Source organism: Bradyrhizobium algeriense, from assembly GCF_036924595.1.
GTDB lineage: Bacteria > Pseudomonadota > Alphaproteobacteria > Rhizobiales > Xanthobacteraceae > Bradyrhizobium > Bradyrhizobium algeriense.
In genome coordinates this window covers 1,543,507-1,600,421 of record NZ_JAZHRV010000001.1, presented here as the reverse complement: position 1 = coordinate 1,600,421, position 56,915 = coordinate 1,543,507, and the positions used below count along the sequence as shown (strand labels likewise).

General features: G+C 62.1%; 54 protein-coding genes (2 of these 54 only partly in view). 25 read left to right on the top strand and 29 right to left on the bottom strand.

What is annotated here, in order from left to right; all coding sequences use genetic code 11:
- Together V1286_RS07725 and rfbB are read left to right on the top strand one after the other, a co-directional pair.
- Nucleotides 1-1,325, top strand: the 3' portion of a protein-coding gene (locus tag V1286_RS07725) for a hypothetical protein (RefSeq protein WP_334478682.1). The gene continues 73 nt to the left of window position 1, outside the view; 1,325 of the gene's 1,398 nt are visible here — the last part of the coding sequence; the start codon falls outside the window, past its left edge; its stop codon occupies nt 1,323-1,325.
- A gap of 12 nt (nt 1,326-1,337) precedes the next feature.
- Nucleotides 1,338-2,450, top strand: coding sequence for a dTDP-glucose 4,6-dehydratase (gene rfbB / locus V1286_RS07720; RefSeq protein WP_334478681.1), 1,113 nt, complete (start codon nt 1,338-1,340; stop codon nt 2,448-2,450).
- Between the two features lie 21 nt (nt 2,451-2,471).
- Here rfbB and V1286_RS07715 read toward each other — a convergent pair whose 3' ends face one another.
- From V1286_RS07715 to V1286_RS07685, 7 genes are read right to left on the bottom strand one after another with little or no spacing between them, the layout of a single operon-like run.
- Nucleotides 2,472-3,641: a glycosyltransferase family 4 protein gene (locus V1286_RS07715; protein ID WP_334478680.1), complete on the bottom strand. Its 1,170-nt coding sequence runs from the start codon at nt 3,639-3,641 to the stop codon at nt 2,472-2,474.
- Nucleotides 3,638-4,567, bottom strand: coding sequence for an NAD-dependent epimerase/dehydratase family protein (locus tag V1286_RS07710; RefSeq protein ID WP_334478679.1), 930 nt, complete (start codon nt 4,565-4,567; stop codon nt 3,638-3,640). The genes V1286_RS07715 and V1286_RS07710 overlap by 4 nt, the downstream gene beginning before the upstream one ends.
- Nucleotides 4,564-5,421: a class I SAM-dependent methyltransferase gene (locus V1286_RS07705; protein ID WP_334478677.1), complete on the bottom strand. Its 858-nt coding sequence runs from the start codon at nt 5,419-5,421 to the stop codon at nt 4,564-4,566. The genes V1286_RS07710 and V1286_RS07705 overlap by 4 nt, the downstream gene beginning before the upstream one ends.
- Before the next feature lie 32 nt (nt 5,422-5,453).
- A complete protein-coding gene (locus V1286_RS07700; RefSeq protein ID WP_334478675.1) occupies nt 5,454-6,521 on the bottom strand; it encodes a glycosyltransferase family protein in 1,068 nt (355 codons plus the stop codon).
- A gap of 5 nt (nt 6,522-6,526) precedes the next feature.
- Nucleotides 6,527-7,117 (bottom strand): acyltransferase, encoded by a 591-nt coding sequence (locus V1286_RS07695; protein ID WP_334478674.1) that lies wholly within the window; start codon nt 7,115-7,117, stop codon nt 6,527-6,529.
- A gap of 1 nt (nt 7,118) precedes the next feature.
- Nucleotides 7,119-8,954 (bottom strand): asparagine synthase (glutamine-hydrolyzing), encoded by a 1,836-nt coding sequence (gene asnB / locus V1286_RS07690; RefSeq protein ID WP_334478673.1) that lies wholly within the window; start codon nt 8,952-8,954, stop codon nt 7,119-7,121.
- 3 nt (nt 8,955-8,957) lie between these two features.
- Entirely contained in the window at nt 8,958-10,520 is a 1,563-nt protein-coding gene (locus V1286_RS07685) for a lipopolysaccharide biosynthesis protein (RefSeq protein WP_334478671.1), read from the bottom strand.
- A 440-nt stretch (nt 10,521-10,960) separates the two neighbouring features.
- Here V1286_RS07685 and rfbA point away from each other — a divergent pair, with 440 nt between their 5' ends.
- From rfbA to V1286_RS07665, 4 genes are all read left to right on the top strand, one after another.
- Nucleotides 10,961-11,836, top strand: a complete 876-nt coding sequence (rfbA, locus tag V1286_RS07680) for a glucose-1-phosphate thymidylyltransferase RfbA (RefSeq protein WP_334478669.1) — start codon at nt 10,961-10,963, stop codon at nt 11,834-11,836.
- Between the two features lie 95 nt (nt 11,837-11,931).
- Nucleotides 11,932-13,074, top strand: a complete 1,143-nt coding sequence (rffA, locus tag V1286_RS07675; protein ID WP_334478667.1) for a dTDP-4-amino-4,6-dideoxygalactose transaminase — start codon at nt 11,932-11,934, stop codon at nt 13,072-13,074.
- 99 nt (nt 13,075-13,173) lie between these two features.
- Nucleotides 13,174-13,887: a WbqC family protein gene (locus V1286_RS07670; RefSeq protein WP_334478665.1), complete on the top strand. Its 714-nt coding sequence runs from the start codon at nt 13,174-13,176 to the stop codon at nt 13,885-13,887.
- Nucleotides 13,887-14,810 carry a glycoside hydrolase family protein gene (locus V1286_RS07665; protein WP_334478663.1) on the top strand — a complete coding sequence of 308 codons (924 nt, stop codon included), beginning with the start codon at nt 13,887-13,889 and terminating at the stop codon, nt 14,808-14,810. Before V1286_RS07670 ends, V1286_RS07665 begins: the two co-directional genes overlap by 1 nt.
- 4 nt (nt 14,811-14,814) lie before the next feature.
- Here the strand turns inward: V1286_RS07665 and V1286_RS07660 are convergent, their stop codons facing one another.
- Nucleotides 14,815-15,627: a phytanoyl-CoA dioxygenase family protein gene (locus V1286_RS07660; RefSeq protein ID WP_334478661.1), complete on the bottom strand. Its 813-nt coding sequence runs from the start codon at nt 15,625-15,627 to the stop codon at nt 14,815-14,817.
- A 15-nt stretch (nt 15,628-15,642) separates the two neighbouring features.
- Nucleotides 15,643-16,710 carry a class I SAM-dependent methyltransferase gene (locus V1286_RS07655; RefSeq protein WP_334478660.1) on the bottom strand — a complete coding sequence of 356 codons (1,068 nt, stop codon included), beginning with the start codon at nt 16,708-16,710 and terminating at the stop codon, nt 15,643-15,645.
- Nucleotides 16,711-17,279: 569 nt separating this feature from the next.
- Here V1286_RS07655 and V1286_RS07650 point away from each other — a divergent pair.
- Nucleotides 17,280-17,948: an acetyltransferase gene (locus tag V1286_RS07650; protein WP_334478658.1), complete on the top strand. Its 669-nt coding sequence runs from the start codon at nt 17,280-17,282 to the stop codon at nt 17,946-17,948.
- 13 nt (nt 17,949-17,961) lie between these two features.
- Here V1286_RS07650 and V1286_RS07645 read toward each other — a convergent pair whose 3' ends face one another.
- Together V1286_RS07645 and V1286_RS07640 are read right to left on the bottom strand one after the other, a co-directional pair.
- Complete coding sequence (locus tag V1286_RS07645; RefSeq protein ID WP_334478656.1) at nt 17,962-18,609, bottom strand: class I SAM-dependent methyltransferase; 648 nt, start codon at nt 18,607-18,609, stop codon at nt 17,962-17,964.
- 58 nt (nt 18,610-18,667) lie between these two features.
- Nucleotides 18,668-19,669, bottom strand: a complete 1,002-nt coding sequence (locus V1286_RS07640) for a glycosyltransferase family 2 protein (protein WP_334478650.1) — start codon at nt 19,667-19,669, stop codon at nt 18,668-18,670.
- A 613-nt stretch (nt 19,670-20,282) separates the two neighbouring features.
- Between V1286_RS07640 and V1286_RS07635 the strand changes: the two genes are divergently transcribed.
- Nucleotides 20,283-21,446: a hypothetical protein gene (locus tag V1286_RS07635; RefSeq protein ID WP_334478649.1), complete on the top strand. Its 1,164-nt coding sequence runs from the start codon at nt 20,283-20,285 to the stop codon at nt 21,444-21,446.
- Between the two features lie 155 nt (nt 21,447-21,601).
- On the opposite strand, the gene V1286_RS07630 is transcribed toward V1286_RS07635, so the two are convergent.
- Nucleotides 21,602-23,893 (bottom strand): M10 family metallopeptidase C-terminal domain-containing protein, encoded by a 2,292-nt coding sequence (locus V1286_RS07630; protein ID WP_334489565.1) that lies wholly within the window; start codon nt 23,891-23,893, stop codon nt 21,602-21,604.
- Between the two features lie 422 nt (nt 23,894-24,315).
- Here V1286_RS07630 and V1286_RS07625 point away from each other — a divergent pair, with 422 nt between their 5' ends.
- The 3 genes from V1286_RS07625 to V1286_RS07615 all read left to right on the top strand — a co-directional run bounded on the left by V1286_RS07625 (nt 24,316) and on the right by V1286_RS07615 (nt 26,548).
- Nucleotides 24,316-25,509, top strand: coding sequence for a CaiB/BaiF CoA transferase family protein (locus tag V1286_RS07625; RefSeq protein ID WP_334478647.1), 1,194 nt, complete (start codon nt 24,316-24,318; stop codon nt 25,507-25,509).
- Between the two features lie 215 nt (nt 25,510-25,724).
- Nucleotides 25,725-26,201: a type II 3-dehydroquinate dehydratase gene (locus V1286_RS07620; RefSeq protein WP_334478646.1), complete on the top strand. Its 477-nt coding sequence runs from the start codon at nt 25,725-25,727 to the stop codon at nt 26,199-26,201.
- 107 nt (nt 26,202-26,308) lie between these two features.
- Nucleotides 26,309-26,548, top strand: coding sequence for a hypothetical protein (locus V1286_RS07615; protein ID WP_334478645.1), 240 nt, complete (start codon nt 26,309-26,311; stop codon nt 26,546-26,548).
- Nucleotides 26,549-26,746: 198 nt separating this feature from the next.
- Here the strand turns inward: V1286_RS07615 and V1286_RS07610 are convergent, their stop codons facing one another.
- From V1286_RS07610 to pucL, 3 genes are all read right to left on the bottom strand, one after another.
- Complete coding sequence (locus tag V1286_RS07610) at nt 26,747-28,006, bottom strand: IS110 family RNA-guided transposase (RefSeq protein WP_334477866.1); 1,260 nt, start codon at nt 28,004-28,006, stop codon at nt 26,747-26,749.
- Nucleotides 28,007-28,265: 259 nt separating this feature from the next.
- Nucleotides 28,266-29,549, bottom strand: coding sequence for an allantoate amidohydrolase (locus V1286_RS07605; protein ID WP_334478643.1), 1,284 nt, complete (start codon nt 29,547-29,549; stop codon nt 28,266-28,268).
- 54 nt (nt 29,550-29,603) lie between these two features.
- A complete protein-coding gene (pucL, locus tag V1286_RS07600) occupies nt 29,604-30,446 on the bottom strand; it encodes a factor-independent urate hydroxylase (RefSeq protein WP_334478641.1) in 843 nt (280 codons plus the stop codon).
- A 183-nt stretch (nt 30,447-30,629) separates the two neighbouring features.
- Here pucL and V1286_RS07595 point away from each other — a divergent pair, with 183 nt between their 5' ends.
- On the top strand, nt 30,630-32,021 hold the full coding sequence (locus V1286_RS07595; protein ID WP_334478639.1) for a nucleobase:cation symporter-2 family protein: 1,392 nt from the start codon (nt 30,630-30,632) through the stop codon (nt 32,019-32,021).
- Nucleotides 32,022-32,131: 110 nt separating this feature from the next.
- Here V1286_RS07595 and uraD read toward each other — a convergent pair whose 3' ends face one another.
- The 8 genes from uraD to V1286_RS07555 all read right to left on the bottom strand — a co-directional run bounded on the left by uraD (nt 32,132) and on the right by V1286_RS07555 (nt 39,695).
- Nucleotides 32,132-33,016, bottom strand: a complete 885-nt coding sequence (gene uraD, locus V1286_RS07590; RefSeq protein ID WP_334478638.1) for a 2-oxo-4-hydroxy-4-carboxy-5-ureidoimidazoline decarboxylase — start codon at nt 33,014-33,016, stop codon at nt 32,132-32,134.
- An 11-nt stretch (nt 33,017-33,027) separates the two neighbouring features.
- On the bottom strand, nt 33,028-33,966 hold the full coding sequence (puuE, locus tag V1286_RS07585) for an allantoinase PuuE (RefSeq protein WP_334478637.1): 939 nt from the start codon (nt 33,964-33,966) through the stop codon (nt 33,028-33,030).
- 2 nt (nt 33,967-33,968) lie between these two features.
- The gene (locus V1286_RS07580) at nt 33,969-34,382 is read right to left on the bottom strand and encodes a DUF3830 family protein (protein WP_334478636.1); all 414 of its coding nucleotides are present in this window, start codon (nt 34,380-34,382) and stop codon (nt 33,969-33,971) included.
- Nucleotides 34,383-34,523: 141 nt separating this feature from the next.
- Nucleotides 34,524-35,663, bottom strand: coding sequence for a mechanosensitive ion channel family protein (locus tag V1286_RS07575; RefSeq protein ID WP_334478634.1), 1,140 nt, complete (start codon nt 35,661-35,663; stop codon nt 34,524-34,526).
- A gap of 139 nt (nt 35,664-35,802) precedes the next feature.
- Nucleotides 35,803-36,594 carry a shikimate dehydrogenase family protein gene (locus tag V1286_RS07570; protein ID WP_334478632.1) on the bottom strand — a complete coding sequence of 264 codons (792 nt, stop codon included), beginning with the start codon at nt 36,592-36,594 and terminating at the stop codon, nt 35,803-35,805.
- Nucleotides 36,595-36,598: 4 nt separating this feature from the next.
- Nucleotides 36,599-37,438 (bottom strand): carbohydrate ABC transporter permease, encoded by an 840-nt coding sequence (locus V1286_RS07565; RefSeq protein ID WP_334478631.1) that lies wholly within the window; start codon nt 37,436-37,438, stop codon nt 36,599-36,601.
- Nucleotides 37,435-38,334: a carbohydrate ABC transporter permease gene (locus V1286_RS07560; RefSeq protein ID WP_334478629.1), complete on the bottom strand. Its 900-nt coding sequence runs from the start codon at nt 38,332-38,334 to the stop codon at nt 37,435-37,437. The genes V1286_RS07565 and V1286_RS07560 overlap by 4 nt, the downstream gene beginning before the upstream one ends.
- Nucleotides 38,331-39,695, bottom strand: a complete 1,365-nt coding sequence (locus tag V1286_RS07555) for an ABC transporter substrate-binding protein (RefSeq protein ID WP_334478628.1) — start codon at nt 39,693-39,695, stop codon at nt 38,331-38,333. The genes V1286_RS07560 and V1286_RS07555 overlap by 4 nt, the downstream gene beginning before the upstream one ends.
- 153 nt (nt 39,696-39,848) lie before the next feature.
- Between V1286_RS07555 and V1286_RS07550 the strand changes: the two genes are divergently transcribed.
- From V1286_RS07550 to V1286_RS07495, 12 genes are all read left to right on the top strand, one after another.
- Nucleotides 39,849-40,607, top strand: coding sequence for a FadR/GntR family transcriptional regulator (locus V1286_RS07550; protein WP_334478626.1), 759 nt, complete (start codon nt 39,849-39,851; stop codon nt 40,605-40,607).
- 82 nt (nt 40,608-40,689) lie between these two features.
- The gene (locus V1286_RS07545) at nt 40,690-41,763 is read left to right on the top strand and encodes an LLM class flavin-dependent oxidoreductase (RefSeq protein WP_334478624.1); all 1,074 of its coding nucleotides are present in this window, start codon (nt 40,690-40,692) and stop codon (nt 41,761-41,763) included.
- A gap of 84 nt (nt 41,764-41,847) precedes the next feature.
- Nucleotides 41,848-42,825, top strand: a complete 978-nt coding sequence (locus V1286_RS07540) for an NADPH:quinone oxidoreductase family protein (protein WP_334478623.1) — start codon at nt 41,848-41,850, stop codon at nt 42,823-42,825.
- Between the two features lie 29 nt (nt 42,826-42,854).
- Nucleotides 42,855-43,424: a DUF2889 domain-containing protein gene (locus V1286_RS07535; protein WP_334478622.1), complete on the top strand. Its 570-nt coding sequence runs from the start codon at nt 42,855-42,857 to the stop codon at nt 43,422-43,424.
- 30 nt (nt 43,425-43,454) lie between these two features.
- On the top strand, nt 43,455-43,754 hold the full coding sequence (locus V1286_RS07530) for a hypothetical protein (protein ID WP_334478621.1): 300 nt from the start codon (nt 43,455-43,457) through the stop codon (nt 43,752-43,754).
- A gap of 536 nt (nt 43,755-44,290) precedes the next feature.
- On the top strand, nt 44,291-44,590 hold the full coding sequence (locus V1286_RS07525) for a helix-turn-helix domain-containing protein (protein WP_334478620.1): 300 nt from the start codon (nt 44,291-44,293) through the stop codon (nt 44,588-44,590).
- Nucleotides 44,590-46,602 (top strand): hydrogenase 4 subunit B, encoded by a 2,013-nt coding sequence (gene hyfB / locus V1286_RS07520; RefSeq protein WP_334478618.1) that lies wholly within the window; start codon nt 44,590-44,592, stop codon nt 46,600-46,602. Before V1286_RS07525 ends, hyfB begins: the two co-directional genes overlap by 1 nt.
- The gene (locus tag V1286_RS07515; RefSeq protein WP_334478617.1) at nt 46,593-47,549 is read left to right on the top strand and encodes a respiratory chain complex I subunit 1 family protein; all 957 of its coding nucleotides are present in this window, start codon (nt 46,593-46,595) and stop codon (nt 47,547-47,549) included. The genes hyfB and V1286_RS07515 overlap by 10 nt, the downstream gene beginning before the upstream one ends.
- A gap of 5 nt (nt 47,550-47,554) precedes the next feature.
- A complete protein-coding gene (locus V1286_RS07510; RefSeq protein ID WP_334489563.1) occupies nt 47,555-48,217 on the top strand; it encodes a hydrogenase-4 component E in 663 nt (220 codons plus the stop codon).
- The gene (locus V1286_RS07505) at nt 48,214-49,665 is read left to right on the top strand and encodes a hydrogenase 4 subunit F (RefSeq protein ID WP_334478616.1); all 1,452 of its coding nucleotides are present in this window, start codon (nt 48,214-48,216) and stop codon (nt 49,663-49,665) included. Before V1286_RS07510 ends, V1286_RS07505 begins: the two co-directional genes overlap by 4 nt.
- 12 nt (nt 49,666-49,677) lie before the next feature.
- The gene (locus V1286_RS07500) at nt 49,678-51,189 is read left to right on the top strand and encodes a hydrogenase large subunit (RefSeq protein ID WP_334478614.1); all 1,512 of its coding nucleotides are present in this window, start codon (nt 49,678-49,680) and stop codon (nt 51,187-51,189) included.
- Nucleotides 51,190-51,201: 12 nt separating this feature from the next.
- Nucleotides 51,202-51,735 carry an NADH-quinone oxidoreductase subunit B family protein gene (locus V1286_RS07495; protein ID WP_334478613.1) on the top strand — a complete coding sequence of 178 codons (534 nt, stop codon included), beginning with the start codon at nt 51,202-51,204 and terminating at the stop codon, nt 51,733-51,735.
- Nucleotides 51,736-51,740: 5 nt separating this feature from the next.
- Here V1286_RS07495 and V1286_RS07490 read toward each other — a convergent pair whose 3' ends face one another.
- Nucleotides 51,741-52,067 carry a helix-turn-helix transcriptional regulator gene (locus V1286_RS07490; RefSeq protein WP_334478611.1) on the bottom strand — a complete coding sequence of 109 codons (327 nt, stop codon included), beginning with the start codon at nt 52,065-52,067 and terminating at the stop codon, nt 51,741-51,743.
- Nucleotides 52,068-52,250: 183 nt separating this feature from the next.
- Between V1286_RS07490 and V1286_RS07485 the strand changes: the two genes are divergently transcribed.
- Nucleotides 52,251-52,997, top strand: coding sequence for a class I SAM-dependent methyltransferase (locus V1286_RS07485; protein WP_334478609.1), 747 nt, complete (start codon nt 52,251-52,253; stop codon nt 52,995-52,997).
- Nucleotides 52,998-53,027: 30 nt separating this feature from the next.
- Here the strand turns inward: V1286_RS07485 and V1286_RS07480 are convergent, their stop codons facing one another.
- From V1286_RS07480 to V1286_RS07460, 5 genes are all read right to left on the bottom strand, one after another.
- Nucleotides 53,028-53,531 carry an SRPBCC family protein gene (locus tag V1286_RS07480; protein WP_057854007.1) on the bottom strand — a complete coding sequence of 168 codons (504 nt, stop codon included), beginning with the start codon at nt 53,529-53,531 and terminating at the stop codon, nt 53,028-53,030.
- Nucleotides 53,506-53,856: an ArsR/SmtB family transcription factor gene (locus V1286_RS07475; protein WP_417021115.1), complete on the bottom strand. Its 351-nt coding sequence runs from the start codon at nt 53,854-53,856 to the stop codon at nt 53,506-53,508. Before V1286_RS07475 ends, V1286_RS07480 begins: the two co-directional genes overlap by 26 nt.
- A 185-nt stretch (nt 53,857-54,041) precedes the next feature.
- Nucleotides 54,042-55,247 (bottom strand): mannonate dehydratase, encoded by a 1,206-nt coding sequence (uxuA, locus tag V1286_RS07470; protein ID WP_334489561.1) that lies wholly within the window; start codon nt 55,245-55,247, stop codon nt 54,042-54,044.
- A gap of 31 nt (nt 55,248-55,278) precedes the next feature.
- Nucleotides 55,279-56,325 (bottom strand): L-idonate 5-dehydrogenase, encoded by a 1,047-nt coding sequence (locus V1286_RS07465; protein WP_334478603.1) that lies wholly within the window; start codon nt 56,323-56,325, stop codon nt 55,279-55,281.
- A protein-coding gene (locus V1286_RS07460) for a TRAP transporter large permease (RefSeq protein ID WP_334478601.1) crosses the window boundary here: on the bottom strand, nt 56,322-56,915 show its 3' end. It continues 813 nt past the right edge of the window; the window shows 594 of its 1,407 coding nt (coding positions 814-1,407); the start codon falls outside the window, past its right edge; it ends in the stop codon at nt 56,322-56,324. Before V1286_RS07460 ends, V1286_RS07465 begins: the two co-directional genes overlap by 4 nt.

Here is a 56,915-nt window from a genome sequence, read left to right as displayed (position 1 = left end):
TCAGCCTGTGCGTGCTGGTGTGCCTTCATATCGTCATTTGCTGCGTCTCGCTGGCCCAGGTTGCGCATTGGCAATCGTACATGCTGTACGATGCCGCCCGGCTCCACTACGCGATCGCTGCTGTCCTGGCGTTTTCGACCGTCTCGCTGCTCTTCATATTCGTCCGCTTCAGCTTTGGTTACGTCATCGGCTTCAGCCTGTTCACGATGGTTCTCGGCTTCATCTGGCTCAATAACTTCTCCAAGTTCAATTACGATCACTGGCTGGCGGGCCTTTCGGCCGCTGCGTCGGCGCTGCTGTTTCTGCTGCCCGCCCTGCTCATCAACGCGCCTGTCAAGCAAGTGTATGCGCTGTCACCTCGCGGCCTCGAGTACTTTCTGAAATTCACTCTGGTGCTGGCGCTGGGTACGATCGTCGCGGCTTCATTCTACAATTTCAGACTGGTGTCGATCAGGCAGATCTACGATTTTCGCAACGAACTCTATTTTCCGGCGCCGATACGTTACCTGACCGGAATTGCGTCTACCGTGCTGCTGCCGTTCGCCTGCGCCTGTTATCTGGCGCTCAATCGCCGCTGGTGGGCTACCGTACCGCTCATTCTGATGCTGCTGTTCTATCCGATCACGCTGAGCAAATTTGCGCTTTTTTCGACGACGTGGTTCATTGTCGTGCTGGTGCTGTCGAGGATTTTCGAGGCGAGGGCTGCAGCCATCCTGTCGATCTTGCTGCCGATGCTTCTCGGCGTGATCCTGATCGCAGCGTACCTCAACGACTATACGCAGTATTACTTCGGCGTGGTGAATATCCGGATGATGGCGACCCCATCCAGCGCCATGGACGTCTACAACGACTTCTTCTCAAGTCACCCGCTCACCTGGTTCTGCCAGATATCGTTCCTGAAGCCATTGATGAGTTGTCCCTATCAGGAGCAGCTGTCGGTGGTGATGGAAGAGGCCTATCAGCTCGGCAAGTTCAATGCATCCCTGTTTGCGACAGAGGGCATCGCCTCGGTGGGGCTGTATTTCGCGCCACTGACGGCCTTGGTGTGTGGGTTTGTCATAGCGATCGGCAATCGGGTGTCCGCGGAACTTCCGCCGCGCTTCGTCCTGATGTCAAGCGCGCTGCTTCCCCCGGCCTTTCTCAATGTCCCCTTTACGACGGCACTTTTAACACATGGCGCCGGGATTCTGTTCCTGCTGTGGTACATCATGCCGCGCGCGATGTTCCAGACAGGTCGAACCGGCGGCGTCCCCGATCAGGCGCAAGGGAATCACATTGTCGAAAATGCATCTCGCCTCGCAAAACTATCGTCGCACGCGAGCTGACCGGAGACCTCGATGCAAAACGTTTTAATCACGGGCGGCGCCGGCTTCATCGGGCAAAACCTGGTGCATGCGTGGCGCGCCGCGCGGCCGGCGGATCGGCTGGTGGTGGTCGACGCAATGACCTATGCGGCCAACATACGAAGCCTCGAACCGCTGATCGCTGACCGCAGCATCCAGTTCGTCAATGGCGACATTTGTAATGCAGCGCTGATGCAGAGGCTGTTCGAAGAGCACAAGTTCACGCGCGTGGCGCATCTGGCTGCGGAGTCGCATGTCGACCGGTCGATCAGCGATCCAGAGGCCTTCCTGCAAACCAACGTGCTCGGCACCTTCACCTTGCTGAAGGCTGCGCTGGATGCGTGGCGGACAAGCGCGACGCTCGGCAGCGCTCGCTTCCTGCATGTCTCGACCGACGAGGTCTATGGCTCGCTCGGCTTTGCCGATCCTGCCTTCACCGAATCCTCGCCTTATCGCCCGAACTCGCCCTACGCGGCGAGCAAGGCGTCAAGCGATCATCTTGTTCGCGCGTTTGTCGCGACATACGGCATGCCGGCGCTGATCACGAACTGCTCCAACAATTATGGACCCTATCAGCATCCGGAAAAACTGATCCCGCTGATGATCATCCATGCTTTGGAAGGCAAGCCGCTGCCGGTTTACGGCGACGGGTCCAATGTCCGCGACTGGATGCATGTTTCCGATCACTGCGACGCGCTGATGAACGTGATCGAGCGGGGCCGCAGCGGCGAAACCTACAATGTCGGCGGTGGTAACGAGCTTAACAACCGCGACGTCGTCGGCCTGATCTGCGACGCGATCGACCATGCCTTCGCCTCAAGTCCCGACCTCGCGACGCGCTTTCCATCCTGTCCGGCCGCATCGGACCGCTCTTGCCGGATGCTCATCAGCTTTGTGACCGACCGCCCGGGTCACGATCATCGCTATGCGATCAACGCCGCCAAGCTGGCAGACGAACTCGGCAGCCGTTGCAGCATGGGTTTCGAAAGCGGGCTGACGCAGACGGTGCGCTGGTATCTCGACCATGAGGAATGGTGGCGCGACGTCACCAGCGGCGCCTACAAGGCCTGGATCGACAAGAATTACGGCTTCCGGATCGCGGTCTAGCCAGTCACGCGCGCGCATGCGCTACCGCGCGAAGGTCCGAATGGCATGACGGACCGCCTCCGCGAAGTTTGCGGCGAAGGCCGCCACGCGATCATCGTGGCCGGGAACGAAACTTCGAATAACCGGTGCCTCTGAGCCCTGCCAGACCCGCATAAGATGATCCGCCAGGGTTGCAGGGTCATCTGGTCCGAAATAGCTCGCCGTACCGCCGGTCTGTTCGCGGTGGACGTCCAGGTCGGACAATATCATCGGCACCCCAAACGATTTCGCTTCTTCAACGGTTGTGCTCCACCCTTCCGATCGGGACGGATTTATCAAACCGGCGCATGCCCGCAGCAACGCGTAGACATGCGATAGCGGAATCATTCCCAGATGACGGAAACGCCTTTCGAGCCCGCGACTGCGCACCCGCTCCATGACCTCATCGAAATAGCCGCGCTCGCGCCGATCTTCGGTGCTGCCCGATGCGCACACGACCACATCGAATCCGCGCTGCGCCAGGATGGCCAGTGCATCCACGACCACCCGATGATTCTTGTGGGTGTAAAATTGATTTGGCAGGTAGAAGTATTTTTCGGGCAACTGGTACTGGGCGACGATCTCGGCCGGATTTGCGTTCAGGAACGCCGGCGACGGCCCGGTCGCGAAACGAACCACACAGACCTCATTCTTCGCCCCGGGATAGAATTTCCTGAAATCGCGATGCGAGCTTTCGCTGCTCAGCATGACGGTCCGCCCGGATGCGATCTGCATCCGGAAACCGGCTTCGCGACGCCACCGCGCCACCACCGGAAACAGATGGGGCAGCCGTCGATGCTGAAAATCGGGAAACCAGGCAATTGCAGGATAAGGCAGACGCCAGCCGAAGAAGCGGGCGGATTCGAAGACCGCATCGATGCGATGCGTCCGAAATTCTGCCGCCGCCTCGCGGTCCAGCCCCAGCGCCAGCGCCGCAACCAAACCGGCACGGCTGTCGAAAGCGGCCGATCGGATCACCTCCACGCCCGGTATCGCGGCAAGCGGCGCAAGATCGGCTTCGTCGCCCATCCCGGCAAACAGAACGGGCGCAAACTCGCCGGGGCGGAACTTGCTCAGCGCCGCAAACAGATTGCTTTGATAGTTGTAGCCACCGGCCCAGACCCGGCGGGGAATATGCGTAAACGCGAGACGCACCGGCGCGGCCGGATTCACCGGATCTGATCCTTGAACCACGAAACATAATCCGCAAGGCCCTGTTCAACCGGGATCGTCCAGTCAAAAGGCAGCGTGCGGACCGTCGTGTCGTCCGACAGCAGACTTGCCGGGTCGCCGGCGCGAACGATGCCGGAATACTGCACGGAAATACTTCCGCCCCAGCATTTTGCAAGGATTGCGGCGATCGTTGCCACGGTCGTTCCAAGCCCGGTTCCGCCGTTGATCACTTGAAAAGTCTCTGGCTGCGGTTTTCCGTCGATCTCGGTCAACAGCCGCGCGACATCACGGACATCGGTCCAGTCCCGCACCTCAGCGCCGGTGCCCCCCAGCATCAGATTCCGTTCGCCCGCCTGAAAGCGCGAGCAGACGTCCCACGGCAATTGCTTGCGCAAATTCGGCCCGTAGACCGAGAACAACCGCACCACCGTGCTGTGCAAGCCAAAGGTGACAGCGTAGCTTCGGCACAGCTGTTCCATCATCAGCTTGTGCTGCCCGTAGGGCGACATCGGAAGCGTTGCTGCATCCACTCCAATCGGCCCCTCGTGATCGGCGCCATAGACCGCCGCGCTCGATACGACAATCAAGCGACAATCCCTTGCGGCGCTGCGCAGCCACTCCAGCAATCTGGCCGTGCTTGCAACAGTGCGCGAAAAGTCCTCAAACGGCTGCGCGATCGACAGCCCAACCGACGAGCCGCCGGCCAGATGGAAAATCGCCGACGGCAATCCGGAGTGCTCCGCCAGCGCATTGAGATTGGCTGCATCGATCTCGCCGTTCAACCAATGCTCAAGGCCGAGGCGATGTCTCTCGGTCTCGCCGATCGCGCCGTGACCGATGCCGTGAACGCGATAGCCCCGATCAGCCAGCACCCGAACGAGATGCCGACCGATGAAGCCATTGGCGCCGGTAACCCAAACGTTCATGCCGGTGCCTTGTAACAGATGAATGAGTAGAGCCGGCCGGGCCGGTGGTCAAAGCGCTCTGCCATCGAAAGCAGCGATGTGAAAACGCTCCTGGAAGCGAGGGCGACGCGCCAAACGGGTCTGACCGGAATCTTGGCTGCCAATCTCTCCACGACGGCCGCCCGCAGCGTCTCGATTGTATAGGGAAACAGATTGATCGGGCTCCTCAGCGGCGCAAGTACCTCGATCGCGGCAAATCCCGCAGCCCCCAGTGCGCCGACGTACCGATCGAGAAGATACGCGTGCTCGCCGCCATAGAGGTGATGCAGGGGATGCTGGTCGAGGAATGCGCCAAGGTCGGCTTCCTTGCTGATCACGTGTTCGCGCGCGGCGATGAGCATTCCGCCGGGGCGAAGCACGCGGGACATTTCCCGGCAGGCACCGTCTAGATCGCGCATATGGTGCAGCACGGCCCGCGCGAATACGACATCAAACGTGCCGTCAGCGAACGGAAGGCGCTCGGAAAATTCTTCGACCACATCGATTGTCAGGCGAGCCTCGGCCGCGAGCCCACGGATCGCCGCCGTCCCGACCACAGCGCTAGGGTCAGGCTCCAGCGCGGTGACCGCAAATCCGCTCCGCGCCAGCGCATAACTCGCGATTCCACGCCCGGCTCCGACGTCGAGCGCCTTGCCGGTCCGGTGCTCCAGAAACTTCGAAACCGCCTGCCATTCGGCACTGGCAAAATAGCGCTCGGCGGCAGCGATCAGAGGGTCGTCATAGAATGCGTCGAGCACGAGTTGACGCTTGTCCGGCTGGTTGCGCAGCCAGACCACGGCATCTTCCCATGTCGTGAGAGGCTTTTCGTCCAACATGCAAACCCGCACTTGCTGGTCCGGCGCGCCGGTCAGATCAGATCCTGAAATTTCGTCCATTGCAGTTGTTTGCTATAGCGCTCTCTTACCATGGCGCAACCCGCCTGAGCGATGGATCTGGCCAAAGTTTCGTCTCTCATGAGCCTGTTGATCAACTCGGGTATTTGCTCGGGCGAGGAGTATTCCAGCATGGTTTCGCCATCAACGAAACCCTCCGGATAGCGCCCTGCATCCGTCAAAAGGACCGCTCCGCAGCCCGTTGCCTCAAAGCATCTCATATTGCCGCGATCCTCTCCGGCCATGTCCACCGCACCGTTGAATACGATCCGGCTTTTGGCGATCGCGGCATACGCATCCAGGCCATACAGCGGATCGGCGCGAATCTCGCGAATTTCGTCCGGATGACGGTATGAGCGAAGCGCCGGCACAGGAGGAAGAAAATTTGCCAATCGGGTGAGGCGTGAATCTTCGAGGTAAAAGCGCGCCCGGATACCGGGCGTCGAAGCGGCAGCGCGGAGAGCCTGGCTGCGTTTGACGTGGTGCCGCGAGAATCCTCCGATGAAGATGAGGTCAAGTTCATCGGTTCGGGCTGCGGCATAGGCATCCATCACAGGATCGTGCGCCGGAAAAAAATACGCCACCCGACAGCCTTTCTGGCGCCAGCTATCGAGGATTGACGGAAAATTGCATACGATCAGGTCGTATTTCGTCAGGTCTGCGCTTCCGGATGGTGCCGCTCGCCAGCCAATCGACTTCCTCACGCAACCCGGCAACTTCGCAACAAACTCGCTACCGTAACGGATCGGGTCAAGATTATAGAATACTTCGGTGCGATGCTGCTCGATCTGCGCGAGCAGAATTTGTTCCAGGTTTTTTGTTCGCAACCCATTCTCTTTTGCCCACTGCATCTGCAGGCGTTCATCGTCTCCATTGGTGTAGAACGCGTCCGGGCTGTTGGCGAACACGGGTAGAAGGATATGGGACGCAGTGAATCTCGTCTCCAGAAATTGCGCTCGTCCGGCGGCAAAGCTTTGATAGGGCGACTGGCGACGATGGACACGGAATCCACGCGACAGGCCGTTGTTCTGGAAAATGCGCATGGCAATCAATCCGCCGGCCGCGCATCTGGCGGGGAGCTTAACGCGCGGATGACTCTGGCGGGATTACCGGCCGCCAAGGTGTATGGCGGAATATCGCGGGTGACAACCGAACATGCCCCGATTACAGCCCCCTCACCGATGGTGACTCCTTTCAGAATGCTCACGTTGAATCCGATCCAGGCCTTATCGCTCACCACGACTGGCGCATGCGCAATTCGCTCCCAATTTTTTCGGCCGGCGCCCCATTCGCGAACATCGTTCCGGCGATCCATCCAATCGATACTGTGGGAGTCGTGGTCCACAATCGTAATTCCCCATGACATGACGACATCGTCACCGATGACGAGGCTTCGATAGCAGATCAGATGGCTTCGTCCGATAAATGTGCGGTCCCCGATCTGAACTTTGCCTCCAGTTTCCTCGAAGCTAATTTCGGCGTGAACGATCGAGTCTTCCCCCACTGACAAGGTATTGCCAGCTACCTGTCGGATACGGCGCCATGCGATTGTCGATCCACGACCGATATTCACCGCACCCGAAAGCCGGCTCTTCCAACCAAGGATGGCGTCGACGCCTGTGAGGATTAGTCTTCGCATGTCAGGATCTTGCCAGCATCCATTTCATATTCAGATACGGCCAGATGCGGGCGGCCGACTCCCAGTCCCACTGCTTTGACGAGGTCAAGTGGCTAACCGTCCTGCGCAGGCCTACTTCGTCGACCAGTTCGGCGAACGCCGGCACCTTCTGATCGAGCAGACTGGCAGTCCAGCCGGCAAGAGGCCCGTTCAACCATTCCGGCATCGGCGAATTGAACCCCACCTTCCGGCGTCCCATGCGGATGGATTCCGGCATCAGGTCGGCCATCGACCGCCGCGCAATCGCTTTGGAATAGCCATCGGAGAATTTGCAGGTCTCCGGCAACGCCATGGCGTACGTCACCAGGCGCCAGTCCATGAACGGCATCCGGACCTCGATGCCGTGCGCCATCGACAGGCGGTCGAAGTTTCGCAGGATGGTAGGCAGCACAGTGCTGTGAAACATCCCGTAGAGCCGCCGGTTCAATGAACCCCAGTCGCGCGGCAGCACATCGTCGGCGGCGACCAGCGGAAGCTGGGCCGGAACGTCGCGCAAACCGCCGCGCAGGAAATAGTGCCCCCGGCGCTTGATCATCAGCGTCCGCAACAGATCGGCGCCTCGTCCAGCCAGCGTCGAACCGGAGATAAGTCCTGCGAGCAGGTTTCGCATTCGGAACATGCCCGATTGTCCCTCCTGAAGATAGGCTCCCATCAGTTCATCCGCGCCATGGCCGTCCAGCGACACCGTCACGTCGTGACGCCTGAGTTCCCGATAGATCAACCAGGCGGCGCTTGGAAGTCCGATATAGACGTCATCATTGTCGTCGAGAATTTGATCGAGTTCGTTCAGCGCGTCTGCCTTCCCGATCTCGAGGAATGCAGGCACGACATCCGCCCAGGCCGCGGCCTCCTCGGCCATCGGCCGCTCGTCGTTCGAGGCGCCGGGAAATGTCGCAACGAAGGCATGGCGCCACGAGGTGCTGTCCCGCGGGCCCATGCCGGCTTTTTCGTGCGCCGCCATGGTGCAGATCACGGCCGACGAATCGAACCCTCCCGACAGACAGGTCCCGATCGGAACGTCGCTGCGCATTCGCAGCGCAACCGCATCCTGGAAAATCTCGCGAAAGCGCTCGACCCGTTCGGCTTCGGTGTTCGGGATCGCCGGCAGGTGATCCACCGTCCGCCACCAGCGCCGGATTTCCAACCTCCCTCGGCGCAACCACATGCAGTGACCGCCCTGCAGCCGGCGCACCTCCTGGCAAAGCGTCCGTTCGCTGCCCTCGACGCTAAAGGCATCGAGCATGAGCCGTCGCGCCACGTCGATGTCCAGCGAAGCATTGATCAGGCCGCTTCGCACCAATGCGCGCTGCTCTGATGCAAAGACAAAGCGCTCCGATGTCAGCGCATATAATAGCGGCTTGATGCCGAAGCGGTCGCGCGCCAGAAACAATTCTTCGGTCTTGGTGTCGAAGATCGCCAGCGCCCACATTCCGTTGAAGCGCGTCAGCATGCCTTCCTGCCACGCCTGCCAGGCGGCAAGGATGACCTCCGTGTCGGACTGGCTGCGGAAAACTGCCCCCTGCGCCTCGAGCTCGCGCCGCAGTTCGAGGAAATTGTAGATCTCGCCGTTGAACACGATCACATGGCGGCCGTCGCCGGAAATCATCGGCTGATAACCCCCTTCGCCGGGGTCGATGATTGCCAGCCGACGGTGGCCGAATGCCAGATTACGGTTCGCGCTGAACCAGCTTCCCTCGCCAAACGGCCCGCGATGCGCGACCAGGTTCGTCAGTCGCGAGATTTCCGCCGGTTCGACCGCGTTTCCGCGGAGGTTCACGATGCCTGCAATTCCGCACATTCGTCAAATCGCCTTGATGGGCAGGAAGCGACCGGCGATGACGCGGAGATCCCGCCAGCAGGCCGCGCCGTAGGGGCCAGCCTGCGAAGCCGCGACCGCGACGACGAAGATGATGCCGGCCACCAGCACATAGAGGCCCCCCACGTACCACCAGCCAAGCGCCTGGTCGAGTTGCGCGCTGCGGAAGGCATATCGCAACGCCAGTGCGGTTGCGATGCCGATCCCGATCGGCATCAGCACGAAGTGGACCAGACGCAACCACATGCCGGTGAGGCTGAAATGCCGGCGCAGCAGGATCACGACGGTGACCATTTGGGCGAGCATGCCGATGCAGGCGCTCCATCCCGCCGCCTGCCATCCGAAATAAGGCAAGGCGATCGCGCTCGTCGCCAGCGTGAACACGCCCGTGAGCAGCGCGATCAAAGCATTCGAACTCGATCGCCCTTGCGCCAGAAGATAGAAAGCAAAGACGTTCGAACTCGATCCAAGGATGCCGGCGATCGACAATATCACCAGCACACGCTGGGCCTCGGCAGCCACTTCGGCGCCGGTCCACATATGAAGCAACGGGCCGGCTACGGGGATCAGGCCGCCAAGTGCGCTCGCGGCAAGCACGTTGAGGATCCAGGAAGAGCGGAACAAGAGATCAGCCTTGCGATCGTCGGCCTCCTTTTGCAGAGCGCTGAAGAACGGGAAGAGGATTTCGCCGACCTTCAGGACGCCGATATACACGGCCTCCTCCAGCCGCTGCGCAATTGTATAGAAGCCGACGAACTGCGGCTGCAGTAAAGCTCCGAGCAAGTAGCGATCCGCCTGTGCGGCAATGAGCGCGCCCCCCTGCGCGCCTAGTTGCCAGCCACCCAGCCTGACGAGGCTACCGAGCGCTCCGCGATCGATCTCCGGGCGCGCCAGCCAATCGCCGATGACACGTCGGGACCACCCGAAGGCCAGAAGCAGGCTCGTTGCAAAACCCAGCGCCTGACAACCGAGGAACGTCGAGGCCTGAGGCCAGCGCGGAATGAACAGCAGCATGGAGCCCGTTGCGACCACGGTGCTGATGATGCTGATCGAGGCGACCCTCCGATAGTCCTGGCGTGCCGTGAACAAGGCCAGGAAGACGGCAGACAGGCACTGGCAAAGCCATCCGGCGCTGGCCAGCATAAACGCGAGTCCCAGATCATCCGCGGACGGCCCGCTCAAATGAAATCCAAGCCGCGCAAGCGGTGCCCCGGCCAACACGAAAAGGATCACGATCAAGCCTCCCGCTGCCAATGCCAGCATCGCCGCGGTGGCGAACAGGCGGCGCGCATCGTCGCGCTCGGATGGCTCCAGCCGCAGGGCGAGTTCCCGCGTCGTCGACAATGCCAGCGTGTTGCTGAACGCCAGCGCGGGCGCAACACATGCGGTAACGAGACCTGCGACGCCGAATGCCGCGACACCGAGGCGAAAGACCACGAACGGCAGCACGAGGAGATTGAGCGCCACGGCTACCGCAAAGGCGGCCGCGTTCCAGGCGGAATTACCCAGCACATCGGCCGAACCTTTTCTTGACGCCGTATCAGCCATCAGGCCATCGCACTCTTGCTTGGATCGCGTCCCGTCAGACCGAGCCTGCCCGCGGGACCTCCCGAGACAGTGTGACGTGGGTCGACGTATCGGCGCGACCGTCCGGCAGCCCATGAGCTCCCGGCGAACATGCCATACTGCCGAGGACAAGAAGCGCAGATGTCAGTCAGCCCGCGGAACGGACCGCGACAATTGCGAAATCCTTGATTTGCCCCCACCCACCCTAACTACAGGAGCCGCCGGAACGCCGCAATGCAATCCACGTAAATCGTTGAAATATTGGGATTAACGGCAGGGTGGATCGGGGCTGGCAGACCTCCCGATCGCTGACCGCGGGAGCTGGCTTTGGTTCGCCAGGATGCGTTCCAACTGATTGCATTTTGATATGCATGGATACGCATGTTAACAGGCCTCGAATTGGGGACAGCGAGCAAAGCACAATGAACCGCAAGGGAATTATCCTCGCCGGGGGCCGAGGGACGAGGCTATACCCGCTGACGCTGGCGACGTCGAAGCAGCTATTGCCCGTCTACGACAAGCCCCTGATCTATTACTCGCTGACCACCCTGATGCTGGCGGGCTTGCGCGAGATTCTGATCATTACGACGCCGGAGGAGATTGACCAGTTCAAGCTCCTGCTCAGCGACGGCAGGCAGTGGGGAATCGAGCTTTCTTTTGCGATTCAACCCCATCCCGGCGGTATCGCGGAAGCGTTCCTGATCGGCAGGGATTTCCTGGCTGGCGGCTCATCGGCCCTCATCCTCGGCGACAATATTTTCTACGGCGACAATCTGCGGGCATTGCTGCGCGATACCGCGAAACAGGCTCACGGCGCAGCGGTGTTCGCTGCCTGGGTCGACAATCCCGAGCGGTACGGGGTGATCGAGTTCGATCCCGCCTACCGGCCGTTGCGGATTGTCGAAAAGCCGAAAGCCCCGAAGTCCAACTACGCCGTGACCGGGCTCTATTTCTACGATGAACGTGCCGTCGACATCGTACGCGAGATGAAGCCCTCCGCGCGCGGCGAACTCGAAATCACGGATATCAACCAGTGGTACCTGGAGCGTGGCGATCTCGTTGCGAGACCTTTCGGCCGCGGCTATGCATGGCTCGATGCCGGTACGCATGAATCGCTGCTCGAGGCATCGCAGTTCATCCACATCGTCGAGAAACGTCAGGGCCTGAAGATCGCCTGTCCCGAGGAGGTCGCCTTTACCCAAGGCTTCATCGATACCGAACAATTGCTGCGGCTTGCCGAGCCGCTGAAGCATACCGCGTATGGCCAGTATCTCATCCGGCAGGCGCACATTTTGTAGCTCGCACGCTATTGATTCTGGCAACGGAAACGGCCAGTTTGCCGGCACCTCAATCCGGGTTTCGATACCATCTGCAGGGCCCCATCACCGCAACGATGACAACCGATTTCATTCCATTCAACCGGCCTTACGCGACGGGCAAGGAACTCGCCTATCAGACCGATGCACTGCACAGCTCCCATCTCTCCGGGGACGGCACGTTCACAAAACGGTGCCACCGGTGGATCGAAGAACACACTGGCTGCAGCAAGGCGCTGCTGACCCACTCCTGCACCTCCGCGCTGGATATGGCGGCGCTGCTTTTGGACATCCAAAGCGGCGACGAAGTGATCCTGCCTTCCTACACCTTCGTATCGACCGCCAATGCGTTCGTGCTGCGCGGCGCGGTACCGGTGTTCGTCGACATCCGGCAGGACACGCTCAATCTCGATGAAAAGCTGATCGAGGACGCGATCACGACGCGAACCCGCGCGATCGTGCCGGTGCATTACGCCGGGGTTTCCTGTGAAATGGATTCGATCGCGGCCATCGCCCGGCGTCACGGCTTGCGAATCGTCGAAGACGCCGCGCAGGGAATCATGGCCGGTTACAAGAACCGGGCGCTGGGCGCGATCGGCGATCTCGGCAGTTTCAGTTTCCACGAAACCAAGAACATCATCTCCGGTGAAGGCGGCAGCCTGATGGTGCGGGATGAAGAGCTGGCGAAGCGCGCCGAGATCATTCGCGAGAAGGGCACGGATCGCGGCCGGTTTTTCCGCGGCGAGGTCGACAAATACACCTGGCAGGATGTCGGATCGTCATTTCTGCCGAGCGAACTCATCGCGGCATTCCTGTGGTCACAACTCGAAGAGGCGCAGCGCATCACGCGCGAGCGGCTGGAAATCTGGCGCCGCTATCATCAGATGCTCGAACCGCTCGAACGGCGAGGCTTGCTGCGCCGGCCGATCGTGCCGGTGGATTGCCAGCACAACGGACACATATACTACATCCTGCTCGCGCCTGAAATCGATCGCCAGCAGTTGCTCGCCGGACTGAAGCAAGCGGGAATCGGCGCGGTATTTCACTATGTCCCGCTGCACTCATCGCCGGCCGGCCTGCGCTACGGACGTGCACACGGCGAGCTGGCGTTGACGACCGCGCTGTCGCAGCGCCTGGTCAGGTTGCCGATGTGGGTTGGCTTGAACGAGACGCAGCAACAGCGGGTGTGCGAGGTGCTGACCGCGCTCCTGGAGAAATAATCGGGAACGGATCAGGACCAACCGAACCACGAGCCATGCCGGAAAAGGCGTCGCCAAATACAACTGGTGAACCATAATCCTGCCTACGGGAAGCCTTCGATGCGCCTCGCCATTATTCAATCCTGCTATATTCCGTGGAAGGGCTTCTTCGACCTGATCGGCCGCGTCGATCGCTATGTCGTGCTCGACGGCGCGCAATATGTGAAGCGGCACTGGCACAACCGTAACCGGATCATGACGCCAGGCGGACCGATCTGGTTGACGATCCCGGTCGCCACAAAATCGCGCTTCGAGCAACCGATCGACCAAGTCGGTTTCGCCGAGCCGTGGGCCGACAAGCACTGGCGATCGATCGAGCTGGCCTATCGCAAATCGCCTTTCTTCGCGGAGGAAGCCCCGGCGCTGAAAGCCCTCTACGAGGCAGCCGAACGCCTCGAGCGGTTGACCGACGTCAACACGCTGTTTCTGAACGCGCTGATGAAGCGGCTCGATATTTCGACCACCATGGTGCGCGACAGCGAGTTTTCTCCGCAAGGCGTGCGTACCGCAAGGCTGCTCGACATCTGCATCAAGGCAGGCGCCACGAAATATCTCTCCGGGCCTTCGGCGCGCGAGTATCTTGACGAGTCCTCGTTTGCCGCGGCCGGCATCGCGGTCGAATGGATGAGCTACGGACCATACCAGGCCTACCCGCAGCGCGGACCCGCCTTCGATCATGCGGTGTCCGTGATCGATCTGCTGTTCTCGATTGGACCTGGGGCTGCATCCCATTGCCGCCCGTTGGCGGACGAACCAGCCGCGGGGATTGGCTGATGCGGAACGTCTGGCGCCCGCTTGGAAGAGTCTTTTCGCCAGCCGCCGGTGAGCCATGGTCCATCAGCCATGCCGCGAACCCGGCGGCGCTGACGTGTGCCGACGGCAGTGTGCGGGTCTTCTATTCGACCCGCGACGCCGCCAACCGGTCGTCCGCCGCCTCCATCGACATCATGATCGACGGTGACCGGTTCGAGGTGGTGGACCCGCCACGTGGGCCACTGCTGACACCGGGCACGCGGGGATCGTTCGACGCCGATGGCGTAACGGTTTCCTCCGTCATCGCGCATGATGGAAAACTCTATGCGTTCTATCTCGGATGGACGGTGCTGGTACACGTGCCCTTCGCCAACTTCATCGGCGTTGCCGTGAGCGACGACGGCGGCGAAACCTTTCGCCGCTGCAGCAGCGTCCCGGTGGTCGGCCGTAGCCCGGAAAATCCGTTGACCGTCGGCTACCCTTTTGTGCTTGGCGACGGGCCGGGCTGGCGCATGTGGTTCGGCTCGCATCTGCATTGGGGACCGCAGGGCATGGAAATGCTGCACGTGGTCAAGGAAGCCCGCTCCTCCGATCTGGTCCGGTGGACGCCTTCCAACGCTGTCGTGATCGACGTCGCAGGCCCGGCCGATCCCCTGGAGTTTGCGATTTCACGGCCCGCGGTGTTGCGCGAGCCGGATGGCAGCCTCTCGATGTGGTACGCGCGGCGGCGTCCACACTATGAACTTGGCTTCGCACGTTCTGTCGACGGCACACGATGGGAACGGCGCGACCAGGACCTGCGCTTTGTCGGCACGCCGGAAGCCTGGGAAGACAGGGAGCGAACCTATCCCTTCGTCTTCGACCACAGCGGCCGCCGCTACATGCTCTACAACGGCAATGGATACGGCCGCGAGGGTTTTGGATTAGCCGTTCTCGAACAATGAGCCGTCACTTCGGAAGCTTTGCGCGGCGCATCGCAAAGTATTCGGCGTCCGACCTCGGCGTCGTCACCTCGTATCCCAGCAGACGGCGCAGGGTGGGATCGTCCGTGAAATCATTGCCAAGGAACGCCGGCAGGTCGATTTGCTGGCGGAGGATCGGCGAAGTATAGACATGGTTGACTGCCCGCCGCTCGGTCCCGGACCGGTTCGGCGCGCCGCTGTGATAGAGCATGCAATCCAGCACGATATAGCTGCCCGAGGGTGCACAGACCTGCACGGCCGATGCTTCGACAAATCGATCGGATGGAAACTCTTCCTGCTTGTGGGTCGCAGGCAGCACCAGGGTCGCGCCGTTATCGGTCGTGAAGGCATCCAGACAGAATAGCGCATTGATCGCCATCGGCCGCGAGAACACGACGTGCTGATACGGCAGATCGCGATGCCAGGCACCCTGATTATAGGTCTTGGCCGGCGGATTAATGACCCCGTTCTGCTGCGACAGGATCTGATAGCCCCCGATCAACCGCTTGCAGATTTCCAGGATCGCCGAATTGCGCGCGAGCGCCAGCAGACTTCTGTCGTAGGCGAACGGCGTACGGATGGTGTTGTGCTCGTCGATTAGCGCCAACGCTTCGGTTCCGCCCGCAGCCGCGTGCGCGGCATGGCGCGCAGTGTCGAAGCCTTGCGAAAATCTGCTGAGGTCTCCGGCCGAGTAGCCACCGTCCACGACCGCGTAGCCGAGCGTGCGCAAGCTTTCCACCGCGGCGTCGATGTCGCTATCGGCCGCCACACGTTCGTTGATGCCGTAAGATCTGGTCATGGCCTCAATCTTGGGTCAGTTTTTGATGGCGGCAGGAAGCGTAACGGCGAACCCGCCATCGCGCCGGATCCGCGCCGCGACGGCGTTCTGTGCCGAAGGATGAACTGCCACAAGGGTTGTCCAGCCGTCCAGCGTCGTGAACCCATCATACCGGACTGCACGACCGAGCGGCCATGCCTCTTCCGGACGATCCAACAAGAATCGCTTGAGCATTGCAAATGTTCGCGGCGCATAGGCGCGTAACAAGGCCGCCATTTGCCCCGCGCCGAACGCCTGCGCCGGATTGCCTGCCGCCACCAACTGCCGTTCGAGCGAAGCGTCCAGTTGCTTCCAGGCGTCGAGGTAAGCGACCGCATCCGCCGCCACGTCAGCAACGGCAGCTTCCGGTCCGCCGGATGCCGAATGTGCAAACCTGAACAGTTGAAATCCGGCGAGCGGAGCCGCCAACCCCCTGCCGCCGACCATCCGCAACCCGGACCTAGCCGCGAACGAAATCATCGCCGCCGGGCTGATGCTCCAGAAATGGTCGAAGAACAGCAGTTCGTCGTTGGCAAATTCTGTTGTCGGACAAATGACAATCGTCTGTCCGTCCGGGGTCATCAGCGACGCGAGGGTCGCAAGAAACTGCGCGGGATCCGGCGTATGCTCGATCGTGTTGATCGATATCACGGCATCGAACGGCCCATGCCCGGCCAGGTCGCGATCGGGAAAACCACGCATCAAGGTAAGCCGCTCATTGGCCTGCGCGAGCGCTGGCGGTAGCGCCGGATCGATACCAGTCAACTCATAGGTCGCCGCTTCGTCGCGATCGCCGAGCGCACGAAGCATCGCCCCCGACCCGCAACCAACGTCGATCAACCGCAAACCGGGTTTGCGCCCGCCGATCGCATTGACGATTGCCGCAGCATAGGCCCTGCCCCGCGCCTCTTCTCCCGTACCGGTCAAGGCCGGCAGTTCATAGGCGCCCGAATAGATCGCAGAGATTTCGGCGGCGGTCGGCGGATAGCGATGGCAAACCAGGCCACAGCCCGGGCACAACACCTTCTCCAGCGACCGCGCGATAATTCGTCCATCGCTCAGCATGGAACGGCCGGCAGCCGGGATGGGTAGGCTTACGCTCTGACGACATGCGCAGGTGGGGCATGTCTCCGTAGCAAGGGCTAGCGCGGCCCGAATGCTGCTGGGTGGGGTTACCGTCATCTATGCCCTGCCCCTGCGTCGCCTCTACTCGCGGTTGTCTGTGGAACCAGCATGTCGGGCTGGCCCATCACTAGAAATGGTATCGGTCTCGAGACCAATATACCACATTTTGCAGCACGGCGCAGTTGCGCAGCAGAGCGACCTACGAGGACTGAACAGTGCGAGTTGAAGTGGAAGTACACGCCTGATCCTAGCTTACAATATGCCGCGTGACCCGCGGAGCCCAGCGTCCGAACAAGCAAAATATCTGCAGGTGATCAAGCTGGCATTGGCGGGTTGCGTGGTACTGGCGCAGTGGACCCGCAACTGTTTTTGTTCTTTGCTTCAATAGGAAATCAACTCTCAAACTAAGGCCCACCATGGTGGCAACGCCGACCTGTTCGACGGTCCGGCAAAAGGATACCATGGCCGTTCCCTTCTTGAGCGGCGCTGCAGTGGAAGAGAAAAATCGAATGAAAACCCGACGAATCGTGATTTTTGGCTCCGGCCAAATCGCCGAACTCGCCGACTTCTACTTTACCAACGACTCCGCTTACGAAGTCGCGGCCTTCGCGGTCGATCAGGCTTTTTTGTCGCAGGATCAGTTTCGCGGACGCCCGGTGATCCCGTTCGAGCGTGTCACGGAAGAATTTCCTCCACAGGATTTCGATTTCTTTGTCGCGATCGGCTACACCAATCTCAACCGGCTTCGCCCGGAGAAGGTCGCCGCTGCCCGCGCCAAGGGATACAGGCTGGTGTCGTATCTGAGCAGCCGCGCAACGGTCTTTGCCGGCTTCGAGCTACAGGAAAACTGTTTCATCCTCGAGGACAACACCATCCAGCCGTTTGCCCGGATCGGCAGTAACGTCACGCTCTGGAGCGGCAACCACATCGGCCACCATTCGACCGTTGAGGACGATGTGTTCATATCGTCGCATGTCGTTATTTCCGGAGGGGTCCGGATCGGACAGGGCAGTTTCGTCGGCGTCAACGCCACGTTTCGGGATCACGTCACGATCGGCAAGAATTGCGTGATCGGCGTCGGTGCGCTGGTGCTCGAGGATCAGCCCGACCACGCGGTGGTGGCGCCGCGCGGAACCGAACGCTCGAAGGTGCCGAGCAACCGGTTGCGGAGCTTGTGACGCCGGGCGCTTGTTACCTGGTCGCGGCAATATGCCGTATGACGACGGTGAATTCGTAAAGCCCGTAATCCTGCAGCAGTGCAACCGATCGGCCATAGCGATTCAGGCAATAGGACAGCATCTCGGCTGCATCGGCGTAGTATAATGTTCCGCTGCGTCTGTCCGCATCGCTCGAGAGGCTGAGGACATTGAAGGCGAAGCCGCGCCGGCCGGTGCGTGCAAGAATATCGATGATCTCGCGAACGTAGCGCGCCCAGGTCTCGGTCGGGACCTCTCCCTTGACGTTGAAGATTCCGCTGGCAACCGCGAAGTCCGCGGTTTCCGTCGGCTCGGCCCCGACTCGCCATCGGCAATCCGCGCTCTCGCCATGTAGCCGCGTCGCCTCCCTGATCATGTCCGGCGCGACGTCGTAGCCGATGAACTGTCCTCGGTGCCCCGCCTCGCGCAAGAAGCGCATGAAGTCGCCGTAGCCGCAGCCGATATCCAGAATCGACGCGTCCGGGGAACCTTCGAGCAGACGAAGAAACTGGCGATGCCGAAGTTCGTGCGATGCCCTCCCATTCCAGTCGACGCCTTGCGGGGTCGGCCCGTGCAGAGCGAGCTTCGAACTGTAGTAAGCAGCAACGCCGCTCACGATCGATGGGTCCGGACCGGCGCTCATCTCGACTTGCTCCGGAGCGACGGGCCTCGAATCATTAGGACGGGTGATATGGCTGCGGTCATCGCTTGCGATCGAGCGCTGCGGTCGAGACGCCGGCGGCAGGTGGAACACGAATCACATTCGATCCTTCTGCCGCTGCGAGCTCCCTGCGATGCACGCGCTGCACAACGGTATAAGGACGCCGCTTGGTTTCAGATACGATATTGGCGACATAGATGCCGATCACGCCGAGAATGCATGTCGTTAGTCCGCCAAAGAACCAGATCGAGACGATCAGCGACGTAAAGCCATCGACGCCGATGCCGGAAGCTAGATAGCGGGAGACGTAGAACAGGATGGTCGCCACCGACAGCGCGAAGATCGCGACGCCCGCGTATAGAATGAAATAAAGAAGCTTCGTCGACGTCGTGGTCAGATACTTGACCGCCATCTCGATGCGCATGCGAAGCGAGTATGTTGTCGGCGAACCGGATGATTTCCGGAACGGGACCGCCACCTGACGGAAGCCCGTCAGGTGCCACAATTGCGAAATTACGAACTCGCGGTCGCGATGCCGGACCAGAGCGCGGACGTAATCGCGCGTCATTAGACGGACGGTCGCCAGGTTCCGTGGAATCCGGTGATCGCTCAACGCATCAACCAGCGAAAAGAACACCGCGCCGCTGACGCGTTCGACGAGGCCGCCTCGCCGCTCCTGCTGGATGCCATAGACGACGTCGCTGTCGCCCTTCATGAACCGCTCGTGGAAGGCGGCAAGAAGTTCGGGATCCTCGTCAAGGTCGCTGTCGATCAGAAACACCAGATCGCCCGTCGCATGGGCAAGACCCGTCATCATCGCCTTGTGATGGCCGAAGTTGCGCGCGAGGTCGACCACAACGACCCGCGGGTCGGCCTGGTGCAGGGCGAGGGCAAGATCGAGGCTATCGTCGGGAGAGCCGTCGTTGACCATCAGCACTTCGATATCATGCGTGATTTGTTCCGCCGCCGTGATGATGCGCCGATAGAATTCGCCGATCGTCGGAGCTGACCGGTAAAGGGTCGTCACAACAGACAATTTCACGCGACAGTCCCCGTCAAATCTCGCCTCGCCTGTGGATTGGATCGAACCGCGCGGACTGTGTACAACTGGATTCCATTGGCGGCAAGGATCGAACCACACGAATATGCGGTTTAGGCAAGCCTTGGGAATCGTAAGAGTTTAGGCTAACTGCTGAGCTGGATCGAGTATCGAAAATGCCAAGGCGAGCAAGACAAGACGCCGACTTTCGGTGATTGTGCCCACCGCGATCAATCCTACCGGAGCTTTCTTGAATAGCCTTCCCGCTCCTCGGAGGCCTGCCCCGCTTTGCCTCGAGCTCATCCGCGTGAAATGGAAGGTACAACGGCATCTGGATGGGAATGCGATCACAAGCAACATAATTGACGCGGCCGGCAAGCAACGTCTCTTTGAGAACGATTTCTAGGTCTTAAAGCAACGCATAACTATTGAAGCACCGGCGTCGAGGACGCTATAACGCTTGGGACCCCAGCACGCGTATGATCGTTGAAAAATACAAGACATTGCTCGGCTACGCGTTTTGCGCGGCGCTGCCGCCGTTGGTTTCAATCGCCGCGGTCTCATTTCTGCTGCATGCCGCCGTGGCGATGACGACTTAGGCAAGAGATAGAGAGAGATGCTCAACAAGGAGCGGTCGGTCGGGATCGGTTACCGGAGCTTTTTCTTCGCGACCGTTTTCGTTGTGGCAATGGTGTTGTTTGCGATCCCATTTTACGGGTCGCTCATTGTCAATGCGTCGTCCGATTTTCATGTGCATCTGCAGTACGCGAAGAACATCCATAAATTCTCGGATATCGTGTCGCCGCATTTTGGCTTTCAGCTTGGACTGCTCGCTCTAAGCTCTCTTACCCTGCCTCTCGATGCGGTAGGTATATTGCTGGTGTCGGCATCCTACGGTGCGATGGCGGTGATGATAACCGCCGAAATGCAACGAAGAGCCCAGAAAAGCGACTGGCGCGCTGCCAGTTGGGTGGCGATTGCCGTGTTGGTTGCCTGCCAAATCAACCTTCTAACGGCTTGGAAACCCAACCTGTACTACGGCTACTTCAATGCAATCTCCTATCACAATCCGTCGCAACAGCTCATGAAAGGAGCTGCATTGGCGGCGTGGTTCCTGTACGTCAGGGATTTTGTGCAAGATCGAAGGCATGTTGCCTTCTACCGAGATGCTTCGATCGCCGCTTTGTGCATTATCTCTGCAGTATGTAAGCCTTCTTTTCTAATTGCATTTTTGCCGTGTGCCGGACTGCGGTCGCTCGTGGACATGTTTCACCGGCGATGGATCCAGGTGCTGCGATATGCGCTTGTTGTGGCGGCGCCTTCTATTTTGATTTTGCTTTGGCAAGTGTGGTTTGCCTATGTCGACTCGACCAATGCCGGCATTGCCGTCCGGCCCTTCGCAATTTTTCCATTTTCCATGGAGTTGCTGATCAAGGGCATCTTGTCGTTGGCCTTTCCAATTTTCGTCGGAGTGACTTTCAGGAAAGAATTGAACCTCTCAAGCCCCCTCATTTGGGCCTATATCTTTCTGACAATTACTCTCGCCTACACGCTGCTCTTGGTGGAGACCGGCCCGAGGTCGGGAGACGGCAACTTTGCCTGGAGTTTGCAGTTTGGCGTGTTTCTAGTCTACGTGGAGAGCGCCATTCTTTTCTTCTCAAGCAAGAGCTTGCGAACTGCACGGGGTCTTGGAGGTTTGGTTATTTTTGGGCTCCACGTGGCCTGCGGATTGATCATGTACGCCGCAGCTACGTTCTTTGCTGAAAATCTATGGCGATAGATCACCCATAGCAGGCCTTCTCTCGCGTTTACCTCGTGCTCAATCGACAGCTTCGCAAACTGCTTGGCTACAACATGCGACGGTGAGTTCTACTGCCAATCATATTTCAGTTGCACCGAGAGCGCCGAAACCCACGCTTGAGACGTCAGCCTAACTCACGCGATATGCCAGCCAGCGGAGACGCTGCCGGGACCGGAAACCCAATGGGCGCCACTGATTTGCCCATTATCCCAAACCGATACAGTCCCATTTTCATTCTGCCAAAGAATATCGTCATGGGAATTGTTGTCGAAGTCGCCGATGCCGACAATGTGCCAGGCGCTCGGTACCACGCCGGCCCCGACAATAATGTGGGCAGTCGCAATCTGGCCGTTGTCCCAGATGGACACTGCACCATTGTCGTTGCGCCACAGAATATCGTCACGGCCATTGCCGTCGAAATCACCCGCGCCGATGATGTGCCAACTGCTTGCAACCACATTCGGACTGGAAATCCAATGAGCGCCGGCGACCTGGCCGTTATCCCAGACCGATACCGTGCCATTGTCGTTCTGCCATAGGATGTCGGAACGCCCGTTGGCATCAAAGTCGCCGACAGCCGTAATATGCCAGCTGGCCGGAACTACGCCGGCGTTCGAAACGGTGTGGGTGTTGCTGGCTTGGCCATTGTCCCAGATGAATACCGCACCATTGTCATCGCGCCACAGAATATCGTCGCGGCCATTTCCATCGAAATCGCCGGTACCTGCAATGGACGAAGTTGCTTGAACACCACCCGGGGCTGACACTACGTGTGCTGCGCTGGAGTTGCCATCGTCCCAAACAAAGACCGTGCCGTCATCGTCACGCCACAATATGTCGCCTTTGCCATTGCCATCGAAGTCTGCCGCGCCTGCTATATTTGAGCTGTTGGGGACGGCGCCCGAACCGGATATCGAATGGGAGCCGCTGGGCTGGCCGCTGTCCCACACCGACACCGTACCATCATTGTTTTGCAAGAGAACATCGCTTCGGCCGTCGCCGTTGAAATCGGCAACTGAACCCATTTTCCAAATCACACCCCAAAGGAAATCGTCAGCCGTGAGCACGAGGTTTCCCGTCAGATCGATCGCGAAATCGGCGACCGCGTCGCCGTTGGTATCGCCCTGCAGCGTGGTGACGCCGGTGGAACTGCTGTAAAAATAGTTGAGTTCGCCGGCCGCGCCGTGGAAGGCGGCGGTGGCGATGAACTTGAACTGATCGTAGCTGCCGGTGCTGCTGATCGCGTCGAACCCGCTGAGGTCGATGCGATCCGCTCCGGATACGAAATCGGTGATGCGATCGTGCTGGCCGCTCGTGGCCGAGCTGTCGCCCACCAGGAACACGAACGTGTCGCCGCTGCTGCTGCCGGTCAGGGTGTCGACGCCGGAGCCGCCGATGAGCTGGTCGTTTCCGGCGCCGCCGATCAGCGTATCGGCGCCGCCGCCGCCCGACAGCGTACAGCCCCAGCCGTTCGCGATCAGTGTGTCATTCCCGCTGCCGCCAATGGCTTTCTCGATGACCGCGTTGAGCGCGATCCCGATATTGTTGACGAGGCTGCCGACCGAGGAAAAGGCGCCGGAGCGCAGGTCGATGGTCTGCGCCGCCGAATAGCCGGAGCAATCGAGCGTGTCGTTGCCGCCGCTGTCGTAGATCGTCAGCGCCGGAGCCGAGGTGTAGGTGCTGAAATTGAAGACCGCACCGGCATTGCTGTTGAAGCCGTAGACGGTGTCGCCGGTTCGCGTCGAGGTCGCCGCGCCGTACATCGAAGCCACGGCGTAGATGTCCGCCATCTGCGGCGTCACGACGTAGCGGTATGAGCTCCCGGAATAATTGGGCTGCGAGAAATACGACATGATGGAATATTGCCAGGTGTCGTTGGCATAGGTCGCATTGGTCGAATACGACGCGCTGCCATTGTACGGCCCCTGATGGCCGAGGCCGAGCGCATGTCCGATTTCGTGGATGTAGGTCTGGTAGGCGTAGCTATCGATGCCGGTCTTGCCGTCATTGGCGCCACCGTCGGTGGTGACCCAGTCGGTGCTGATGTTGACGGTCATCGACGCGATTGCGCCCGAGCCATACCAGCTGCCGGTCGCATAGGCCTGCATCGTGCCGTTGTGGGTAAACGTGATGTTCGCGGAGCCCGAGGTCTGGACGAAGGTTATGTTGGCTACCTCGGACCACGCCTGCAGCGCCGATAGCGCGAGGAACTGCTCCGCCGAATTGAGCCCACTGATATTGTAGGTGATGGTGTTGGAAGCCCAGTGATGGGCGATGCGATTCTCGTACTGCCAATAGCCGTTGACGAGGTAGTCGGCGAGCGTCGCGATCGACGCGACCGGCTTGCCGGCATAGACCTCGAGGCTTTCCACGCTCGCGGCGGCGGCATCCGCCAGCGGGTAAGGGTCGCCTTCATCCCAAAACATCGGGTCGTGCATGCTTTCTGGCGGAAGCGCGGCCGGGCTCGTCCCAAGCTCGAACGGCCGGAAGGCCCAGATCTCATCGGAAAGCAGATCGTTCTTCTTCATCGATCAGGCCTGTTAGCAGGTCGTTCGGTTGCGGAGAATCGCAACGCACACGGGAGGCTAGAATCGCCTCATTAACGCTTGTTTACCAGCCAGACTTGTCGCGCACCTGCTTGACGGTGAATTATAGCGAAAAGCAGAATCCTCCCGTAGCAGCCCCGTAGTTTTGCGGGGGCTTCCGATCCCAAAATGGCGCCCCGCCCCGCCCGCATGGCCGGCCGCTCGCCGGGCGTCGAACAAGGAGTTGGAAATCAGCGCCAGATTGGTTAAGCCAGACTGGTCTGCTCGTTCCCACGCGAAATCCAAAAAACAAAGGTTTCTCAATGCCTTTCCCACGCGCTTCGCAGGCCCTGTCCCGTTTCACCGTGCTCGATCTGACCCGCGTTCGCTCCGGGCCCACCTGCGTGCGGCAGCTGGCGGACTGGGGCGCCAACGTCATCAAGATCGATGCGCTGCTGGAAGACGGCAGCGGCGAGCAGCCGGGCGGCCCGCGCCAGGGCTCGGATTTCCAGAATTTGCACCGCAACAAGCGGGCCATGACGCTGAACCTGAAGGACCCCAAGGGCCTCGAAGTGTTCAAGCGCCTCGCGGAACAGGCCGATGTCGTGGTCGAAAATTTTCGTCCCGACGTGAAGGCAAAACTCGGCATCGACTATGAGAGTCTGCGCCAGATCAACCCGCGCATCGTCTATGGCAGCATCTCCGGCTTCGGCCAGGACGGCCCCTACCACAAGCGGCCGGGCTTCGATCAGATCGCGCAGGGCATGGGCGGGCTGATGTCGATCACCGGTGCGCCCGGTGAGGGTCCGATGCGAGTCGGCATCCCCGTCGCCGACCTTACCGCCGGGCTGTTCTGCGCGCTTGGTATCCTCACCGCGCTGCTGGAGCGCGACGTTTCCGGCGAAGGCCAGTGGGTGCAGACCTCGCTGTTGCAGGCGCAGATCTTCATGCTGGATTTCCAGGCCTCGCGCTGGCTGATGGAAAAGGACGTGGCCAAGCAGGCCGGCAACAATCATCCGACCTCGATCCCGACCGGCGTGTTCAAGACCTCCGACGGCTACATCAACATCGCCACCACGGGCGGACGGATCTGGGAACGCTGCGCGCAGGCGATCGGCGCGCCCGAACTAGTCACCAACCCCGATTACGCCACCGCGCCTGCACGCTCGAAGAACCGCGACGCGCTGAACGAGGTGATCGGCAAGCTCACCGAGAAGAAATCGACGGAAACCTGGGTCAGGGAATTGAACGAGGCCGGCGTGCCCTGCGGCCCAATCTATTCGATCGACCAGATGTTCGACGACGCCCAGGTCAAGCACCTCGGCATCGCCCAGCACGTGCCGAACGACGAGAACCGCCACATCCAGCTCGTCGGTCAGCCGGTGACGCTGTCGCGCACGCCAAGCAGCATGGCGGCGCGCCCGCCGGAGTTCGGCGAGCAGACCGAAGAGGTGCTGGCGGAATTCGGATTTGCCAGGGACGAGATCGCCGAATTGCGCCAGCGCAAGGTGGTGTAGGCGCAATCCGCCGTCATTGCCGGCGACAAACGCGAAGCGTTTGCGCAAGGGAGCGAAGCGACGAAGCAATCCATCTCTCCGCCTGCCGCACTATGGATTGCTTCGCTTCGCTCGCAATGACGCCGTGAGAGCGCCGCGTTGAGCAGATGCTTCACGGCTGACATGTTGCCGCGATCAGCTACACTGCCCTTTCATTATCCCGTGAAAGGCATTCCATGCGCATCATGATCCTCAATGGCCCGAACCTGAACATGCTCGGCATCCGCGAGCCGCACATCTACGGCTCGACCACGCTCGACGCCATCAAGGCGTCATGTGAAGAGTTTGCCGCTTTCGCCGGCGCAGAGCTGGCGTTCCATCAATCGAACTACGAGGGCGTGCTGGTCGATCTCATCCAGTCCGCGCGCACCGCGGCGGACGCCCTCATCATCAATCCCGCCGCCTACTCCTTCACCTCGATCGCGATGTTCGACGCCATGAAGATTTTTGACGGCCCGATCTACGAGGTGCACATCTCCAACATCCATGCCCGCGACGAGTTGCACCGGCACTCCAAGCTTTCGGCCGCGGTGAAAGGCGTCATAGCGGGCCTCGGCCCCTACGGCTACATCGTGGCCATGCAGGCCGCACTGCAGGCTGCCGGCCAGTTGCCGGCGTCGCTGCCCACGGCCATCCGCGTCGGCCCGAAATGACGGATGGAGCCTGACATGCAGGGAGCGGGCTATCTCGCCATCTGGAGCGGCGATGCGGCCGCCGCTGCGGGCGAAATTGCCGAGCCGAGGCATGATGCGTTGCGACCATGGACATCGCGCAGACCTCCATCAAGGCCCGCGAGAAGGGCATGCGAGCCAACGACGGCTCGTTCGCCGCTCTGCTGCTGATCGAGGGACTGGACGAAACCGCGATCCGCGACGCGCTCCACCATCTGCGCAAGGCGCTCCCTGCCGAGGATCACGGCGTCATCGACACCCTGCCACTCTGGCGTTCAGCCTCCCGAAGCGACTGCTGCCAGGCTGACGAACGCGCGCGTCGAGCGTAGGACCTCCTAGGGCTTGGTCAAGGGGCTTTCGTTCTTTGGGTGACAAGCGTAGCGCCGTGCTCGCCGCCGTCCAGGACGCTTCGCGCCGGCTACGCCGGTGCCGATGGCATCCTGGACAGCGGCTGTGCGCGGCGCTGTTGGGTTCGGCAGGTCGGGACGAAGGAATGGTCGCAAGCGGCCGAACAAAGGAATGAGGCTTTACGGCGTGGCGACGGTCTGAGCACTCCTCTGGTCTGCCTCATACAGGGTCCGGTGGGTGAGCGTCGCGCACAGGGCGGAAAGCAAGCGATCAGCCACACCACGCAAAGCACGCGCATGGCCATGGCCGCGCTGCCGCAAGGCGTCGTAGCGTCGCCGAGCGGCTGCGTCGCGCTGGATGGCGACGCGTGACCAGTGATGGACCGCAGTCTGCAGCCGCTTGTTGCAGGCGAGGCGCCGGATCACGAAGCGTTGCTTGCCGCTTTGCCGTGTTACCGGAGCAACCCCTGCCAGAGCACGCAAGGCGTGATAATCTCGTGCCTGCAGCGGTTGCGCTGCTTCGGTGAGCAGTGTGGCGAGAACAATCCTGCCGATTCCCGGCCAGGAGCGCAGGATTGCCACGTCACACTGCTCATGGCTCTGCCCCGACGAGTTCTCCTCATCCTGTGCTGCGAGGCTGTCGCAAAGGCCGTCCAGGGCGGCGCCGGCTTCCTTGATCTGCTGATTGATCAGGTGCATGCGCGCCACAAGACTGCGGATATGGACGCACGCGGCCTCCCTGGTACCTGGTGCGACGAACAAGGCCGCCTTGCGCAAGGTCTGCAGCACGGTGGTGGCGTCGAGACGGCGGATGCGATGCTCCTTGAGGATGCGCGCAATCGCCTTCTCCGATACCTTGGCGGCCGCAGCGGGGGTCGGCACCTTCTGCCACAGCGCCAGGAACCAATCATCTGCGACATCGTCGGTCAGTTCGGCCGCTTGCGGATAATAACGCCATAGCTGCTGGCGCAGGCGATTGGCCAGACGCGTCCGTTCCTGCAGCAGTTCATCCATAAGGCGCGACCACTCGCGCAGTTCGATCACCGTCGGATCGTCGGTGGCAAGCTGCCGGAAGGCTTTCCGATCGGTGCGCAACGAGTCGCCGAGGACAAGAGCGTCACGGCTGTCATCCTTGGCGCCTGCGACCGTGAAGCGATCACGGAAGCGATCGAGTTGCTTGGGATTGATGGCAAAGACCGTAAACCCGTGCTCGAGCAGCATCTCCACCACGGGACCGTGCGGCATCTCGATCGCGACGGCGATCCGCCCCGGCGCGGCCTTGGTCTTCTCAAGCAGCCAGTCTCGCAGCTCCGTCAAGCCGGCTCCGCCATGGACGAACTCCCGCTCGCCCACGCGTCTTCCTTCGGCATCCAACAGGCAAACGCGATGGTTCTGCGTTGCCCAGTCGATCCCGACAAACCAATGCACATCCTCGACCATTGCTCGACCTCCTCGCTTGCGAAGCGGGCCACTGCGATCCCGATCGATCCCTGTACTGGCGCTCTTGGCGCAAACCTCCTAGTGGATCTCGATCGCAGCCGCTCCACCGGGGCGCGGGTCCTACGCAGGTGCTCATGGCACAGATGGGTCAGGCGGCTCCCGGCGGATCGGCCCGTGCGACCAGTCTACATCTCCAGACTAGTGCCGAACGCTCAAAAGGGTACAGGATGGGTTTCGCTGCGCTCCACCCATCCTGCGATCAGGTGGTGCCGCCCGCTTCCCTTGGCCGGAAATTCTCGATCAGCCGCAGCAACACGCGCGCGCCGGAATCGGCGTCGGCGGGTTCGACATGCTCGGCCGGGTTATGGCTGATGCCGCCGCGGCAACGCACGAACAGCATGGCAACGTCGGCAATATCGATCATCGCCATGCCGTCATGCCCTGCTCCGCTCGGCAGTTCGAGCACGCCAAAGCCTTCGGCCGCAACCGCTTCCGCGACCTGCGCTTTCAGCCACGGCGCGCAGGGCACGGTGCGGTTTTCGTGGGTGACGTCGATCTGCAGCGACAGCTCGCGCCGCTTCGCGATCGCTTCGATGCGGCGGACGATATCGGCCACCGCAAGCTTGCGGTGCGCATCCGTCGGCGCGCGAATATCCAGCGTGAACGACACCTTGCCCGGGATCACGTTGGTGGCGCCCGGAAGCGCGGTGATTGCGCCGACGGTGCCGACCAGTCCGGCACTATCGGCCTTGCAGAACTCCTCGACCGCCCCGATGCATTCGGCGGCGCCGGCCAGCGCGTCACGCCGCATCGCCATCGGCACGGTTCCGGCGTGCCCGGCCATGCCGGTCAGGTTCGCCGCCAGCCGTGTGGCGCCTGATATTGCCGTCACCACGCCGACGGGAAGGTTTTGTTGCTCCAGCACCGGCCCTTGCTCGATGTGCAGCTCGACATAGGCATGCAGCTCGCGGCGGGTGCGCGCCGCCGCGCCGATGTGATCGGGATCGAGCCCGAACCGCACCATCGCCTCGCGCAGGGTGAGGCCGTTCGCATCGCGCGCATTGAGCACGCTTTCGTCGAAGGTGCCGGCGACCGCCCGGCTGCCGAGCAGCGTGGAGGCAAACCGCACGCCTTCCTCGTCGGCGAAACCGACGACTTCGATCGCAAACGGCAATTGCACGCCGCGCCGGTCCAGATCGGCGACGCAGGCGATCGCCGTAATCACGCCGAGCGGGCCGTCCCATTTGCCGGCGTCGCGCACGGTGTCGTAATGCGAACCCAGCATCAGGCAGGGCAAGCCGGGACGTTCGCCCTCATAGCGGCCGCAGACATTGCCGATGGCGTCGAGATGCGCGGCCATTCCGGCATCTTTCATCCACGACATCAGGAGATCGGCAGCTGTGCGATGCTCAGGCGAAAGGAAGATCCGAGCCAGATGCTCAGCTGTCTCGGAAATCGCCCCGAGCTGATTGATCCGGCTGACGATTTCGTCGCCGAGCCGTGATCCTGTGGTCGCGCCGATGGCCGCCTTCGTCTCGCTCATGCCGTTCCAGGTAGCGCGCTTCGATCGGCGCTGCTCGATGGGTGGGCGTGCCTTTTAACCCCTTCCCACCGTGCACTCAATCTGGCCGTGGGGCTCGTCGGTCGGCAGGAAAACGTCATTATTGTTATCCAGCCCGAATGCCGACAGGTTCATCGGAATGAAGTGCATGTTCGGGCAGGCCATGCTGATTTCCGAGATTTCCGGCACGGCTGCCAGCGCCGCCTCTCCCATCCGGTACAGGCTGTCCTGCACGCTCATGCTGTAGGTCGTGCTGAACACTTCGAGCAAGGTGCCGAGAATCCGCGCATTGGCCGTCGGATAATTCGCAGGTCCCCCCGACCACTTCCAGGACGCCACCATGCTGGTGGCGCACATCCGGTCGGCGGTCTCCGGCAGCGTGGTGTAGCGATCTCTCGGATAATTCTCCCAGCCGGACTGCGTCGATTTCATGAAGGCAAAGCCGTCGATACCGGACGTCAATGCCGTTGGTCCCCCACGCACCACTGAGGCTTCGACGAACGGCTTGCCGTTGCTGTCGAGCACGAAGCTGTGGGGATGCGGCTTGCCGCCGAAACTCAGGCGACTCCATTTGGTCTCGTGCGCGGTGATGGCAACCGAGGCAATCTGCGGATAGATGTCGAGATATCGCTGCGCCAGCACCTGGCAGAAATCCTCGGTGCTCAGCCCCGTGTTTTCACGCGCGACCACGTTGACGATGTTCTTGATCGTATCCGTCGCTACCGAGGTGGAATTGTCGGCGTGGGTATAGGCGCGGGCAAAGTCGCCCTCGATCATTGCCTTGACGCTGAGCTGGCTGACTTCGTGCTGGTCGCCGTTCCGGTGAATCCGCATAACCCGGACGCGGCCCTTACCATATCTGTTCCTGATCAGCGGCATCCGAACGCCTCCCGTTCAACCTGCAATTTGCGGGGATCCACCCGCTATGGTTCAATATTGAGCAACCTTCGTGCCACAGGGCAAGATCTTGGGGGACAAGGTCTTTGCGGGACAAGCTTCTGGCACGAGCCTTGTATCAGTTCAAACAGGCCCGGTGGCCTGCATCCAGGGGGGAGTCCGAACATGAGCGGCGAAGTCCATCCAGTCGACCAGATCCTGCCGACGCCGCGATTGCTGGCGCTCGGCCTGCAGCATGTCTTGGTGATGTATGCCGGCGCGGTTGCCGTGCCGTTGATCATCGGCCGCGCACTGAAATTGCCGCCGGAAGACGTGGCCTTCCTGATCAGCGCCGACTTGTTCGCCTGCGGCATCGCCACGCTGGTGCAATGTATCGGCTTCCCCGGCGTCGGTATCCGGTTGCCAGTGATGATGGGTGTGACGTTTGCCTCCGTCGGGCCCATGCTGTCGATGGCGGCCGCGCCTGATATCGGCCTGCTCGGCATCTACGGCTCGGTGATAGCGGCCGGGCTATTTGCCATCGTTGCCGCGCCCTTCATCAGCCGGTTGCTGCCGCTGTTTCCGCCCGTCGTCACCGGGACCATCATCCTCGTAATCGGCATTTCCCTGATGCGGGTCGGCATCAACTGGGCCGGTGGCGGCCTGCCCACCCTGACCAAAATGATCGACGGCGTGCCGCACGCTTTCCCAAATCCCGCCTACGGCCAGTTGCAGGGGCTCGGCATTGCGCTGTTCGTGCTGCTGGTGATACTCGGCCTGATCAAATGGGGCTCCGGCTTCGTCACCAATGTCGCCGTGCTGCTCGGCATTGTCGCGGGCGCCGTTCTTGCCGCCGTGCTCGGCATGATGCATTTCGAGAAAGTCGCCGCGGCGCCGTGGGCCGCGATCGTGCTGCCGCTGCATTTCGGGCCGCCGAAGTTTCAGCTCGTCCCCATCATCACCATGTGCATCGTGATGATCGTGGTGATGATCGAATCGCTCGGCATGTTCCTGGCGCTTGGCGAGATCACCGGCAAGGCGGTCAGCCGCGATGCGCTGACCCGTGGCTTGCGGGCCGACGGCGTCGGCACATTTCTGGGCGGGCTGTTCAACACCTTTCCCTACACGTCGTTCTCGCAGAATGTCGGCCTAGTCGGCGTCACCGGTGTGCGCTCGCGCTGGGTCACGATCGCCGGCGGCGGCATCCTGCTGCTGCTCGGGCTGCTGCCAAAGATGGCGGCGCTGGTCGAGGCCGTGCCGCTGGTCGTGCTCGGCGGCGCCGGCCTCGTGATGTTCGGCATGGTGGCGGCCACCGGCGCGCGCATCCTCACCGCGGTCGACTTCAAGAACAACCGCTACAATCTGTTCGTGGTCGCGATATCGGTCGGCTTCGGCATGATCCCGCTGGTTTCGCCCAACTTCTTCAAGAACTTGCCGCACGGCCTGCATCCGTTGCTGGAGTCCGGCATTCTGCTCAGCGCGCTGGTCGCGGTGGCGCTGAACGCCTTCCTCAACGGCGTCAGCGGCAAGACTGCGGAAGCCGACGCCACAGCGGCTGCGGCAACGGCGACGCATTAGGTTGGGAGGCCGTAGGATGGGCAAAGGCGCACTTGCGCCGTGCCCACCATCGATCAACGCCATCGCCTGGAAATGGTGGGCACGCTGCGCTTTGCCCACCGATTCGGCGATCAGCTTCCGCGGTAGGTCGCATAACTCCACGGCGTGACCAATAACGGCACGTGGAGATGGGCTTCCGGGTCGCTCACCGAGAAGTGCAGCGGAATGCGATCGAGAAACGGCGGATCGGACAGCGGCACGCCGCGATCGGCAAAATAGGCGCCGACGTGAAATGCCAGTTCGTAGCGACCGATCGGCACCGGCCGGCCGCCGATCAGCGGCTGATCGGTGCGGCCGTCGCTGTTGGTGACCGCGCCCGCCACCACGCGGGCCTCGCCAAGTTCGGACAGCTCGGTCAGTTCCACCGCTATCCCCGCCGCAGGCCTGCCGCTGTGGGTATCCAGCACATGGGTCGACAGGCGGCCGTGCACCGGAAGCTTGTCCTCGGACGCGACGAGCTGGTCGAGACGCAGCGCCGCGATCCGGCAGATTTCCCCTATCGAGGTTTGCGCCTCGGCCTTTGCATCGTTCGGCAGCCGGCGCTCGAAATCGCGCAGGATGGAATCGCGGGTGTGGCGCCGAACGCAGACGACATAGGGAAAGCCGAATTTGGCGCGGTAGGCATCGTTGACGCGCTCGAACGCAACAAATTCAGGATCCGAAAGCCGATCGAGGCCGGCGCTGTTCTGTTCAGCGTTCGACTCCGCGGTGAGACCCGCGGCGCGCTGGGTCTTGCTGGCGAGATCGGGATGCGCCCTGATAAGCGCCAGCCGCAATTCCTCAGGGGCGCGATCGACCGCCGACTTCATCGCGGCGAACAGCTCGTTGACACCTGCGAACGGCCGCAGCGCGGCTGCTTGTTCGGCGATCCATGGCGAATACTCAAAGACATTGGCCAGCGCGGTTACGAAGTCGTCCTGGCTGCAAATGTTGAGATCGGAAAGCTTGTTCAACATCGCTTTCGCACCTATCCAATGTCGAAAGCATCGTCGGCAAGATGCACCAGATTGGCGTGCCAGTGCTGCGCGATCTCAAGCCGCGTCGGCACCCAGACCCGCTCGTGCTGTCCGATGTAGTCGAGAAACCGCATCAGCGCCGCCGCGCGGCCGGGACGGCCGACGACCCGGCAATGCAGGCCGATCGACATCATCTTCGGCGCGGTTTCGCCTTCCCTGTAAAGGACGTCAAAGCTGTCCTTGAGATAGTTGAAGAATTCGTCACCGCCGCCAAAGCCCTGCGCGTTCACAAAACGCATGTCGTTGGCGTCGAGCGTGTAGGGAATGACCAGATGCGGCTTCGACCCGCGCGCCCTGATCCAGTATGGCAGGTCGTCGGCATAGGAGTCGCAGAGATAAAGTAATCCGCCGGTTTCCATCAGAAGCCTGAGCGTATTGATCGAAGAGCGCCCGGTGTACCAGCCGAGCGGGGGTGCGCCGGTCGCCTCGGTGTGGATACGGATCGCCGCCGCGATCTCGACGCGCTCCTCGGACTCCGACATGTCCTTGTGCTCGATCCATTTCAGGCTGTGGCTGGCGATGTCCCAGCCAGCTTCCTTCATGGCGGCGACCACATCCGGATTTCGCTTCAAGGCCATCGCGACGCCGAACACGGTCACCGGCAAATTGCGTTCGGTGAACATCCGCCACAGCCGCCAGAAGCCGGCGCGCGAACCATATTCGAACATCGATTCGATATTGGCGTGGCGCTGGCCGGGCCAGGGCTGCGCGCCCAGCACGTCGGACAGGAAGGCTTCCGAGGCGCGATCGCCGTCGAGAACATTGTTCTCGCCGCCTTCCTCGAAATTCACCACGAACTGCACCGCGACCCGCGCATTGCCGGGCCATCGGGGATCGGGCGGGTTGCGCCCGTAGCCGCGGAAGTCGCGCGGATAGGCGGGCGCGGCCATGCTCACACTTCCTCGAAGCGGATCTTTTGCGCGCCCTTCCACAGCACGGTCTTGCCGAACGCGGTCAGGTTCTCCAGCCCCGAGGTCAGGGTGATGAAATGGTTGCCGGCGAGCTGGCCCATCTTGCTCGCAAAGTGCACGCCGCCATAGGCAAGCAGGATCTCGGTCTCGCTGATGCCGCCGGGATAAAGGATGATCTGGCCGGGCGCGGGATAGCTGGTGTGGTTCTCGTAGGAGACCCCGAAATCGAGATTGCCGAGCGGCATCCAGACACCCTCACCGCTCCAGCGGACGTGGATCGCCTGGCTCTCGAACGGCATCGCCTTGCGGAAGGCGGCCACCGTCTTGGGCGCCAGTTGCTCCTCGAAACGGGCCTCGAAGGTGAATTCACCGGCACGGACAATCAATTGGCTCATCGATCTCTTCTTCTGGATATAGGTAAGGACGCAGGTTCAGCCGTATCCATTACAGCCGGAACCAGCGGAAGCAAGGGCCATTCCAGCCCGTGGGAGGTTTCAACGCGGAGCGTTTGGAACAGGAATCTGTCCCCGCGGGCATCAGCTATGGGCCCGCGCCGGGACCGGCCGGGGCGGCCCATCGCCATGCTTGAAAGCGCCGCCGAAGTCGATCGGGGGCGATACCATCGCGCGTTCGCGCGGGAACGCTTCCGGCATCTCTTGGCGAATGAAAGCGAGCAGTTTTTCCCTGATCTCGCAGCGGAGATCCCAGGATTGCGGCGCGGATCTGGCGCTGACCAGCGCCCGAAGCTCGATCGCCCGCGGGCTGGCCTCGATCACCTGGAGATTGACCACCGCCCCATCCCACAGTCTGGACTCGCGCACGGCCTCCTCTAACCGCTGCCTGATCCGCGAGACATCGGTGCAGTAATCGACATGAAAGGCGATGGCACCGATCAGCGACTGGGTGTCGCGGGTCCAGTTCTGGAACGGCCGCTCGATGAAATAGGACAGCGGCACGACCATCCTCCGCCAGTCCCACAGCCGGATCACGACATAGGTCGAGGCGATGTCCTCGACCCAGCCCCATTCATTCTCGATGATGACGGCGTCCTCGATCCGGATCGGCTGGGTGATCGCGATCTGGACACCGGCGATCAGGTTTGAGAGCAGCGGGCGGGCGGCAAGGCCGAGGATCAGGCCGGCGGCGCCGGCGGAGGCGAACAGGCTGACGCCATATTGCTTGACCGATTCGAAGGTCATCAGCGCCGTCGAGACCGCAATGATGACGATCAACGTATCGATCACGCGCTTGAAGACACGCACCTGGGTGACGTGCTTGCGGGCGAGAAAATTCTCGTCGGTATCGAGGCGAAAGCGCTGCAGATAGCGCGCAGCACCCATGTCCACCGCGCGAACCGTGATCCATCCGATCAGCGCGATGACGGCGACGATGAAAAAATGCCTAAGCTGTTCACGAAGCACGTCGTTCAACGGCGCCAGCGGCAGCACCAGCGCCACGGCCACGAGACAGAGCGCCAGCCGGGCCGGGCCGGCGACCCTTTGCAGCAGCAACGTCACGGCCGGCCAGCGCGTCCCGACCGCCCGCTTGATGATGCGCGCCGCGATACCATGCACGAACAGCGCCACGACGATGGCGCCAACGACAAGGCAGAGACCCACCAGCCATCGCGGCACAAAGCCAAACATCTGTTCGAACCATGACAAAATATCGTCCATGCAAATTCCCGCTGCGTAGCACACGTTCTGCCGCTAACGCAGGCTTCCGGGCATGGGTCCTCTGCCCAACGCAGTGCAGCAATTCACTGAGCGCATTTCCGAATTCGGTTGGGAACGCGGGTTCCCGCGCAACTCGTGTTCACGCGTCGCCGCGCCAGAATGCGGTCTGCAGGGGCAGTTGGTGTTTGATCATCGCCACGCCATCGACCACCTTCAAGCCACGCGCGGCGCAGGCCTGCATGAACTCAGTCCGGCGAGCGGCGATGATGTCGAACACGGCGCAATCAACGGGCAAGCGCCCCGGATCCATCGGTAGGGTGTCCGTCTCGCGAAGCCCGAGCGAGGTAGCGTTGACCACCAGGCTGGCGTCATCGAACTTTTCATCCAAGCTGATCTCAAGATCGGCGAAACGGCTGCGGAGTTTCGCGGCCAGCGTTTCAACCGGCCCCGGCGTTTCGTTCAGGATTCGCAGCCGCCGCGCACCGGCAGCGGCCAGCGCGTGGCAGATCGCCCGGCCCGCACCGCCGGCTCCGATCACGACGCAGCGGCGGTCGGGATCGAACACCCGCTCCTCGCGTGCAGCATTGAGGAATCCGCCGCCATCGAAGGACTCGCCCACCAGGCGTCCGCCGGCCTCGATCCTGATAGTGTTGACCACGCCCTCGAACCGGGCGGCCGGCCCGACCGCATCGCACAGTTCGAATGCGGCGGGCTTGTGCGGCATGGTGAGGTTGAAGCCGGCGACGCTTGGCGATTTCGCCAGCGTGCGGATCGTCTCCGTCAGATGCTCCGGCGCGATATCGAGCGGCACCATGTGCCAGTCGAGCCCGTTGCCATGGAAGTAAGGCGTGTAGTGGCGGGGCGCGCCGACATGCCCGGCCGGATGGGCAAAGATAAAGACGAACCGCGAAGCGCCCGTCGGAAGCTGCATCGCTCTACCCCTTTACGGCGCCGGCCGTCAGCCCGCTCACCAGATAGCGGCGCACCGCGAGCGAGAAGATCAGCACCGGCGCCATGACAAGCGATCCGCCGGCGGCGATCTTGCCCCATTCCCAGCCTTCGTAGTTCATGAAGTTGACCACGGCAACCGGCGCGGTGCGCGCATTGGTCCGCGTCAGGATCAGCGCGAAGAAGAAGTCGTTCCAGGCGTAGAGAAAGCACAGGATCGCGGTCGCGGCGATGCCGGGCGTGACCATCGGCAGCACGATCTGGAGGAAGACGACACGGGTCGATGCGCCATCGACCAACGCCGCCTCTTCCAGCGATGGCGGCACCGTCTCGAAGAACGGCTGCATCATCCAGATCACCAGCGGCAGGTTGAAGCTGGTGTAGACCAGCACCAGCCCGGTGACGGTGTCGAGCAGCCCGATCCAGCGGTAGAACAGGAAGAACGGAATCGTGAACGCGATCGGTGGCGCCATCCGCGTCACCAGAATGGCAAAGCTCACCGCGTGCTTGCCTCGCCCCGCCCATCGCGACAGCGCGTAGGCCGCGGGCACCCCGAGAACGAGCGCCAGCGCGGTGGAGAACGAGGCGCTCATCAGGCTGTTGACGAAGGAGACCGGAAACGCGCCCTGCCAGAGCGAGGCGTAGTTCTGCAGCGTCGGCGTGAAGATCAAAGGCGGTGGAAACTGCAGGATCAGGTCGTTGGACTTGAAACTCATCTGCAGCAGCCAGAGGAACGGCGACAGCAGCACGATCAGCGTCACGCCGATCGCGACGAGCCGGCGAACGCTGGCCGAACGGCGGATCGGCCCGCTGATGCCGTCACTCATGCCATGGCCTCCCGACGGCGGCCCATCCACACCACGCCGAGGCTGACGGCGACGACGAGCAGCAGCATCACAATTGTGACTGCGCTGGAATAGCCGATCTCGTTGAAATCGAACGCCAGCAGGTAAGCGTAATAGTTCGTCACCTCGGTGACGCTGCCCGGCCCGCCGCCGGTCAGCAGGAATACCAGCGGGAAGGCTTTCACGCTGTCGATCAGGCGAAACATGCCCGAGATCACCAGGATCGGCGTGATGAAGGGCAGCGTGATGTAGAAGAATACCTGCAGCCGGTTGGCGCCATCGACCAGCGCCGCTTCGGAAAATTCGTCCGGAATGGTCTGCAACGCGGCCAGCACCATCAGGAACGTGAACGGAAGCCATTCCCAGGTGTCGGCGATGATGATCGCGGTCAAGGCAAAATCGACGCTGGAGGTCAGCGACGGCATCGCGATGTTGAGCAAGCCGGCGACGTAGTAGAGCGGGCTGATGTCGGGCGTATAGATCAGCTTCCAGATGATCGCCACCACGATCGGCGGCAGCACCATCGGGATCAGGAAGAAGGTGCGGGCGAATTCCACGACGCGCGACTGCGTGTGCAGCAACAGCGCCAGCAGCATGCCGAGCAGGACCTGGAACAGCACGCCCCAGAACGACAGTTTTGCCTGCACCCACAGCGAATTGACGAAACGCGGATCATCAGGCAGCAAGCGATAGTTGCGCAACGGCGAACTGAAATCGGTCGACGAGCCGGGATTGACCAACTGGAATGGCGTCAGGCTGGTCACGACCAGATAGATCGCGGGCAGGCCCGCGATCATGAACAGCACGATCAGGCTCGGCGCCAGCGCGATAGCGTTGAAGCGGCGGCGCTCGGCATCGACCAGTCCTTTTCCGCTCAAAGCGCAGTCCCGGCCCGGCGCATATTGGCAATCGCCTGCTCCTGCGCGGCGTTCATCGCAGCCTGGGCCGGCAGCTGCCCGGTCGCCACCTGTTCGAAGGCCTTGTTAAGGACATCGCCGACGATCGGGAATTCCTTCACGGTGCGATAGGCCATGTAGTTCTCGCCCTTGGCCGGCAGTCCCAGCACCTCGAGATAGAGCGCGCCGAGGTCCTGGCCATTCACCGTGTTGAGCTTGCGATATTCCTCGCTCTCGATCACGGATCTGCGGCAGACCGAGGAATGGCCGTGCTCCTTGACGAGCCGCATCGAGATTTCCGGGCTGAGCGCCCATTTGATGAATTCCCAGGCCGCCTTCTTGTTCTTGGCGTTCTTGGGAATGCCGAGCCCTTGGCTGTTCGCAGCCGGGAAATCCCGCACTGGCCCGGCCGGCATCCGCACGACGCGCGAGGTGTCTTTCACCTTGCTATCGCCGGACATCAGGATCGGCGTGATCCATGCGCTGGAATGGATGAAGATGTTGGAGCGGCCGGTGAGCAGGGCCTGGCGCGCCTGATCTTCGGTGTATGTCAGCACGCCCTTTGGCGCGTAGTTCTTCAACAGGTTCGCGTAGAACTCGACCGCCTGAACCGCTTCCGGCGAGTTCAGCGCCGGCATGATGTCGGTGGGCGGATTGCGGAAGATGTTGCCGCCAAAGCCCTGGATGTAGGGCGGCAGGCACCAGTGGTGAAGCTGGAAGCTGACGAGGCCGGTGACCCCATCGGTGCCGTTGATCGCGGCGCAGACCTCCTGCAACTCGGCAAAGGTCTTCGGAATCTTCAGCCCCTTCTTCTCCATCAAATCCATTCGGGAGAGGCCCATCACCATGGCGCCGCCTTCCCAGGAATAGCCGTAGGTGGCGCCCTTGGCGTCGCGGTAAGGCACCTGCGCGCCTTCGACGAAATCCTTCGGCTTCCACTCCGCCGGCGTCAAATTGGGATCGCCGGTGAACTCATCGAGATTGGCGAGCAGGCCTGCCGCCACCCAGCGTGCGGCGAGAATGAAGGTGACGTTGACGAAGTCGAAGGCCGAGCCGCCCGACGACAGTTCGAGATTGGCCTGCTGGTTGTAGACCGGAAACGCCGAGAGCTGCAGATCGACCTTCATGCCGGTCTGCGCCTCGAACTCGGGAATGTAACTCTGCAGCAGGGTGAAGAAGCGGTGCTGGAATGACGCGCCGCGCAGCGTGACGCCGGCAAAGGGTTTGGTCTGCGCTATGACCGGCATCGGGAATGCCGCCGCGCCGATGGTGGCGGCGCCGGCCCGAAGCAGCGTTCGGCGGCTGAGGCCCGCGGATTTATCGCTCGAATTCTTCTTGGTCATGGTGCCCTCCCTGACGAGCTTTTCGACAATATGACCGACATAAAATAAACTGTCAAAAGGAGGCTTCTCTCCATTTGGCTATTTTTACGGTACCAATTGACATCGCATCGCAATAAAGCAGACAATATTATTTCAAGGCTTGAGGGTCACGATTTGCCCAGGGACGCCGAACTCCGCCAGTCCAACACCCACGTCGCGCGCGAAATCGCAAAACTCATCGTTTCCGGCGTATGGCACGAGGGCTGGACGCTGCCGCGCGAGATCGAGCTGGCCTCGCAATTTGGCGTCAGCCGCACCTCGATCCGGGAATCGCTGTCCGTCCTCAAGGCGAAAGGCTTGATCGCGGCACGGCAGAAGGCCGGCACGCATGTCCGCGAGCGGATCAACTGGAACATGCTGGATGCGGAGCTTCTGGAGTGGACATGGGCGCTGCGCCCCACCGAAGAATTCGCCCGGCAGCTCACGCAGGTGCGGCGCATCGTCGAGCCGGAGGCCTGCGCGATCTGCGCCGAGCGCGGCTCGGATGCCGATCTCGCGCGCATCGAACGGGCCTATCGCGAGATGGACGCTGCCGGCATGGACAGCCGCGCCTATTCCGAACCTGATCTGCGCTTCCACCGCGGCATCCTGATGGCGACCGGAAATGATTTTCTGGTTGCCTTCGGCGCGACGGTAGAGGCGGCGCTTCGGATGTCGTTCGACCTCTCGACGCTGAACCCGGGGGCGCCGCGCAAGAGCCTGCCCTATCACCGCGCCATCCTCGACGAGATATGGGCGCGCAATCCCGATGGCGCGCGGCGCGCGATGCATCGCCTGATGGACCTGACCGAGCGCAATATTACCTCGGCCCTGTCACGCCGGCATAGCGAAGCGATGGCGGCAGCGGATGCCAGCCGTGAGCACGACGCGTAACGGAACGGCCCTAAACGCTTGCTTTCCCTTGATGTTGTGCGTTTCATTCCAGTCAAACATCAAGCGACCTCAGGAAACACCCATGCCCGCAAGAATCATCGGAATGATCGGCACCCAGCAGGAAGGCGTCGCGGTTCACCTGATCAAGGGACAGATATCGCGGGAGTGGGTGATCGACTTCACCCGTCTGCACGAGCAGTGGAACTATGATTCTGTTCTCGTTGGATATTACGCGTCCGCCGCCGAAGGTTTTGCGATTGCGCTTTATGCCGCCGACCACACCGAGCGGATCAAGTTCCTGATCGCGCACCGCCCGGGCTCGGTGGCGCCGGCGCTGGCGGCGCGGCAGGTCGCGACCTTCGACCAGCTCACGCAAGGGCGGATGGCGCTGCATATCATCGCCGGCACCAGCGACGCGGACCAGGCCAGCGAGGGCGACTTCCTGCCCAAGAATGACCGTTACCGCCGCGCCGGCGAGTATCTGGACGTGATGCGGAAGCTCTGGAGCAGCGACAGCCCGATCGACCACCACGGCGAGTTCTACCGGGTCGAGGGCGGCTATTCCGACATCAAGCCGTTTCAGCAGCCCTGCCCCCAGCTGTTCTTCGGCGGTTCATCGGAAGGCGCGCTGGAGATGGGCGCGCGGCATTGCGACGTGTTCGCGATCTTCGGCGAGCCGCTCAAGGAGACGCGGGAGCGGGTGCAGGATTTCCGGAGGCGCGCCGCCGCCTTCGGGCGCAGCGTCGGCTTCAACATGTCGCTGCGGCCGATCATGGCGGAAGCCGAAGGCGCGGCGTGGGACAAGGCCAACGCCCTGCTGGCGGATGTCGAGCGCAAGACCGGCGCCGCGCCGCAGCCGACCAACCATTCCGCCGAACGCCTGCTCGGCTACGCCGCGCGCGGCGACGTGCATGACGAGCGGCTGTGGATGGGGATCGCGCGCGCCACCGGCGCACCCGGCAATACCTCATGCCTGGTCGGAACGCCCGAGCAGATCGCGGCAGCGGTGCTGGAATATTACCGGCTCGGCATTCACTCCTTCCTGCTGCGCGGCTTTGAGAACCCGCACGACACGATAGCGATCGGCCGCGACTTGATTCCACTCATCAAGCAAGGCGCGCTTGCGATCGACCAGCAGGCTGAAGCGGCCGAATAGAACTTCACCCGAAGAATTGCGGACACCTCAAGATGCCGGCGTAATGCATTGGAGCCCAAGAAGAAAACGCATGAAAGAAATTGCATGAAGGCCGTGGTTGTCGACAGCTACAATTCGATCGACGGCACCTCGATCAAGGAGATTGATACGCCCGGCGTTTCCAAAGGCTGCGTCCGCGTCAAGATCGGCGCCGCGGCGGTCGGCTTCGTCGATGGATTGAAGGTGCAAGGACTTTACCAGACCAAGGACCCGCTGCCGTTCGTGCCGAGCACAGAGTTTGCCGGCATCGTCGACGCCGTTGCCGATGACGTCACCGCGTTCAAACCGGATATGCCGGTGATCGGCATGACCCGTTCCGGCGCGCTGGCCGAATATATCTCTGTGCCATCTGCGGCGCTCAAGCACCTGCCGCCGCAGGTTCCCTTCGAGGCAGGGGCATCGTTTCAGGCCAACTATCTGACCGGGCTTTACGCGCTGGATGCCCGTGCATCGCTGCGCGACGGCGAGATATTGCTGGTGCTGGGCGCGGCCGGCGGCGTCGGCATCGCCGCCGTTCAACCCGGCAAGCTGATGGGCGCGCGGGTGATCGCAGCCGCCTCGACGGCGGAGAAGCGCGCCTTCGCGGTGCAGTTCGGCGCCGGTCAGACCATCGACTACACCAGGGCGGATTGGCGGGACACGCTCAAGGAGCTGACCGGTGGCCACGGGCCGGACGTGATTTTCGACCCCGTCGGCAGCGAAGTGGCGCTGCAGGCGTTTCGCTCGATCGCCTGGCGCGGACGGCATCTGGTCGTCGGGTTCGCCTCGGGCACGATTCCGGCGCTGGCGTTCAACCTGCCGCTGCTCAAGGGCGGAGCGCTGCTCGGCGTCGATCTCGCCCAGATCCAAAAGCGCGAGCCGGAGACTCACGCCCGCCTGATGGCGCAATTGTTCGACTGGCTGGCATCGGGCAAATTGCAGCCCGTGGTCGGCAAGGTCGTGCCGTTCGAGAATTTCCGCGACGCATTCAAAACCATGCAGTCGCGATCGGCGCTCGGGAAGATGATTGTCAAATTCGGCTGAAGTGACGCATCGATGCAGGATACGAACTGATGCCCCTGGAAAATGGCAATAAAAAGCGCCGCCTGATGCATACGCGCTCGGTCGAATGCGAAGGCTTTCTGCGCGACGACGGGCTCTGGGAAGTCGAGGCGTGGCTGCGCGACACAAAACCCTTCACCCAGCGCGCCGATCGCTTCCGCGGCGAACTGAAGCCGGGCGCTCTCGTGCACGATATCGGCCTGCGGCTCGCCATCGACGACGGCATGACCATCCGCGAGGCGCAAGCGATGATGCGCGCGACGCCCTATCCCACCTGCACAGAGGTCGAGCCGATCCTGCAGCACCTGATCGGCGAGCGCATCGGCCCTGGCTGGCGCAAAACCGTGAGGCGCAAGATCGGCCGGCTGGAAACCTGCACGCATCTGATGGAATTGCTCGGCCCCGCCGTGACCACGCTGTACCAGACCATGTCCTACGGCAGGAATCCGGACGGCCGCGATACGCTGGAGAACCAGCAGAACTCCGGCGAGCGCCCATTCTTCATCGGCGGCTGCCATTCCTGGCGCACCGACGGCCCTGATCGGATCCCTGTGAACCTCGGCGGCCACCCCCAGACTTAACCTAAGGGGCCTCAGCGGAGGGATTAGGTCATGGCTATTGTACAATTTACGCGCTTCAAGAGCGACAAGCCTGAGGAAATGGTCAAGACCGCCAAGCAGGCGAAGGCAATCTTCGAAAAGCACGGCGCTGAATTTCTTCGGCTTTCCCGGTTTCACACCGGTATGTGGGCCGGGGAGTTTCTCATCTCTACGCGCTATTCCAGCTGGGAAGTGTACGGAAAGGTACAGGAAGCACTGGCAAAGGACGAAGCATTCGCGAAGCTGTTGGCGCACACGACCACCTTTGCCGAATTGACAGGCCGTAACATCGCAGTCAGCATCGATCTGTGAAGCTCGAAGCTGCGGGCGTCGCTTTCGAATATTGAGGTTCTGGAGCGAACCGCTTCGGCTGCAGCCGTCTCGGACCGGCTGCAATGTGCCGACGCCGCCAAGCGCAGTCGTCTTGACGGTGTCGGTATTGTGCTCGCCGCCTTGTTCGGGCCACGACGGGCAAGGACGACAAAACCCGGCCAAACCTCAAGGCAACAGCTGATTCGTACGATGCAAGTGCCCGATCAAATCGGCTGCATCGCTGCACTCGTTTGCCAGCCCGCCGCGTAGTCCCGCAATGATCCCGGCGCGGTTCATCAGTGGCTACCGTCAAAAAATTGGACGTGGCCTGCAGCGCGCAAATTCGAACTGTAACGCCGATGCTGACGAGCGCCACGGCGCGGCGCCCTTTGGCGCCCATGCGACGCCCGGAAACCCTGGAAAGCACCCCTCAGAATAGATATCTGAGATATCACTTATTGACACATTAACATCAATACTTAGGATGCAGGAATGACGTCAAAAATCGGCCCGAGCCTCGCCGGCGAGACAGACTGATGATCACTGCAGCTCAATTGCGGGCTGCCAGAGTGCTTCTCGGCATCGATCAGCGGCGGCTCGCAAAACTATCGGGGCTTTCGGTGCCGACCATCCAACGCATGGAAGCGAGTGAGACCATGGTTCGGGGCAATGTCGATTCGCTGGTGAAACTGATCACCGCGCTCGAGAATGCCGGCATCGAATTGATCGACGACGGGGCAAACAGCGACGGCGGCGGGCGCGGCGTGCGGCTCAAGGCCCGTTCCGAAGATCGCGCGGAAGACAAGACATCGGGCGGAGCGAGGACGCGCAAATAATGTCGGCCGTCGCCCTGCAAATGGTCTGTGTCGCCGGATTGCTCGGCTTGGCTGTGCTGGCGATCGTTCTGGGCCGGTCGAAGATCTCCACAGCCGTCATCTACGGCGCGACGCTTGCCGTATCGGCGATTGCATGGGCCGGCGCGTTGCGCAGCCTGCTTGGCGGCGCCGATGCCACCGCGCTCACCCTGCCGGTCGGATTGCCGTGGCTCGGTGCCCATTTCCGTCTCGACGCACTGGCCTCGTTCTTTCTCGTCGTCATCAATTTGGGTGGGGCGTCGGCAAGTCTCTATGGCCTCGGCTACGGCCATCATGACCCCGCGCCGCATCGCGTGCTGCCGTTCTTCCCCGCCTTTCTCGCCGGCATGAACCTCGTGGTGCTGGCGGACGATGCCTTCTCCTATCTGCTGTGCTGGGAATTCATGTCGCTGGCGTCGTGGGCGCTGGTCATGGCCCACCATCGCGAACGGGGCAACGCCAAGGCCGGCTATGTCTATCTGGTGATGGCAAGCTTCGGCACGCTCGCCTTGCTGCTCGCGTTCGGCCTGCTGGCGGGTCCGGCGGGAGATTACGGCTTTGCCGCCATTCGCGCCGCGCAGCACACGCCATACGCGGCGACGCTGGTGCTGATCCTGATGCTGCTCGGCGCCGGCTCGAAGGCCGGCCTGGTGCCGTTGCATGTCTGGCTGCCGCTCGCCCATCCGGCCGCGCCGAGCCACGTTTCCGCGCTGATGAGCGGCGTCATGACCAAGGTCGCGATCTACGGCTTCATTCGCGTCATGTTCGATCTGCTGGGACAGCCGAACTGGCTGGCCAGCGTAGTCGTGTTGTTCCTCGGCAGCATCACCGCCGTCATGGGCATCCTTTACGCCATGATGGAGAAGGACCTGAAGCGCCTGCTGGCCTACTCCACCATCGAAAATATCGGCATCGTATTCGTCAGCCTCGGCCTCGCCATGGCATTCCAGGCGAATGGACTGAAGGCGGCGGCCGCGCTCGCCTTCACGGCCGCCTTGTTTCACGCCCTCAACCACTCCTTCTTCAAGAGCCTGCTGTTCTTCGGAGCCGGCGCCGTCCTCACGGCGACGGGCGAGCGCGACATGGACAAGCTCGGCGGCCTCATCCACCGCATGCCGTTCACGAGCTTCGTCGTCCTCGTCGGCTGCGTCGCGATCTCGGCGCTGCCGCCGTTCAACGGCTTCGTTTCGGAGTGGCTGATCTTCCAGGCCGTGCTGCAAAGTCCGGAGCTCCCACAATGGGCGCTGAAGATCATGGTGCCCGCGGTCGGCGCGATGCTTGCGCTCGCCGCCGCACTGGCCGCGGCCTGTTTCGTCAAGACCTACGGCGTAACGTTTCTCGGGCGACCGCGCGGCGTGGCGGCGGAAACCGCTGGTGAAGTCGACCGCTTCTCGCTCGCGGCCATGTTCATTCTCGCAGCGCTCTGCCTGCTGGCCGGAATCCTGCCGGGACTGGCGATCGACGCGCTAGCGCCGGTCGCCACCCAGATTCTCGGCAGCCGCATGCCGGCCCAGACGGGTCAGGCCTGGCTTTCGATCGTGCCGATCGCGGAGAGCCGCAGCTCCTACAATGGATTGCTGGTGATGATGTTCATCACGGCAGCCGCGTCGCTTGCCGTCTATTTCATTCATCGCTTCGCTTCGCACGCGCTGCGCCGGGGGCCAGCCTGGGGATGCGGTTTCTCCGACGCCACGCCTGCCGCGCAATATTCAGCCGTCAGCTTTGCGCAACCGATCCGCCGCGTGTTCGGCACGCTAGTGTTCCACGCCCGCGATCACGTCACGATGCCGCCGCCGGGAGACCTTCGGCCGGCGCGGCTCCGGATCGAATTGCACGACTTGGTCTGGAGCGGAATATATGCGCCGATCGCGGATGCCCTCGGCTTCTTGTCGACACGGCTCAATCGCCTGCAGTTCCTGACCATCCGGCGATATCTCAGCCTGGTCTTTGCCACCCTCGTCACGCTGCTGCTGGTGCTCGCGATATGGTCGTGATCTCCGACATCATCGTGCAAGGCGTGCAGATGCTGCTGGTGCTGCTGCTCGCCCCGCTGCTGACCGGTTACGTGCGCAAGATCAAGGCGCGGCTGGTACGACGCCAGGGCGCCTCGGTCTTTCAGCCCTATCGCGACCTGCTGCGGCTCCTGCGCAAGGAAGTGGTGCTGGCCGACAACGCATCATGGCTGTTCCGCGTCACACCCTACATCACCTTCGCGGCGATCTGGGTCGCCGCCGCCCTGGTGCCGACCTTCGCGACCGGGCTGCTGTTCAACTGGACCGCCGATCTCATTGCTATCGTTGCATTGCTCGGAAGCGCGCGCTTTTTCCTCGCGCTCGCGGGGATGGACGTCGGCACCAGTTTCGGCGGCATCGGCTCCAGCCGCGAGGTGATGATCGCAGCGCTTGCCGAGCCCGCAATGCTGCTAATCGTATTCTGTCTGGCGCTGGTCGCCGGCTCGACGCAACTCTCGACCGTCTCGCACTTCCTGGCGTCGTCCTATGTGGGGTTGCGGGTGTCGCTCGGAATGGCGCTGGTCGCGCTGTTCATGGTGGCGATCGCAGAGAACGCACGCATCCCGGTCGACAATCCGGCGACGCACCTCGAACTCACCATGGTGCATGAGGCGATGATCCTGGAATATTCGGGACGGCACCTCGCGATGATCGAACTCGGCGCTTTCCTGAAGCTGCTGCTCTACGTCTCGCTGATCGCCTGCGTGTTCCTCCCCTGGCAGATCGCGCTCTACGGCAGCGGCGCGTTGTCCTACACGATCGGCGCCGGCGCCTACATCGCCAAGCTCGCGCTTGCCGGCTTCCTGCTCGCGCTGTTCGAGACCGCTACGGCGAAGATGCGGGTGTTTCGCGTTCCGCAGTTCCTCGGCGCGGCGCTCATGCTGGGCTTGCTCGGCACCCTCCTGCTGTTCGTCTCGAGGAGTTTCTGATGCAGATGCATAGCCTCGCCTTCGACGTTTCGCACACGCTGGCCGGTGGCCTGGTGCTGATCAGCCTGATGATGCTGTATCAGGACCGTCTCTATTCGCTGCTCAACGTATTCGCGCTCCACGCCCTGGTGCTGTCGCTCTCGGTCGCCTGGCAGGCTTTCATCCAGGATGCGCCCCATCTCTACGTCACCGCGGTCATCGCCCTGGTGTTCAAGGCGATCATCATTCCGGTGGCCCTGCACCGCATCGTCAAGCAGCTCGGGATTCACCGCGATATCGAATCCGCCGTCGGAATCGGCCCGACCATGCTGGCCGGGATGGGGCTGGTCGCGCTCTCGCTGGTTCTCATGTTGCGGGTGACGAGCGACGCCGACCCGCTGGCGCGCGAAGATCTTGCCTTTGCGCTGTCAGTGGTTCTGCTCGGACTTCTGGTCATGGTGACGCGCCGCAATGCGGTCAGCCAGGTCGTCGGCTTCATGTCGCTCGAAAACGGACTGGTGCTGGCCGCAACCGGCGCCAAGGGCATGCCGCTGGTGGTCGAGATCAGCGTCGCCTTCTCGATCCTGATCGCGTTCATCGTCATCGGCATCTTCCTGTTCCGAATCCGCGAGCGTTTCGATTCGGTGGACGTCTCCGCCCTCGACGACTTTCGGGGCGAACGCCGATGACCCTCTCTTTCTTCAATCCCGTCACCGCGGTCCTGCTGATCCCGATCTGCTCGGCCGCGCTGCTGGCCGCCCTGCCCGGCTACCGTGTGACGGCGCGGCTGAACGTCGTGGCGAGCCTCGCGACGTTCCTGTCTGCGCTCTCGCTGTTCGTGATCGCGCGGCCTACCCCCGGGCCGTACGTGCTGATCGACGATCTGAACATCGTCTTCATCGTGCTCAATACCTTCGTGGGATTCACCACCAGCATCTTCAGCGCGAGCTATATCGCGCACGAACTAGATACCGGCCGGCTGACACCGGTGTATCTGCGGTTCTATCATGCCATGTACCAGACCATGATGTTCGGTATGAATCTCGCTTTCGTATCGAACAATATCGGTTTGATGTGGGTTGCCGTCGAACTCGCGACGCTGACGACGGTGCTGATGGTCGGAATCTATCGTACCCACGCCGCGCTGGAAGCGGCCTGGAAATATTTCATCCTGGGCAGCGTCGGAATTGCGCTCGCCTTGTTCGGCACCATCCTGGTCTACATGGCGGCGCGTCCGGTGATGGGCGAAGGCCAGGACGGCATGGTCTGGACGATGCTGGTCGAGCGCGCGGCGAATTTCGACGCGGCCCTGCTCAACGTCGCGTTCGTATTCCTGTTTCTCGGTTACGGCACCAAGGTTGGCCTCGCGCCGCTGCATGCCTGGTTGCCCGACGCGCATGCCGAAGGTCCGACGCCGATATCGGCGGTGTTGTCGGGCCTCTTGCTGAACGTCGCGCTCTATGCGCTGCTGCGCTTCAAGATATTGCTCGCGGCCAACCCCGCTTCGATCGCCCCCGGTCCCCTGATGGTGACGATGGGCCTGGTCTCGCTGATCTTCGCCGCCTTCATGTTGTACCGGCGGCGCGACATCAAACGCCTGTTCGCCTATTCCTCGATCGAACACATGGGCATCATCGTGTTTGCGTTCGGCATGGGCGGTCCGCTCGCCAATTTTGCCGGGCTGCTGCACATGGTGATGCATAGCCTGACCAAGTCGGCGATCTTCTACGCCGTCGGACATATTTCGCAAATCAAGGGTACCCAACGGATCTCGCGGATCCGCGGCTTGACGGTGACCCATCCGGCGCTCGGCTGGGGGCTGATGGTGGGCGTCGTCGCGATCGCAGGCCTGCCGCCGCTCGGCATCTTCATGAGCGAATTTCTCGTCGTGAGTTCGACCTTTGCGAGGCAGCCGCTGCTCGCGATCGTGCTGGTATTCGGGCTGTTGCTGGCCTTCGGCGCCTTGATGTTGCGCCTGACCAGCGTCGCCTTCGGCGAGCCGCGCGGCAGCACGGCGTCGGCTGAGGCTTCCTACATTCCGATGTTCGCTCATCTCGCACTGGTCTTGGGCGCGGGAGTCTATCTTCCCGCTCCGCTGGTGGTCTGGTTTCAGCATGTGGCCCAATTGCTCGGATAGGAACGACGTGACATGCCATCACTGATCGATTTGACGCTGGAAGGCCGCAAGGTTGGGCAACGCCGCCCGTGGCCGCGCGTTGTAGTCGATGCTTCCGTCTGGACATTCGCCGCGGCCGAACTGGCGCATGGTCGCTGGAGCCTGCTCGGCCTGTGGGGCGAACCCGCAACGGTTCACATGGCGATCATGGACGGACAGACCGCGGAGATCGCGGTTGTCAGCCTGGATTGCCCCAACCGGTCCTTTCCTTCCGTCGGCAGACATCACCCGCCAGCACGGCGGCTGGAGCGCGCCATCAACGATCTGTTCGGATTGTCCGCCGAAGGCTCGCCCGATGCGCGACCCTGGCTCGATCACAATCGCTGGGGCGTGCGCTTTCCATTGGGCGATCGCATCGACGCGTTGCCGAAGGCGGCGCCTTACCGTTTCCTCGCCGCAGAAGGCGACGGCCTGCACCAGATCGCGGTCGGCCCGGTGCATGCGGGCATCATCGAGCCCGGACATTTCCGCTTTACCGCGAGCGGCGAAACCGTGGTCCGGCTGGAGCAACGGCTCGGATATGTCCACAAGGGCATCGACGGGCTGATGACCGGCGCCAGCCTGGCGCGCGGTGTTCAACTCGCCGCCCGCACGTCGGGCGACAGCACCGTGGCCTACGCCTACGCGTTTTCGCGCGCGGCCGAAGCAGCCCTCGACCTCGTCATACCTGACCGGGCCGTGTTCCTGCGCGCGCTGCTGGCAGAACTCGAGCGGCTCGCCAACCATCTCGGCGACATCGGCGCGATCTGCAACGATGCCTCCTTTGCATTGATGCACGCGCATTGTGGCGTGCTGCGCGAGAGCGTGCTGCGCGCCGCCGGCGCGGCCTTCGGCCATCGCCTGATGCGCGACGTCATCGTGCCCGGCGGTGTCAGCCGCGACATCGGCGCCGACGGCGTGCAAGCCATCCGGGCCGCGCTGGACAATATCCGGCTGCGCTTTCCGGCTCTGGTCGAACTCTATGACAACACCGCTTCGCTGCAGGATCGTACCGTCGATACCGGAACACTCAAGCCGCCGCTGGCCCGGCAATATGCGGCCGGCGGCTATGTCGGCCGCGCCTCGGGCCGCACGTTCGACGCGCGCCGGACGCTGGCCTATCCGCCCTACGACAGCCTGCGTTTCGACGTGCCTGTTCTCGACGAGGGCGACGTCAACGCGCGGGTCTGGATCAGGGTACGCGAAGTCGAGCAAAGTCTGTCGCTGATCGACCAGATCCTGAGCCGGCTTCCCCAAGGCCCGACACGCACGGAAGTCCCGCTTGGCGGAGAGGTGCGCGAGAGCATGGCGATCGTGGAGGGATTCCGCGGCGACGTCCTGGTCTGGCTGCGCCTGCGCAATGGCCTGATCGAACGATGCCACATGCGCGACCCGTCCTGGTTTCAATGGCCGCTGCTGGAAGCCGTGATCGAGAACAACATCGTCGCCGACTTTCCGCTCTGCAACAAGTCGTTCAACTGTTCCTATTCAGGGCACGATCTGTAAGGAAGCCACGCGATGCGCAAGCTGCTCTTCGAAAGTGTGTTTCGCCAGCCGCTCACCGAGCGGGCGCCTTTGCCCGATGACGCCGCCGTGGCGGAGCTCGCCACCGCGCTCGGGCAGGCCGCGCGGCGGCGGCTCGGCCGGAGCCTGTCGATCCGCGAGGTCGATGCCGGCTCCTGCAACGGATGCGAACTGGAAATTCACGCGCTCAACAACGCCTATTACGACATCGAGCGGTTCGGCCTGCGGTTTGTCGCCTCGCCGCGTCATGCCGACGTCCTGATGGTGACGGGACCGGTGACGAAAAACATGCGCGAGGCGCTGGAGCGCACCTATCACGCGACGCCGAACCCGAAATGGGTCGTCGCGGTCGGAGATTGCGCACGGAACGGCGGATGTTTTGCCGGCAGCTACGCGGTCGTTGGCGGCGTTTCCGCCGTCATCCCGGTCGACCTGCACATTCCCGGCTGCCCGCCTGCCCCCACAGCCATGCTGCAAGGATTGCTGGCGCTGCTCGAACGCGCGGACGCGGGCGCGGTTACGTTGTGAGGACGCTATCGAACCCGCTCCAGCACCCTCTTCGGTTGGCGGGCGGTCTTGCTCTTTGTCTTGGGGGTTGTCTTGGGATTTGTGACATGTTCGCGAAGACGCACCCCTCGCCCGCCTGTCGCGCTTGCGGCACCCGGATTGATCAGCTCGATCCCGGCGCTCTCGAGCGCGGAAACCAGCTTCATCAGCGAATCGACGTTGGCGCGGATCACGCCATCGCTGGCTTCCATGCGCTGGATGGTCGGCACCGAAAGATCGGCCAGCTCGGCCATTTGCCGCTGATCGATGCTCAGAAGCGCCCGCGCGGCCCTGAGTTGATTGGCGGTAATCATGGGGGCGGTTCTCCGTTCCGAAGCTAATATATTTATCCCATCTAAATTACCGTCTCAAGCATCAACTTAGAGGTTCAGTATATCAACAAGAAGGTGCGGATGGCGTCTCTGCGCGATTGGCATCCGATTCATGACATGATAAACGATGTATCAAACATCCTATTTAATGCGTGGTGACGTCAGGTGCGGCTGCTGGGGCGCTATCAGGGCAGGAACGGCGCAATCGAGATCCTCGAATGCTCCGCGGATGGAACGCGGATCTATTTCGAGGAGGGCGTCAGGCAGAGTCAGGCGACGCCCGACGGCGAGAGCGTCTTCAGCTACGTCAAGCTCATGGACGAGCTTTTGCATCGCGCGACGAACATCCTGGTGTTGGGATGCGGCGGCGGGAATCTCGCCACCCGGCTGGCGCGTCTTGGAAAAGAGCTGACGATCGTCGACAATAATCCGATCAGCTTCATGATCGCTCAGCGCTATTTCGGGCTGCCGGACGGATTGCCGCTGATCGTGTCCGATTTCCGGAAATTCATCCTCGATGACGATCTGCTCTACGATGGAATCGCCATCGATGTCGGAGGTCCGGATTTTTGCTTTGACGATGAATTCGACGTCGAGACCTGCGACGCCATCCGCGCGCGGTTGACGCCCGGCGGCCGCATCGTCATGAACGTGCTGGTCGCGAACGACATCGACCCGGTGCCCGATCGCATCGCCGCGCGGCTCGCCGGCGACCGACTGGCAACGTGGATTATCGACGAGCAGGGCGTCCAGGATCGAAATGCAATCATTGCATGCGTGCCGGAGAAGCAGTTGAACGCGCGCCCGGCGCTTGCCGAGGTGATGCAAAACAGCCTCGAGCGCTGGTCGATCCGGCGAAGCAGGTTGCGCGGTCGCAGCCTCGGCGCGATGTATTCCACCGCTGACAGGTAACCAGCCGCGCCGAGAAACGCTCGCTTCAGTTTAAGTAGCGTTACTGCGTTCGACGTGCTGCGCCAGTTTCTCGAGGGTCTGATAACCGAACTCGACCGCGCCGAATCCGATTCCCGCGTCGCGCTGAGCCTTCGTCGGATGCAATTGCCGCAAAGTGATGACGGTCTTGCCGTCGCTCTGCTCATCGAACGTGATGGTGGTGCGGAATATGCCAGGATCGTTGTCTTTGTCGGCGCCATGATCGATCTCGATCAGGTGCGGCCTCTCGATGCGCCGGAATTGCATCCGGTTCGTATATCGCTTGCCGTCGGGAGCGATCATATCGAACCGCCATTCGCCGTTGACGCGAATATCCATTGACTTTGTCTCGACCCTAAAACCGGCAGGACCAAACCATTGGGGGAGATGGCGCGGATCAACCCAGGCGGAGAACACCAACTCCCGTGGCGCGTTGATCACGCGCGAGAGGACGATCTCTCTATCGAGCGCCCAAGTGGACAGGGGCGTTTCATTTTGACTTGCGTTTGCGGGCATTGGACTTTTCCTCTTTCTTCAGTTTCTCAACGTACATTCCCAGTCGATCCAGTCGTTGCTCCCAAATCTCCCTTTGGGCCGCCAACCAAACCTCGACGGCTGCGAGAGCTTCCGTCTGCAATGCGCACATCCTGACGCGACCGGTCTTCTCGGACGCAACGAGGCCGCTGCTCTCTAGAATGCGGATGTGTTTCATCAGGCTCGGCAGCGCCATTTCGAACGGCTTCGCCAGCTCTCCGACGGATGCCTCGCCATCACATAGTCGCATGACGATCGCACGACGGGTCGCGTCGGACAGGGCGCCGAAAACGTGGTCGAGTTGCATTGATTGGTTAGCCATAAAGCTAACTATAGCGGAGACACAAACGTGTGTCAAGGAAAGTTAGCCATACGGCTAACTAATAGATGGTGAGCACAGCGTCGTCGATCGAGTTCGCCAACTCGACGCAGCAAATTCAGTCGCTTTCGGAGCGAAGCGGACGTGGGGGTAAGCCTTCTGCAGAACCGAATTTATGAGTTCACAGCCAAGCCGGCGTGTTCGATGGCGCGGATGGCGCCGCGCAGTTCAGCGAGCCCGCGCAGCCGGCCGATCGCGGTATAGCCGGGATTGGTGCGTTTGGTTTCCGCGAGATCGTCGAGCATGCGATGACCGTGATCCGGCCGGAACACAATCTGATCGTTCGATGAACGCTTGCGGTTCTCGGTGAGCAACGCCTTGAGCACCGCGATCATATCGACGTCGCCGTCGAGATGATCGGACTCGAAAAACGACAGGCCGTCGCCTTCCCGCTTGGTCGCGCGCAGATGGGCAAAGCCGATCCGCGGCGCAAAGCGCTTCGCCATCGCGGGCAGATCGTTTTCCGCGCGCACACCAAGCGAGCCGGTGCAGAAGCAGATACCGTTGGCCTTCGACGGCACCGCATCGAACAGCGCCTGATAATCCTCGGCCGAGGATGCAATGCGCGGCAGGCCGAACAGCGGCCGCGGCGGATCATCCGGATGCAGCGTCAGCGTCACCCCAAGCTGCTCGGCGACCGGCGTCACGCGCGCGAGGAATTCGCTGAGGTGCCGGCGCAGCACCGCGGAATCGATGCCGCGATACTGCTGCAAGCGGTCGCGGAATTGCGGGATCGTCAGCGGATCGGTGGTGGAGCCCGGCAGCGCACTGGCAATGTTGGTGACGAGGACGTCGATATCGGCCTGCGTCATCCGCGAATACACTTCCTCGGCGCGACGCCGCGCGGCCTCGGAATATTCGAGCGGCGCCTCGGGGCGCTCCAGGATATGCAGATCGAACGCCGCGAACCGTTCATGGTCGAAGCGCATCGCCTTGGCGCCGTTCGGCAGTTCCCATTCGAGATCGGTGCGGCACCAGTCCACGACGGGCATGAAATTGTAGCAGATGGTCTTGATGCCGGCAGAAGCCACCGCCTCGAGGCTCGCGATCCAGGCCTCGATCGAGCCGGTCGCCTTCCCGCCGCGCCGCTTGACGTCATCGGGGATCGGAATCGATTCCACCACCGACCATGTCAACGGCGCTCGGCCGGGCTGCGAGTTCTCGATCAGGTTCTTGCGCTCTTCGACCGCCGCGCGCGTCCAGGCCTCGCCGATCGGCACCTGATGCAGCGCCGTCACCACGTCGGTCGCGCCGGCCTGGCGGATATCGTCGAGCGACACTGGATCATTGGGCCCGTACCACCGCCATCCCTGCAGCATCATGGGCGATCTCCTGAAGCGAAAATTGCAATCACGCCGTCAGCACGACCTTGACGCTTTGCGAACGGTCGAGCGCTAGCCGAACCGCGTCGGGTGCCACCGAAAGCGGGCGCTCCGCCGTCACCAGCGAAAGCACGTCGACGCTGCCATCGGCGATCAGCTCGACCGCGGTGAAGAATTCCATCCCGAAGCGGAACGAGCCGCGGAGGTCGATCTCCTTGGCCATCACCGCATTCGCCGGCACTGGAATCTGTCCGCCCGGCAGGTTACCGACCTGAACCACGACGCCGCCGCGTCTGACGGCGCCGATGGCGCTGGCAAGGCCCGCGGCCGTTCCCGAAACTTCAAACGCGACATCGAACGGACGCGTCGCGGCTTCCGCCTTCAGCGCCTCCTCGCCGCTGGAGATATCGACGACATGGTTGGCGCCAAGCCTTGTCGCGAAGGCCAGCGGCGCCGCCGCGATGTCGACGACGGTGGCCTCCGCGATCCCTGCGCGCTGCGCCGCCAGCATGGTCAAAAGACCGATGGGGCCAGCGCCGAACAGTACCGCGCGCTTACCCGTAACGTCGCCAGCGCGGGCGACCGCATGCAGGCACACCGCCAGCGGTTCGGCGAGCGCCGCCGCCTGATACGTCACGTGATCTGGAATCTTGACGCATTGCGCCGGGACCGCGTCGAAGTACGACGCAAAGCCGCCCTGCATATGCGGGGTCTTCGAGGCCGACCCCATGAAGAAGATGTTCTCGCAGAGATTGGGCCGGTTCTCGCGGCAAGGCTTGCAATGGCCGCACCAGCGCGACGGATTGAGGGCGACGCGGTCGCCGACCTTCACATCGGGAACGGAGCCCGCGATCTCGACCACCTCGCCCGCGATCTCGTGGCCGAGCACCAGCGGCGAGGTCACGACGAAATCGCCGGTGCGGGCATGGCGGTAGTAATGCATGTCGGAGCCGCAAATGCCGCCGGCGCCGAAACGAATCCGCACCATGCCGGACGCCAGGGGATCGAGCGGCCGCTCGACCATGCGCAGATCTTCCGGGCCGAACAGCGTTGCGGCCAAAGCCATCGATGTCATCTTGAGAGTCCCATATATTTCGGTAGCCAGAGCGTCAGCTCCGGGATGTAGGTGATGGCAACAAGCGCCAGCAAGAGCGGCACCAGCCACGGCAGGATCGCCATGGTCGTGCGCTCGACGGATAGCTTCGCCACGCGCGCAAGCACGAACAGCACCATGCCGAGCGGCGGATGTAGCAAGCCGATCATCAGGTTCAGCGTCATGATCAGGCCGAAATGAATGGGATCGATGCCCAGTTTCAGAACGATCGGCAGCAGGATCGGAACCAGAATGGTGATCGCGGCAATGGTGTCGATGAAGCAGCCGACGAACAGGATCAGGATGTTGGCCAGCAGCAGGAACACCCATTTGTTCTGGGTGATCCCGAGCATCGCATCCGTCAGCGTCTGCGCCGCCTGCGACACGGTCAGCAGCCAGGCGAAGATCGAGGCCGCCGTCACGATGAACAGCACCGACGCCGTGGTCTCGATAGTGTCGAAAGTCGCTTTCGCCACCGTTTGCAGCGTCATCGAGCGATAACGCACCAGCCCGAGGAACAGCGACCAGATTACGGCAGCCACTGCGGCTTCGGTCGGCGTGAACCAGCCGAG

Bases quoted from the DNA above. Each gene is read 5' to 3' on its own strand.
- V1286_RS07465 (WP_334478603.1), bottom strand. From the start codon at position 56,325: ATGACATCGATGGCTTTGGCCGCAACGCTGTTCGGCCCGGAAGATCTG.
- V1286_RS07505 (WP_334478616.1), top strand. From the start codon at position 48,214: ATGACCCTCTCTTTCTTCAATCCCGTCACCGCGGTCCTGCTGATCCCG.
- V1286_RS07705 (WP_334478677.1), bottom strand. From the start codon at position 5,421: ATGTTGGACGAAAAGCCTCTCACGACATGGGAAGATGCCGTGGTCTGG.
- V1286_RS07595 (WP_334478639.1), top strand. From the start codon at position 30,630: ATGAGCGGCGAAGTCCATCCAGTCGACCAGATCCTGCCGACGCCGCGA.
- uxuA (WP_334489561.1), bottom strand. From the start codon at position 55,247: ATGCTGCAGGGATGGCGGTGGTACGGGCCCAATGATCCAGTGTCGCTC.
- V1286_RS07620 (WP_334478646.1), top strand. From the start codon at position 25,725: ATGCGCATCATGATCCTCAATGGCCCGAACCTGAACATGCTCGGCATC.
- V1286_RS07570 (WP_334478632.1), bottom strand. From the start codon at position 36,594: ATGCAGCTTCCGACGGGCGCTTCGCGGTTCGTCTTTATCTTTGCCCAT.
- V1286_RS07665 (WP_334478663.1), top strand. From the start codon at position 13,887: ATGCGGAACGTCTGGCGCCCGCTTGGAAGAGTCTTTTCGCCAGCCGCC.
- pucL (WP_334478641.1), bottom strand. From the start codon at position 30,446: ATGCCGCTGATCAGGAACAGATATGGTAAGGGCCGCGTCCGGGTTATG.
- V1286_RS07555 (WP_334478628.1), bottom strand. From the start codon at position 39,695: ATGACCAAGAAGAATTCGAGCGATAAATCCGCGGGCCTCAGCCGCCGA.
- V1286_RS07540 (WP_334478623.1), top strand. From the start codon at position 41,848: ATGAAGGCCGTGGTTGTCGACAGCTACAATTCGATCGACGGCACCTCG.
- V1286_RS07515 (WP_334478617.1), top strand. From the start codon at position 46,593: ATGGTCGTGATCTCCGACATCATCGTGCAAGGCGTGCAGATGCTGCTG.
- V1286_RS07645 (WP_334478656.1), bottom strand. From the start codon at position 18,609: ATGAGCGCCGGTCCGGACCCATCGATCGTGAGCGGCGTTGCTGCTTAC.
- V1286_RS07575 (WP_334478634.1), bottom strand. From the start codon at position 35,663: ATGGACGATATTTTGTCATGGTTCGAACAGATGTTTGGCTTTGTGCCG.
- V1286_RS07660 (WP_334478661.1), bottom strand. From the start codon at position 15,627: ATGACCAGATCTTACGGCATCAACGAACGTGTGGCGGCCGATAGCGAC.
- rfbA (WP_334478669.1), top strand. From the start codon at position 10,961: ATGAACCGCAAGGGAATTATCCTCGCCGGGGGCCGAGGGACGAGGCTA.
- V1286_RS07710 (WP_334478679.1), bottom strand. From the start codon at position 4,567: ATGAACGTTTGGGTTACCGGCGCCAATGGCTTCATCGGTCGGCATCTC.
- V1286_RS07500 (WP_334478614.1), top strand. From the start codon at position 49,678: ATGCCATCACTGATCGATTTGACGCTGGAAGGCCGCAAGGTTGGGCAA.
- V1286_RS07490 (WP_334478611.1), bottom strand. From the start codon at position 52,067: ATGATTACCGCCAATCAACTCAGGGCCGCGCGGGCGCTTCTGAGCATC.
- V1286_RS07580 (WP_334478636.1), bottom strand. From the start codon at position 34,382: ATGAGCCAATTGATTGTCCGTGCCGGTGAATTCACCTTCGAGGCCCGT.
- V1286_RS07530 (WP_334478621.1), top strand. From the start codon at position 43,455: ATGGCTATTGTACAATTTACGCGCTTCAAGAGCGACAAGCCTGAGGAA.
- V1286_RS07495 (WP_334478613.1), top strand. From the start codon at position 51,202: ATGCGCAAGCTGCTCTTCGAAAGTGTGTTTCGCCAGCCGCTCACCGAG.
- asnB (WP_334478673.1), bottom strand. From the start codon at position 8,954: ATGTGCGGAATTGCAGGCATCGTGAACCTCCGCGGAAACGCGGTCGAA.
- V1286_RS07545 (WP_334478624.1), top strand. From the start codon at position 40,690: ATGCCCGCAAGAATCATCGGAATGATCGGCACCCAGCAGGAAGGCGTC.
- uraD (WP_334478638.1), bottom strand. From the start codon at position 33,016: ATGTTGAACAAGCTTTCCGATCTCAACATTTGCAGCCAGGACGACTTC.
- V1286_RS07650 (WP_334478658.1), top strand. From the start codon at position 17,280: ATGAAAACCCGACGAATCGTGATTTTTGGCTCCGGCCAAATCGCCGAA.
- V1286_RS07630 (WP_334489565.1), bottom strand. From the start codon at position 23,893: ATGTTTTGGGATGAAGGCGACCCTTACCCGCTGGCGGATGCCGCCGCC.
- V1286_RS07525 (WP_334478620.1), top strand. From the start codon at position 44,291: ATGATCACTGCAGCTCAATTGCGGGCTGCCAGAGTGCTTCTCGGCATC.
- V1286_RS07535 (WP_334478622.1), top strand. From the start codon at position 42,855: ATGCCCCTGGAAAATGGCAATAAAAAGCGCCGCCTGATGCATACGCGC.
- V1286_RS07615 (WP_334478645.1), top strand. From the start codon at position 26,309: ATGGACATCGCGCAGACCTCCATCAAGGCCCGCGAGAAGGGCATGCGA.
- V1286_RS07635 (WP_334478649.1), top strand. From the start codon at position 20,283: ATGCTCAACAAGGAGCGGTCGGTCGGGATCGGTTACCGGAGCTTTTTC.
- V1286_RS07655 (WP_334478660.1), bottom strand. From the start codon at position 16,710: ATGCTGAGCGATGGACGAATTATCGCGCGGTCGCTGGAGAAGGTGTTG.
- rfbB (WP_334478681.1), top strand. From the start codon at position 1,338: ATGCAAAACGTTTTAATCACGGGCGGCGCCGGCTTCATCGGGCAAAAC.
- V1286_RS07695 (WP_334478674.1), bottom strand. From the start codon at position 7,117: ATGCGAAGACTAATCCTCACAGGCGTCGACGCCATCCTTGGTTGGAAG.
- V1286_RS07605 (WP_334478643.1), bottom strand. From the start codon at position 29,549: ATGAGCGAGACGAAGGCGGCCATCGGCGCGACCACAGGATCACGGCTC.
- hyfB (WP_334478618.1), top strand. From the start codon at position 44,590: ATGTCGGCCGTCGCCCTGCAAATGGTCTGTGTCGCCGGATTGCTCGGC.
- V1286_RS07610 (WP_334477866.1), bottom strand. From the start codon at position 28,006: ATGGTCGAGGATGTGCATTGGTTTGTCGGGATCGACTGGGCAACGCAG.
- V1286_RS07565 (WP_334478631.1), bottom strand. From the start codon at position 37,438: ATGAGTGACGGCATCAGCGGGCCGATCCGCCGTTCGGCCAGCGTTCGC.
- V1286_RS07625 (WP_334478647.1), top strand. From the start codon at position 24,316: ATGCCTTTCCCACGCGCTTCGCAGGCCCTGTCCCGTTTCACCGTGCTC.
- V1286_RS07700 (WP_334478675.1), bottom strand. From the start codon at position 6,521: ATGCGCATTTTCCAGAACAACGGCCTGTCGCGTGGATTCCGTGTCCAT.
- V1286_RS07475 (WP_417021115.1), bottom strand. From the start codon at position 53,856: ATGCAACTCGACCACGTTTTCGGCGCCCTGTCCGACGCGACCCGTCGT.
- V1286_RS07670 (WP_334478665.1), top strand. From the start codon at position 13,174: ATGCGCCTCGCCATTATTCAATCCTGCTATATTCCGTGGAAGGGCTTC.
- V1286_RS07510 (WP_334489563.1), top strand. From the start codon at position 47,555: ATGCATAGCCTCGCCTTCGACGTTTCGCACACGCTGGCCGGTGGCCTG.
- V1286_RS07685 (WP_334478671.1), bottom strand. From the start codon at position 10,520: ATGGCTGATACGGCGTCAAGAAAAGGTTCGGCCGATGTGCTGGGTAAT.
- V1286_RS07480 (WP_057854007.1), bottom strand. From the start codon at position 53,531: ATGCCCGCAAACGCAAGTCAAAATGAAACGCCCCTGTCCACTTGGGCG.
- puuE (WP_334478637.1), bottom strand. From the start codon at position 33,966: ATGGCCGCGCCCGCCTATCCGCGCGACTTCCGCGGCTACGGGCGCAAC.
- rffA (WP_334478667.1), top strand. From the start codon at position 11,932: ATGACAACCGATTTCATTCCATTCAACCGGCCTTACGCGACGGGCAAG.